The sequence below is a fragment of the Pseudomonas lalucatii genome, assembly GCF_018398425.1.
Lineage (GTDB): Bacteria > Pseudomonadota > Gammaproteobacteria > Pseudomonadales > Pseudomonadaceae > Aquipseudomonas > Aquipseudomonas lalucatii.
In genome coordinates, this window is the sequence record NZ_JADPMV010000001.1 from 1,806,789 (window position 1) to 1,864,459 (window position 57,671).

At 64.8% G+C, this 57,671-nt stretch carries 42 protein-coding genes, 4 tRNA genes, 6 rRNA genes and 1 pseudogene (1 of these 53 only partly in view); 14 read left to right on the forward strand and 39 right to left on the reverse strand.

The window, feature by feature from the left end:
• Window positions 1-134, reverse strand: the start of a protein-coding gene (can, locus tag I0D00_RS08250) for a carbonate dehydratase (protein ID WP_213640253.1). It extends 511 nt beyond the left edge of the window; 134 of the gene's 645 nt are visible here — the first part of the coding sequence; its start codon is at window positions 132-134; its stop codon lies beyond the left edge, outside the window.
• A 468-nt stretch (window positions 135-602) separates the two neighbouring features.
• A pseudogene (locus tag I0D00_RS08255) lies at window positions 603-2,129 on the reverse strand (bifunctional metallophosphatase/5'-nucleotidase); the annotation flags it as partial.
• 198 nt (window positions 2,130-2,327) lie between these two features.
• On the opposite strand from I0D00_RS08255, the gene I0D00_RS08260 reads away from it, so the two are divergent.
• Complete coding sequence (locus I0D00_RS08260; RefSeq protein WP_213639247.1) at window positions 2,328-2,672, forward strand: hypothetical protein; 345 nt, start codon at window positions 2,328-2,330, stop codon at window positions 2,670-2,672.
• 18 nt (window positions 2,673-2,690) lie between these two features.
• On the opposite strand, the gene rimI is transcribed toward I0D00_RS08260, so the two are convergent.
• From rimI to I0D00_RS08280, 4 genes are all read right to left on the reverse strand, one after another.
• Entirely contained in the window at window positions 2,691-3,143 is a 453-nt protein-coding gene (gene rimI, locus I0D00_RS08265) for a ribosomal protein S18-alanine N-acetyltransferase (RefSeq protein ID WP_213639248.1), read from the reverse strand.
• The gene (locus I0D00_RS08270; protein ID WP_213639249.1) at window positions 3,140-3,937 is read right to left on the reverse strand and encodes an energy transducer TonB; all 798 of its coding nucleotides are present in this window, start codon (window positions 3,935-3,937) and stop codon (window positions 3,140-3,142) included. Before I0D00_RS08270 ends, rimI begins: the two co-directional genes overlap by 4 nt.
• Complete coding sequence (locus tag I0D00_RS08275) at window positions 3,934-5,481, reverse strand: 2-isopropylmalate synthase (protein ID WP_213639250.1); 1,548 nt, start codon at window positions 5,479-5,481, stop codon at window positions 3,934-3,936. Before I0D00_RS08275 ends, I0D00_RS08270 begins: the two co-directional genes overlap by 4 nt.
• Window positions 5,482-5,632: 151 nt before the next feature.
• Window positions 5,633-6,238, reverse strand: a complete 606-nt coding sequence (locus I0D00_RS08280) for a hypothetical protein (RefSeq protein WP_213639251.1) — start codon at window positions 6,236-6,238, stop codon at window positions 5,633-5,635.
• Between the two features lie 227 nt (window positions 6,239-6,465).
• Here I0D00_RS08280 and mksB point away from each other — a divergent pair, with 227 nt between their 5' ends.
• The 3 genes from mksB to mksF all read left to right on the forward strand — a co-directional run bounded on the left by mksB (window position 6,466) and on the right by mksF (window position 11,339).
• Window positions 6,466-7,707: an Mks condensin complex protein MksB gene (gene mksB, locus I0D00_RS08285; RefSeq protein ID WP_213639252.1), complete on the forward strand. Its 1,242-nt coding sequence runs from the start codon at window positions 6,466-6,468 to the stop codon at window positions 7,705-7,707.
• Window positions 7,708-7,812: 105 nt separating this feature from the next.
• Window positions 7,813-8,511 (forward strand): Mks condensin complex protein MksE, encoded by a 699-nt coding sequence (gene mksE, locus I0D00_RS08290; RefSeq protein ID WP_213639253.1) that lies wholly within the window; start codon window positions 7,813-7,815, stop codon window positions 8,509-8,511.
• Window positions 8,508-11,339: an Mks condensin complex protein MksF gene (gene mksF, locus I0D00_RS08295; protein WP_213639254.1), complete on the forward strand. Its 2,832-nt coding sequence runs from the start codon at window positions 8,508-8,510 to the stop codon at window positions 11,337-11,339. The genes mksE and mksF overlap by 4 nt, the downstream gene beginning before the upstream one ends.
• A gap of 51 nt (window positions 11,340-11,390) precedes the next feature.
• Here the strand turns inward: mksF and I0D00_RS08300 are convergent, their stop codons facing one another.
• The 15 genes from I0D00_RS08300 to ilvC form a co-directional block, all read right to left on the reverse strand.
• Window positions 11,391-13,694 (reverse strand): PqiB family protein, encoded by a 2,304-nt coding sequence (locus tag I0D00_RS08300; RefSeq protein WP_213639255.1) that lies wholly within the window; start codon window positions 13,692-13,694, stop codon window positions 11,391-11,393.
• Window positions 13,687-14,310, reverse strand: a complete 624-nt coding sequence (locus I0D00_RS08305; RefSeq protein WP_213639256.1) for a paraquat-inducible protein A — start codon at window positions 14,308-14,310, stop codon at window positions 13,687-13,689. Before I0D00_RS08305 ends, I0D00_RS08300 begins: the two co-directional genes overlap by 8 nt.
• Window positions 14,297-14,956 carry a paraquat-inducible protein A gene (locus I0D00_RS08310; RefSeq protein ID WP_213639257.1) on the reverse strand — a complete coding sequence of 220 codons (660 nt, stop codon included), beginning with the start codon at window positions 14,954-14,956 and terminating at the stop codon, window positions 14,297-14,299. Before I0D00_RS08310 ends, I0D00_RS08305 begins: the two co-directional genes overlap by 14 nt.
• A gap of 296 nt (window positions 14,957-15,252) precedes the next feature.
• Window positions 15,253-15,368 (reverse strand): 5S ribosomal RNA (gene rrf, locus I0D00_RS08315).
• A 140-nt stretch (window positions 15,369-15,508) separates the two neighbouring features.
• A 23S ribosomal RNA gene (locus I0D00_RS08320) occupies window positions 15,509-18,399 on the reverse strand.
• 244 nt (window positions 18,400-18,643) lie between these two features.
• Window positions 18,644-18,719, reverse strand: a tRNA-Ala gene (locus I0D00_RS08325).
• A 31-nt stretch (window positions 18,720-18,750) separates the two neighbouring features.
• A tRNA-Ile gene (locus I0D00_RS08330) sits at window positions 18,751-18,827 on the reverse strand.
• A 65-nt stretch (window positions 18,828-18,892) separates the two neighbouring features.
• Window positions 18,893-20,429 (reverse strand): 16S ribosomal RNA (locus I0D00_RS08335).
• Window positions 20,430-20,819: 390 nt separating this feature from the next.
• Window positions 20,820-20,935 (reverse strand): 5S ribosomal RNA (gene rrf, locus I0D00_RS08340).
• A gap of 140 nt (window positions 20,936-21,075) precedes the next feature.
• Window positions 21,076-23,966 (reverse strand): 23S ribosomal RNA (locus I0D00_RS08345).
• Between the two features lie 244 nt (window positions 23,967-24,210).
• Window positions 24,211-24,286, reverse strand: a tRNA-Ala gene (locus tag I0D00_RS08350).
• A 31-nt stretch (window positions 24,287-24,317) separates the two neighbouring features.
• Window positions 24,318-24,394, reverse strand: a tRNA-Ile gene (locus tag I0D00_RS08355).
• Window positions 24,395-24,459: 65 nt separating this feature from the next.
• Window positions 24,460-25,996, reverse strand: a 16S ribosomal RNA gene (locus I0D00_RS08360).
• The 16S, 23S and 5S rRNA genes sit together here with 4 tRNA genes alongside, the layout of an rRNA operon.
• 738 nt (window positions 25,997-26,734) lie before the next feature.
• Complete coding sequence (gene pssA / locus I0D00_RS08365; RefSeq protein ID WP_213639258.1) at window positions 26,735-27,550, reverse strand: CDP-diacylglycerol--serine O-phosphatidyltransferase; 816 nt, start codon at window positions 27,548-27,550, stop codon at window positions 26,735-26,737.
• Window positions 27,551-27,705: 155 nt separating this feature from the next.
• Window positions 27,706-28,722, reverse strand: a complete 1,017-nt coding sequence (gene ilvC / locus I0D00_RS08370) for a ketol-acid reductoisomerase (RefSeq protein WP_213639259.1) — start codon at window positions 28,720-28,722, stop codon at window positions 27,706-27,708.
• 128 nt (window positions 28,723-28,850) lie between these two features.
• Here ilvC and ilvY point away from each other — a divergent pair, with 128 nt between their 5' ends.
• Window positions 28,851-29,732, forward strand: a complete 882-nt coding sequence (gene ilvY, locus I0D00_RS08375; protein ID WP_213639260.1) for an HTH-type transcriptional activator IlvY — start codon at window positions 28,851-28,853, stop codon at window positions 29,730-29,732.
• A 52-nt stretch (window positions 29,733-29,784) separates the two neighbouring features.
• Here ilvY and ilvN read toward each other — a convergent pair whose 3' ends face one another.
• Window positions 29,785-30,276 carry an acetolactate synthase small subunit gene (ilvN, locus tag I0D00_RS08380; RefSeq protein ID WP_213639261.1) on the reverse strand — a complete coding sequence of 164 codons (492 nt, stop codon included), beginning with the start codon at window positions 30,274-30,276 and terminating at the stop codon, window positions 29,785-29,787.
• A 2-nt stretch (window positions 30,277-30,278) separates the two neighbouring features.
• Window positions 30,279-32,003: an acetolactate synthase 3 large subunit gene (locus I0D00_RS08385; RefSeq protein ID WP_213639262.1), complete on the reverse strand. Its 1,725-nt coding sequence runs from the start codon at window positions 32,001-32,003 to the stop codon at window positions 30,279-30,281.
• A 400-nt stretch (window positions 32,004-32,403) separates the two neighbouring features.
• Between I0D00_RS08385 and I0D00_RS08390 the strand changes: the two genes are divergently transcribed.
• Window positions 32,404-32,838 (forward strand): DUF4124 domain-containing protein, encoded by a 435-nt coding sequence (locus I0D00_RS08390; protein WP_213639263.1) that lies wholly within the window; start codon window positions 32,404-32,406, stop codon window positions 32,836-32,838.
• A 16-nt stretch (window positions 32,839-32,854) separates the two neighbouring features.
• On the opposite strand, the gene I0D00_RS08395 is transcribed toward I0D00_RS08390, so the two are convergent.
• From I0D00_RS08395 to mrcB, 3 genes are read right to left on the reverse strand one after another with little or no spacing between them, the layout of a single operon-like run.
• A complete protein-coding gene (locus I0D00_RS08395) occupies window positions 32,855-33,184 on the reverse strand; it encodes a YqcC family protein (RefSeq protein WP_213639264.1) in 330 nt (109 codons plus the stop codon).
• A complete protein-coding gene (locus I0D00_RS08400; protein WP_213639266.1) occupies window positions 33,184-33,891 on the reverse strand; it encodes a tetratricopeptide repeat protein in 708 nt (235 codons plus the stop codon). Before I0D00_RS08400 ends, I0D00_RS08395 begins: the two co-directional genes overlap by 1 nt.
• A 15-nt stretch (window positions 33,892-33,906) precedes the next feature.
• A complete protein-coding gene (gene mrcB / locus I0D00_RS08405) occupies window positions 33,907-36,225 on the reverse strand; it encodes a penicillin-binding protein 1B (protein WP_213639270.1) in 2,319 nt (772 codons plus the stop codon).
• A gap of 119 nt (window positions 36,226-36,344) precedes the next feature.
• Between mrcB and I0D00_RS08410 the strand changes: the two genes are divergently transcribed.
• From I0D00_RS08410 to I0D00_RS08430, 5 genes are all read left to right on the forward strand, one after another.
• The gene (locus tag I0D00_RS08410; RefSeq protein WP_213639271.1) at window positions 36,345-37,907 is read left to right on the forward strand and encodes a bifunctional aminoglycoside phosphotransferase/ATP-binding protein; all 1,563 of its coding nucleotides are present in this window, start codon (window positions 36,345-36,347) and stop codon (window positions 37,905-37,907) included.
• An 80-nt stretch (window positions 37,908-37,987) separates the two neighbouring features.
• Complete coding sequence (locus I0D00_RS08415; RefSeq protein ID WP_213639272.1) at window positions 37,988-38,332, forward strand: pentapeptide repeat-containing protein; 345 nt, start codon at window positions 37,988-37,990, stop codon at window positions 38,330-38,332.
• Window positions 38,333-38,334: 2 nt separating this feature from the next.
• On the forward strand, window positions 38,335-39,084 hold the full coding sequence (locus I0D00_RS08420) for a class I SAM-dependent methyltransferase (protein WP_213639273.1): 750 nt from the start codon (window positions 38,335-38,337) through the stop codon (window positions 39,082-39,084).
• Window positions 39,085-39,122: 38 nt separating this feature from the next.
• Complete coding sequence (locus I0D00_RS08425; RefSeq protein ID WP_213639274.1) at window positions 39,123-39,395, forward strand: TfoX/Sxy family protein; 273 nt, start codon at window positions 39,123-39,125, stop codon at window positions 39,393-39,395.
• 105 nt (window positions 39,396-39,500) lie between these two features.
• Window positions 39,501-40,301, forward strand: coding sequence for a Crp/Fnr family transcriptional regulator (locus I0D00_RS08430; RefSeq protein WP_213639275.1), 801 nt, complete (start codon window positions 39,501-39,503; stop codon window positions 40,299-40,301).
• Window positions 40,302-40,530: 229 nt separating this feature from the next.
• Here I0D00_RS08430 and I0D00_RS08435 read toward each other — a convergent pair whose 3' ends face one another.
• From I0D00_RS08435 to I0D00_RS08465, 7 genes are all read right to left on the reverse strand, one after another.
• Entirely contained in the window at window positions 40,531-42,672 is a 2,142-nt protein-coding gene (locus tag I0D00_RS08435) for a 3'-5' exonuclease (RefSeq protein WP_213639276.1), read from the reverse strand.
• 2 nt (window positions 42,673-42,674) lie between these two features.
• Window positions 42,675-43,046 (reverse strand): response regulator transcription factor, encoded by a 372-nt coding sequence (locus I0D00_RS08440; protein ID WP_213639277.1) that lies wholly within the window; start codon window positions 43,044-43,046, stop codon window positions 42,675-42,677.
• Entirely contained in the window at window positions 43,043-45,811 is a 2,769-nt protein-coding gene (locus I0D00_RS08445; protein WP_213639278.1) for a sensor histidine kinase, read from the reverse strand. The genes I0D00_RS08440 and I0D00_RS08445 overlap by 4 nt, the downstream gene beginning before the upstream one ends.
• Window positions 45,812-45,824: 13 nt before the next feature.
• Entirely contained in the window at window positions 45,825-46,025 is a 201-nt protein-coding gene (locus I0D00_RS08450) for a hypothetical protein (RefSeq protein WP_213639279.1), read from the reverse strand.
• A 109-nt stretch (window positions 46,026-46,134) separates the two neighbouring features.
• Window positions 46,135-47,004 (reverse strand): ChaN family lipoprotein, encoded by an 870-nt coding sequence (locus tag I0D00_RS08455; protein ID WP_213639280.1) that lies wholly within the window; start codon window positions 47,002-47,004, stop codon window positions 46,135-46,137.
• A gap of 10 nt (window positions 47,005-47,014) precedes the next feature.
• Window positions 47,015-47,782, reverse strand: coding sequence for a heme ABC transporter ATP-binding protein (locus I0D00_RS08460; RefSeq protein ID WP_213639281.1), 768 nt, complete (start codon window positions 47,780-47,782; stop codon window positions 47,015-47,017).
• Window positions 47,782-48,765, reverse strand: coding sequence for a FecCD family ABC transporter permease (locus I0D00_RS08465; RefSeq protein ID WP_213640254.1), 984 nt, complete (start codon window positions 48,763-48,765; stop codon window positions 47,782-47,784). Before I0D00_RS08465 ends, I0D00_RS08460 begins: the two co-directional genes overlap by 1 nt.
• 212 nt (window positions 48,766-48,977) lie before the next feature.
• On the opposite strand from I0D00_RS08465, the gene I0D00_RS08470 reads away from it, so the two are divergent.
• A complete protein-coding gene (locus I0D00_RS08470; protein WP_213639282.1) occupies window positions 48,978-49,295 on the forward strand; it encodes a Rieske (2Fe-2S) protein in 318 nt (105 codons plus the stop codon).
• A 4-nt stretch (window positions 49,296-49,299) separates the two neighbouring features.
• On the opposite strand, the gene sfsA is transcribed toward I0D00_RS08470, so the two are convergent.
• Entirely contained in the window at window positions 49,300-50,007 is a 708-nt protein-coding gene (gene sfsA, locus I0D00_RS08475) for a DNA/RNA nuclease SfsA (RefSeq protein WP_213639283.1), read from the reverse strand.
• On the reverse strand, window positions 49,997-51,178 hold the full coding sequence (locus I0D00_RS08480; protein WP_213639284.1) for a pyridoxal phosphate-dependent aminotransferase: 1,182 nt from the start codon (window positions 51,176-51,178) through the stop codon (window positions 49,997-49,999). The genes sfsA and I0D00_RS08480 overlap by 11 nt, the downstream gene beginning before the upstream one ends.
• A 197-nt stretch (window positions 51,179-51,375) precedes the next feature.
• On the opposite strand from I0D00_RS08480, the gene dksA reads away from it, so the two are divergent.
• Window positions 51,376-51,819 (forward strand): RNA polymerase-binding protein DksA, encoded by a 444-nt coding sequence (dksA, locus tag I0D00_RS08485; protein ID WP_213639285.1) that lies wholly within the window; start codon window positions 51,376-51,378, stop codon window positions 51,817-51,819.
• A 125-nt stretch (window positions 51,820-51,944) separates the two neighbouring features.
• Complete coding sequence (gluQRS, locus tag I0D00_RS08490) at window positions 51,945-52,832, forward strand: tRNA glutamyl-Q(34) synthetase GluQRS (protein ID WP_213639286.1); 888 nt, start codon at window positions 51,945-51,947, stop codon at window positions 52,830-52,832.
• Between the two features lie 7 nt (window positions 52,833-52,839).
• Here the strand turns inward: gluQRS and gcvA are convergent, their stop codons facing one another.
• From gcvA to I0D00_RS08510, 4 genes are all read right to left on the reverse strand, one after another.
• Window positions 52,840-53,763, reverse strand: a complete 924-nt coding sequence (gcvA, locus tag I0D00_RS08495) for a transcriptional regulator GcvA (protein WP_213639287.1) — start codon at window positions 53,761-53,763, stop codon at window positions 52,840-52,842.
• A gap of 11 nt (window positions 53,764-53,774) precedes the next feature.
• Window positions 53,775-54,560, reverse strand: coding sequence for an IclR family transcriptional regulator (locus tag I0D00_RS08500; protein WP_213639288.1), 786 nt, complete (start codon window positions 54,558-54,560; stop codon window positions 53,775-53,777).
• 113 nt (window positions 54,561-54,673) lie between these two features.
• Complete coding sequence (locus I0D00_RS08505) at window positions 54,674-56,170, reverse strand: CoA-acylating methylmalonate-semialdehyde dehydrogenase (protein ID WP_213639289.1); 1,497 nt, start codon at window positions 56,168-56,170, stop codon at window positions 54,674-54,676.
• Between the two features lie 68 nt (window positions 56,171-56,238).
• Window positions 56,239-57,396 carry an iron-containing alcohol dehydrogenase gene (locus I0D00_RS08510; RefSeq protein ID WP_213639290.1) on the reverse strand — a complete coding sequence of 386 codons (1,158 nt, stop codon included), beginning with the start codon at window positions 57,394-57,396 and terminating at the stop codon, window positions 56,239-56,241.
• Window positions 57,397-57,671 lie beyond the last annotated feature (275 nt).

Consider the following 57,671-nt stretch of genomic DNA (forward strand, 5'->3'; position numbering starts at 1 on the left):
GCATCCGAGCAGCCGATCCACAGGTATTCGGGGACCTGCTGACGCGCCAGCTTGGCGAAGAATTCCGGGTCCTCCCGGGTGATCGCCTCGGCCCAGCGGGCGTTGTTGTCGAAGAGGTGCTGTAGATCGCTCATGCCGTCTGTTCCGCGAGGTGCCGGTGCGCACCATAGGGCGCGCACGAAGCCTTTGGCAAGCCGGCGGTGCCGGCTCAGGCCGCTGCCGGGCCGGCGCGCGCCCAACCAGCAGAGCGCCAGCACCAGGGCCAGCAACAGCAGGCTGGCGCCCCATTGCAGCGGGCCGGCGTAGCGGTACAGCGCGGCGGGATGCAGGCTCGGCTCGCGCAGCAGGCGCTGCTCGGCCGCCGCGCCGCGCACCGGGATGTCGGCCAGGCCATCGCCATCCAGGTCGGGCAGGCCGCGCACATGGTCGAGCAGGGCCTGCCACTCCTTGTACTCCTGAATCCCCAGTGTCGTCGGGTCGCTGTCGATGATCGCCGCCTCGAGGTCGGCCAGCGGGCGCCCCCGGGCGTCCTTGGGCTGCACCCTGAGCAGGCCCTTGCTCAGGTCGCCTACCAGCCAGGTGAAACTGCCGACGTAGCTGGTGGCACCGATGCTGTAGAGGCGCGCGTCGTTCAGGTCCAGGGGCCGGTAGCCGCGCTGCGGGTCACCCAGCTCGATGCGACTGACCCGGTCGAACGGCACCCGCAGAGGGTTGTAGGCGAAACGCAGGCCGGACAGACGCGGGTAGTAGCTACGGCTGTCGCGCAGCTGGTAGGCCAGCAGCAGCACCTCCAGCAGGTTCTTCAGCTCCCGCCCCGTGACATACACCTTGAGCAGCGGATAGCCCGGGGCATCGTCGAACTGGCCGATGCCCAAGGGGGCGATGCGAAACAGGTCGGAAACGCTCTGCACGCCATGACGGCCACGGCTCAGGTCGTCGCGGATGGTGCCGTTGCCGGTGAAGGCCACGTCGCTGCCGGTGGCCTGGCGCAACGCATCGGTGACCAGGTTGCCCAGCACCGGATCGGCGAAGTCGCGGGTCAGGCGGCGCTCGACCCTGGCCAGCGGCTGGTCGAAGGCGAAGCCCCTGGGCGCCAGCATGCGCTCGCCGACCACCCGCTTGAAGTCCTCGACCCGTGCGGTGATGACCGTATCGCCGGCGATACGGTCGTCGATCGGGTGCAGCCGATAATCGACCAATTGCGCCCGACCGTCATCGTCCAGGCGCATGCGCAGTTCGCCGAGATGCTGGATCTCCGAGCCGGCCTGCATCACCGGGGTGCGTCCGTTCACCAGCAGCGGCCGGGCCAGGGCGGTGTGCGAGTGGCCACCGACCACCAGGTCGATGCCCGGCACCTGCTCGACCAGCTCCACCTCCTCGCCGCGCCAGCTGCCATCGGCCTGCTCGGTCACCCCCATATGCGAGAGCAGGATGACCACCTCGACGCCCTCCTCCTCGCGCAGTTTCCTGACCATGGCGTGGGCGCTGGCCACCGGATCGGCGAAGCGCAGCGGCTTGAGCATGGGGCTGACCGCCACCGCGTTGTTGCCGAGCAGGCCGAACAGGCCGAAACGGATGCCGCCCTTGTCGATCACCTTGTAGGGCAGGATGCGCCCGGCGTCGTAGTGCGCCTGCAGGCTGTCGTCTTCCGGCCGTTCGGGGTCGAAGCCCAGGTTGCTCGCCAGCAGCGGCACCAGCGCGGTCCCCTCGGCCCGGTGCGCCGCGGTGATCATCGCCGCCAGACCGGCTGGACGAAAATCGAACTCATGGTTGCCCAGGGTCGCGGCGTCGTAGCCCAGTTCGCTGAGCAGGCGCAGTTCGCCGCCCAGCTCGCGGCTGAGGGTATGGAACAGCGTGCCCATGCTGAAGTCGCCGCCGTCCAGCAGCAGCACCGGCTGCTCGCCGGCGGCCGCACGGCGCGCCGCGACCAGGCTGGCCAGGCGGGCGACGCCGCCGACCGTGTCGTCGTCATGGGTGGTGGCCGGGCTGTACTCGTTGTTGGGGCCGAAGCCGAGCAGGCGCGACTGCCAGTCGTTGGTGTGCAGTATGGTGAAACTGCGCTCGGCGGCGGGGGCCAGGCCCGCCAGCAGCAGGCAACAGGCGGCGATCCAGGGGCGAAGCAGAGGCATCGGGGCTCCTCGAACATAGGGGTCAGGCGGCGGCGGACCGAGCGCTGGGGCGGCAGTATCCAGCAAGTTCGCCACGGGAACAGCGACGGATCGGGCCGCCGTCACTCGCCGATCGAGTCAGCGCCGCGCAGGGGATAACGGAATCTTTCGCCGCCGCCGGCGTCAACCCTAAGTAACCTCTGCAGAGGAAGCACCCAGATGCCTGCAACGCCCCCCGCCGACGCCTCGCACAAGCCCAGACGCGTAGCGCTCGAGCAGGACGACGCCCTGGACGACGTGGCGGATGACGACGAGCCGGAACACGAGCTGATCGAGGAGTTCGAACGCAGCCAGCGCCGGGAAGCCGGTCTGAGCGAAGACGCCCCGCCCGGGCATGGCCCGGACAAGGACGACGCCGACCTGGAGGACCTGATCCACGAGGATGGCGCCCGCTCGCCCTACGAGGAAGGCGGCGAACTGCCGGCCGACCACGACCTGAGCATCCTCGACGAGGACGACAACGACTTCGGCCTGGAGGAGGACGAGCGCCCGCCGCGCCGCTGATCGCCCGGGGTTCTGGGTTCAGTCGAGCAGGGTGCAGGCCATCACCAGCGCATCCTCGCGCCCGCCCACGGCCGGGTAGTAATCGCGGCGCCGGCCGACCTCGTTGAAGCCATAGCGCTCGTACAGGCGGTAGGCCGCCTGGTTGCTGGCGCGCACCTCGAGGAAACACTCCCCGGCCTTGAGCTGCAAGGCGCGCTGCATGAGGAACTCCAGCAGGCGCAGGCCCAGGCCACGGCCCTGGCTCTCCGGCTTGACGGTGATGTTGAGCAGGTGGGCCTCGTCGATGATCACGTTGATCACCCCGTGGCCGACCTGCTGGCTGCCCTCGAACATCAGCCAGCAGTCGTAGGACTTCAGGCTGTCGGCGAAGATGCCACGGGTCCAGGGGTGGCTGAAGGCGGCATACTCGATTTTCAGCACGGCCTCGAGATCCGCCTCGGTCATCGGGCGGAAGGATATCGCGTCACTCATTGCGCCCGACTCATCCAGCGTTGGCGCACCCGGCGCATCGCCTGCCACAGCGCGCGCTTGCGTTGCGGCTCTTCCAGCAGCAGTTCCAACCCGGGCAGCGCCCAGGCCGGCCCCAGGCCCTCGACCTGCAGCTCGCGGTGGTAGGCGTCGGCGTCGGCCTCGCCGGCGAAGCGTACGGCCGGCAGCCCCACCAGCCACAGGCAGGCGCAGGGCGCCTGCTCTTCCAGGCGCGCGGATACGAAGCTCTGCACGAACTCCAGGGCCGCCTCCGGGCCCTGATCCATGTTGCCGCGCACCAGCAGCGGCCAGCGCACCGGCTCGCCGACCGCTTGCGGGCTGTCCGGCAGGCCGGCGGCGCGCAGCAGGTCCCGGAGCAGCAGATAGGCCGGATCGCGGCCCTGCAGAGGCTCGCCGGTGGGCAGCTCGACCAGCAGCGCGCAGTCGCCGGCACGCAGCAGCTGCAGGGCGAAGCGCGGTGGCGGCACCACCGCCGGCCTGGCCGCCCCGGGCTTGGCGTCCGCGGCCTCGCTCTGCTCGGGCCTGGCGTTGCGGGCCGTGGCGGCGGGCTTGGGCACCTCGACCTTCGGCCGCTCGGCCACCGGGGCGGGGGGCACCGCTGCCACGCTCGCGCGCAGCGCCTGCACGCTCGGCTCGGCATCGACCGGTGCTTCGGGCGCCGGCGGCGCCAGCAGCTCCGGCCGCGACGGCGCGGCGAACGGCAGCTCCACCCGCGGCAGCCAGCTGGCCACCTGCATGGCGCTCAGGTAGGCACGGCGGCGCAGTTCTGCAATCAAACGTCAGCCACCTGCGGATGGGCCTTCTGCCCGGCCTGCATCAGGTTCAGGGCGTTGATATAGGCCTTGGCCGAGGCCACCAGGATGTCGGTGTCGGCGCCGTTGCCGTTGACGATGCGCCCGGCCTTCTCCAGGCGCACCGTGACCTCGCCCTGGGAGTCGGTGCCCTGGGTGATGGCGTTGACCGAGTAGAGTTGCAGGTTGGCATTGGAGCCGGCGATCGACTCGATGGCCTTGAAGGTCGCGTCCACCGGGCCCGAGCCCTGGGACTCGGCACCGCGCTCGGCACCATCGACGCTGAGCACCAGCTTGGCCTGGGGCACCTCGCCGGTCTTGCTGGCCACCTCCAGGGTCACCAGCTTGAAGTGCTCCGGGGCCTCCTCACCGAGGGTGTCGGAGACCAGCGCCTGCAGGTCCTCGTCGAAGATCTCGTGCTTCTTGTCGGCCAGTTCCTTGAAGCGGGCGAAGGCGGCATTCAGCTCGGCCTCGCCGGCCAGGGCGATGCCCAGCTCGTCCAGGCGCGAGCGGAAGGCGTTGCGCCCGCTCAATTTACCCAGCGACAGCTTGTTGGTGTGCCAGCCGACCGACTGCGCCGACATGATCTCGTAGGTCTCGCGGTGCTTGAGCACGCCGTCCTGGTGAATGCCCGACTCGTGGGCGAAGGCGTTGGCGCCGACGATGGCCTTGTTCGGCTGCACCGGGAAGCCGGTGATACCGGAGACCATGCGCGAGGTGCTGAGGATGTGCGGGGTGTCGATGTTGGTGTGTACGCCAAGCAGGTCCGCGCGGGTCTTGATCGCCATGACGATCTCCTCCAGCGCGGCGTTGCCGGCCCGCTCGCCCAGGCCGTTGATGGTGCACTCGACCTGGCGCGCGCCGGCCACCACCGCCGCCAGGGAGTTGGCCACGGCCAGCCCCAGGTCGTTGTGGCAATGCACCGAGAACACCGCCTTGTCGGCATTGGGGATGCGCTGCAACAACTGGCGGATGGTCTCGGCGTACTGGTGCGGAATGGCGTAGCCGACGGTGTCGGGGATGTTGATGGTGCGCGCACCGGCGTCGATGGCCGCCTCGATGATGCGGCAGAGGAAGTCCAGCTCGGAGCGGCCGGCGTCCTCGCAGGAGAACTCCACATCGCTGCACAGGTTGCGCGCCCGCTTGACCGCGTGCACCGCCTGCTCGATCACCTGGTCCGGCTGCATGCGCAGCTTGTACTGCATGTGGATCGGGCTGGTGGCGATGAAGGTGTGGATGCGCCCGGAGTTGGCCCCGGCCAGGGCCTCGGCGGCGCGGTCGATGTCGGCGTCCACCGCCCTTGAGAGGCTGCACACGGTGCTGTCCTTGATGCTGTCGGCGATCGCCTTGACCGCGGCGAAGTCGCCCGGGCTGGCGATGGCGAAGCCGGCCTCGATCACGTCGACGCGCAGGCGCTCCAGGGCCTTGGCGATGCGCAGCTTCTCCTCGCCGGTCATGGACGCGCCGGGGCTCTGCTCGCCGTCGCGCAGGGTGGTATCGAAAATAATGACGCGGTCGCTGCTGCTCATGCTCGACTCCTCGGGGCTCGCTCGATCGACGGCGGGGCTCAGGCAAAGGCGCCCACTGGCGGGGCACTCAAGGGAGGAATTGTGGCGTGAAATGCCCCCGACGGAAAGCCTGCAGCGGCTGTGCGGTCGCCCGGCCTGGCGCCGACGCCGCTCAGCCCTGGCGCAACAGCCCGAGCAGGTGCTCGGCGATCGCCCCCTTGATGGCATTGATGCTCAGCTGCGAGCAGTGCCCCAGGCCGGCCAGGTCAATGCGGTGCAGGTGCAGCGACGGCATGCGCGCCTCGTACTCGCGCAAGTCGCCCTTGACCAGCACCGGCAGGAAATCCTCGCCCCACGCCCGATAGCGCTGGACCAGCAGGCGCAGACCTTGCTGGAAGGGCAGCTCGGCGGAAGCCACCAGGCGGTTGCCGTGGGGGATCTTCAGGTACAGGCCGCTGCGCCCCAGGGTCTCGCCCGGCAGGATATGCACCCCGGTCGGCGCCACGGCGTGGGCCGGGATGTCGTGGAAGGTGTCGTGCCAGGCCTGCTCGTCCGGCAGGACGGTGATGTCGCCGTGATCACTCTGCGGCACCACGAAGCTGTAGTTGCTGTAGAGCTTCTGCACATAACCCGAGTAGACGCACAGGCGATTCTCGAAACGGCGCAGAAAGGCGACCGCCTCGGCGCGATCGGTGATGGCGCCGAGGTCCCGGGTCAGATCGGGCAACCCCTGCAAGGCGTCCCAGCATTCATCGAGAGTGGCGGCGGAGGCGGACAAGGTAAGCTCGCTCGGCAAAGGGGGGCGCCTCTGCCTCGCAGAAAGCATGCCAAGCAAATCAACGACTTGAACGGGCCTTGCGGGCCGCTCCGAGCCGTTCTCCCGGGCCGGGGCCGTCCGAAACTGCCGCGTTGCGTCACCTGTGCCTCCGATCGGTTCGCACTCAAGCGCCGGCCGGCCGATGCAGTACAATCGGCGTTTTTTCCGATTGAGCGACCGGCCCCTCGATGATCGACCCCAAGCGCGTGCTGCGCGCCCTCGCCGAACACTGGACCCTGCTCGAGCCGCTGTGCGAGCGTTTCGACGCCGGTACCCTGAGCCTGGTCGAGCTGCGCAACCAGCTCGCCGCCCAGCTGCCCGACAGCACCCCGGTGGACATCACCGCCCTGCTCGACCAGTGGATCCGCCTGGACATCCTGGTGCCCGTGGCCAAGAGCCCCAACCGCTTCGAGCTCAACGCGCAGATCCACGACTTCCTCGCCTACCTGCGCCGCGAGCACCGCCTCGGCCTGTGCCTGGAAATCGAGGCCTACCTGCGCCATCTGGAGCGCCTGGCCGGCTATATCCAGGATGCCTTCGAGGTGCGCGACGCCGCCGACCTGGCGCGCCAGCTGCGCCTGCTCGACATGCGCGTGCGCGACGTGCTGAAGAAGCTCGGCAACGACGAGCAGGCACTGATCGCCGTGGCCGAACGGGCCAAGACCAGCGACCGGCAGATCCCCCTGCGCCAGCGCTATGCCGAGGTGCTGGCCACCTGGGACGAGTACGTCGAGCCGATGATCCAGCTGGTGGCCGCCGACGGCGCCTTCGAGCAGGGCGTGTACCGCGTCGAGCACGTGCTGCTGCGCCTGCTCGGCGAGCAGCAGCGCCTCGGCCAGCTGGTCGACGACGACCTGCTGCTGCGCACCCACGCGCGCATCCTGGAGATGCAGACCACCGCCCAGCTGACCCTGCGCCGCGCCCGCGAGCTGCTGCTGCCGCTGCGCGAGGAGGCGCGCCGGCATAACGCGGTGACCCGCGGCGCGGCGCTGGCGCTTTCCGCGATTCGTAAACGCGGCCTGGATGCCGTGCCCCAGGCGGCCCTGCCGCTGTTCAGCCGGCCGCAGAGCACCTTCCTCGGCAGCGCCTCCCAGGTCGAGGCCTACGTCTATGCCCTGGCCCGCTTCGAAGCCAAGCCGGCACACTTCCCCAAGGCCGGCGCCAGCCGCAAGAGCGGTGCGCCCCAGGCACCGAAGACCGCCCGCGAGATGCTCGAGCGCTGCGAACAGGCCCTGCCGCTGCCCGACCTGATGCTCTGGCTGCTGGCGCAGGAGCCGGAAGGCGCTACCGACGAGTTGCTCTACTGGTTCTCGCGCCTGTCCCGCGACGCGCGTTTCCAGCGCGAACGTCTGGAGCGCCGCGACTACCTGACCCGCGAGCACCAGCTCAGCCTGAGCTCCTATGCGCTGCTGGGCCGCCCCGATGCTTAAGCCCTGCGTAGGGTGGCCAACGCGCAGCTTGTCCACCTGTCACCCTCTTCATGGTGGAAAGCGCTTCGCGGCTTTCCACCCTACGACTGCCTGCGAGTCTTGCGCATGAACATCGACCTTAAAGAAATGACCCAGCTCTCGGCCATCTTCCGCGAGCTGTTCAAGGGCTACCACCTGTCGCGTAGCGAACCGGAATGCTACGCCCAGCTGTCCAGCCAGCAGGACCAGTACCGCGCGCTGTTCAAGGCCCTCGGCTTCGAGCTGGTGTGCGACCCGCGCGGCTTCTACTACTTCGTGCCCGAGCAGATGGGCGCCCAGGTCAACAAGACCGCCCAGCGCCTGGCGCTGTTCACCTTCATCCTGGTCGAGCACTTGGCCGACCAGGGCCGCGACCCGCTGGCCGTGCTGGACGGCGGCAGCATCGGCCGCGACGAACTGCCGGCGCTGCTGGACAAATACAAGGACCTGTTCCTCCAGGCCGAGGTCACCACCCAGGAGGAGCTGGAGGACAAGGTCATCCGCCGCCTGACCCAGCTCGGCTTCGCCGCCGACAGCAACGGCGTGTACCGCTTCCTCGCGCCCATGCACCGTTTCCTCGACGTCTGCCTGGCGGTGCAGCACGACCGCGACCTGGCCGCCAGCCTGCACAGCAGCGACCTGCCGCTGCCGGCGCCGCTGCTGCTCGACGACGACAGCGGCGAGGCGATCGTCGCCCTCGACGAGTTCGCCGCCGAACAATCCGAAGAAGACGCCCTGGCCCGCGCCATGGCCGAAGAACGCGCCGCCCAGGAGATAGACGCATGAGCCAGGAACGCTACGGCATCCGCCGCTTCGCCCTGCTGAACACCGCCGGCTACAGCCTCGGCCTGTTCCCCCTGGAAAACCCGCTGTCGGTGTACGGCGCCAACAACCTGGGCAAGTCGGCCTCGATCAACACCCTGCAGTTCCCCATCCTGGCGCGCATGTCGGACATGAGCTTCGGCAAGTACAGCCTGGAGCAGTCGCGCCGGTTCTACTTCGCCAGCGACACCAGCTACATCCTGGTGGAGGTCGCCCTGCCCCACGGCCCCCACGTCATCGGCGTGGCCGGCCGCGGCCCCGGTGGCGGTTTCGGCCACCAGTTCTTCGCCTACCAGGGCGAGCTGGACCTGCAGCACTACCAGAAGAACGGCAGCTGCCTGCGCCAGCGCGAGCTGTTCGCCAACCTCGAGCGGGTCGGCATCAAGGCCTACGAGCTCAAGCCGGACGAACTGCGCCGCCTGCTGGTCGGCGGCCATACCTCGGTGCCCCTGGACCTGACCCTGATCCCCCTGCGTTCCACCAGCGAGCAGAGCCTGAAGACCTTCCGCGCGCTGTTCATCAACCTGCTGCACATGCGCGAGATCACCGCCGCCAAGCTCAAGCAGCTGTTCCTCGACGCCTTCGAGCACAGCCTGCGCTCGGGCAGCGTCGACTACATCGCCGCCACCGAGGAGGCCTTCCGCGATGTGCGCCGAATGGAACAGGACTACCAGGCCCTGGTCGGCGCCGGCCCGCTGATCGAGGCCCTGAGTGCCGGCGTGGCCCAGCGCGAACAGCTGCGCGGCAAGCTGCACTGTCTCTCGCCGCTGCTCGACTCGCTGCTCGGCACCTGGCAGGACTACGCCGGCGCCCGCCGCGAGGAGCTGGTGATCCAGGCCGAGCACTACCGGGGCGAGCAGGACGGCCTGCAGCAGGAGCAGCGCGGCGGCACCGCCGAGCTGATGCGCCTGGAGCGGGCGATCAGCGAGATCCAGCGCTGGCTCGGCGAGCTGGCCGTGCTGAAGAACCGCTTCGCCCTGGTCGACAACGCCCAAGTGCTGGAGGCCCAGTTTCTGGCCGCCAAGGATGCCCACGACGAGCTGGCCGGCGCCCTGGCGCAGTCCCGCCAGTTCAGCAGCGAGGATCTGGACGAGCGCCTGCGCGACCTGGAGAAGCGCCTCAAGTCGGTCCGGCAGCGGCTCGACCACGCCGACAACAACAGCTATGCACGGCTGCGCGAGGAGTTCTCCCAGGCCGACGTCGATCGCCTGATGCGCCTGTTCAACGGCCAGCTGTTCAGCCTGCCGCTGGGCGAGAAAGGCATCCAGGCCGAAGGTGATGACTGGGTGAAAGCCGTCGAGGCGGTACTGGAGCGCTTCAAGGGCGACACCTTCAGCGTGCCGGGCCTGTCCATCGACCTGTCCCATATCGAGCCGCCGGCCCTGCAGGCCCTGGCCGACCGCGCCGCCCTGCGCGACCAGAAGGACCGCCTGGAGCGCGAGCTCAAGCAACTCAAGACCCAGCAGGCGGTGGCCGCCGACCGCGCCGCGAGCAAGGCCCAGGCCGAGGCGCTGTACCAGGCCGTGCTGGATGCGCAGAAAGCCCTGGAAGACTACCGCCGCAGCCAGACCCTGGCTGTCGAGGAGGCCGACAAGCTGGAGCAGCTGGCCCAGCTGGAGGCCGCCCAGGACGAGCTCAAACGTACCAGCGACGCCTTCGCCGAGCGCGTGCAGCAGCTGTCGGCCAAGCTGCAGCTGGTCGGCCGCCAGCTGGCCGACCTGGAGGCCAAGCAGCGCACCCTGGACGATGCCCTGCGCCGCCGCCAGCTGCTGCCGGCCGACCTGCCGTTCGGCACGCCCTTCACCGACCCGGTGGACGACAGCCTGGACAACCTGCTGCCGTTGCTCAATGACTATCAGGACGCCTGGCAGGGCCTGCAGCGCGTCGACGGGCAGATCGAGGCACTCTACGCCCAGGTGCGCCTCAAGGGCGTGGCCAAGTTCGACAGCGAGGACGACGTCGAGCGTCGCCTGCAGCTGTTGGTCAACGCCTACGCCCATCGCCAGGACGAGGCCCTGACCCTGGCCAAGGCCCGCCGCGCCGCGGTCACCGACATCGCCCGCACCCTGCGCAACATCCGCAGCGACTACGACAACCTGGAACACCAGCTGGCGCTGTTCAACCGCGAGATCAACCGCCGCCAGGTCTCCAACCTCGCCAGCTTCCGCATCGTCCTGGCGCCGAACAAGGAGGCGCTCAAGCACATCGACCAGATCATCCACAGCGCCGGCCAGTACGAGGAAGGCGAGACCCTGTCGGTGTTCGACCTGCAGCAGAGCAGCGAACAGGACGCCAGGAACGAGCAGGCCAAGGAGTACCTGGCCCGCCTGGTGGCGGCCAACCACAACCAGCTGGGCCTGAAAGACCTCTTCGAGCTGGCGTTCGAGATCACCAAGGTCGGCGGCGCGCCGGTGATCCACACCGACATCGACGGGGCGGCGTCCAACGGCACCACCATGACCATCAAGGCGCTGACCAACATGTACCTGCTGCTGCACCTGATGGACCGCGAGCAGGCCGGACGGGTGCGCCTGCCCTACTACCTGGACGAGGCGGCGGACATCGACGAGCGCAACCAGCAGGCGCTGATCGAGACCAGCCTGCAGCTGGGCTTCGTGCCCATCCTCGCCTCGGTCAAGCCGCAGGTCTCGGCCCACGTGGCCATCGACCTGGAGGGTGGCAGCGGCCCGGCCGGCATCTACATCGACGAGGCCGACTGGAAGTTCATCCGCCCCCGCGAGACGAGCAAGGCCGAGGCCGTGGTGCCGGAGACCAGCGCCGAACCGGCCTGAGCCCGCAAGCACCATGAACAAGGGCCGCTGCTGCGGCCCTTGTTCATGCGCCTACTGCGCCAAGTCGATCTTCGGCGCCCAGCGCAGCCATTGCTCCTGCGCCTCCTCGAACAGGGCGAAGGTCTGCCCCGGCAGGGCCTTGGCGCCCATCTGCTCGCCCTCCGGGGTGGCGAAGGCCACGCCGCCGGCGATGATGGTCTCCAGGGACTCGGTGCGCACCTTGACCCCCTGGAACAGGCCGGCCTCGACGCCGATGCCGGAGCTGACCCAGAAACGGCTGCCGCCGTGCACCAGCGGCGCATAGCGCGGCTCGATCAGCACATGCACCAGCACCCGGTTGGCAGTCGGCCCCAGCTCGACTCCCTTCACCTTGCCCACCGGCACCTCGCGGTAGGTCACCGGTTCGCCGGGTTTCAGCGAGTTGCGCTGGGCCGCGCTGAGCACCAGGCGCAGCCCGGGCTCGCGCACAGCCTGGGTCGGTGGCGCGTCCAGGGCGACGAACGCGGTCTGCTGGCGCCCGGCCTGCTCCGCCGGCAGCACCTCCAGGTACTGGCCGCCGACCAGGGTGTCCAGGTTGGTCACCCGGGTCAGGCTCAACTCCGGCTTGACCACCCAGAATTGCGTACCGGCACGGGCGATGCGCGCGCTCGCCAGGGTGATCCGGCCATGCAGCACGACGCTCTGCAGGTCGTCGGCCAGCTCGATGCGCTCGACCTTGCCGACGTCCAGGCCGCGGTAGCGGATCGCCGTGCCCGGGCCCAGGCCGTCGCCGCGTTCCAGGCGGATGCTGATCGCCACGCCGTTCTGCAGGGCGCTGTCGCGGCTGTCATACAGGGGGAAGCGCTGCACCCGCCTGTCCTGCCTGGGCGCCTGCCGGTCGCGGGTCTCGAAGGCGATGCCGCCGGCCAGCAAGGTCTGCAGCGACTCGCTCCGGACCTCGATCCCGGACAGGCCGCCCTTGAGGGTGATGCCGCTGGCATTCCAGAAGCGCGTGCTGCTGTTGACCAGGTGGGCGTACTCCGGCTCGATGTGCACGCCGAACGCCACCTGCTGGTCGTCGCGGGCCAGTTGCACGCTCTGCACCGAGCCGACCTTGACCTGGCGATAGAGGACCGGGTTGCCGACCTCCAGCGAACCGCGGCTGTCGCTCAGCAGCACCAGGTGCAGGCCCGGGGCATCCAGGTTCAGCGGCGGCGCCTTGGGCCGCGCCTCGAACTCGCGCTTGGCCGCCGCGCCCTTCTCCCCCGGACGCACGGCGATATAGTTGCCCTTGACCAGGGCCTCCAGGCCGGTGATGCCGGCCAGGGAGATCGATGGTTTGACCACCCAGAACTCGGTGCCCTCGACCAGGTAGTCCTCGGTGCGCGGGTCCAGGGTCAGTTCGGCCGTGGCGCTGCTCAGGTCGTCGTTGACCTTGAGCGTCTTCAGCAGGCCGGCCTGGATGCCGTTGTACAGCACCGGGGTCCGCCCCGCCTGCAGGCCTTCGAAATCGGTCATCTTGACCAGCACCCGGATGCCCGCCTGGGCGGCGTCGAAATCCTCGTAGAGGCGGAAGGGGAAGCGCGGATCGGTCGCCGGGCTGTCCTTGCGGTGCTCCGGCGTGGCGAAGGCGATGCCGCCGGCGACGATGCTGGCCAACGACTCGCTGCGCAGCTTGAAGCCCGACAGGCCGGCATCGATGCTGATGCCGCTGGCGTTCCAGAACCGCGTGTGCTTGCGCACCAGGCTGGCGTAGGCCGGCTCGATGAACACCTTCACCTCCACCGTGCTCTGGTCCTCGGCCAGGGCGTAGCTCTTCACCCGGCCGACCTGGATCTGCTTGTGGAACACCGGGCTGTCGCGATTCAGCGAGCCCAGGCGCTCGGCCTTCAGGGTCAGGTGCAGGCCGGGCTGGTCGTCGGACAGCGGCGGCGGTTCGGACAGCGCCTGGAATCTCAGGCTCGGCTCGCCATCGCCCGGGCTGACCGCGATGTAGTTGCCCGACACCAGGGTCTCCAGGCCGGTGATCCCGGCCAGGCTGACGCTGGGCTTGACCAGCCAGAAGCGGGCGTTCTCGCGCAGGTGCGGCTTGACCTCCTGGTTCATCTCGATGGTGGCGACCACCCCGCGCTGCTGGCCGCTGTCGTCCAGGGCCAGGGCCTTGACCTTGCCGATCGGCATGCCCTTGTAGATCACCTCGGTCTTGCCGGCCTGGATGCCCGCGCCGCTGTCGAAGAACACCTCGATCTCGATGCCGGCCTGGGTGTAGGCACGCCAGCCCAGCCAGCCGCCGATCAGCAGGGCGATGATGGGCAGCACCCAGATGGCCGACCAGTTGGAAGCCGGACGGGTTTTGGCCAGTGGCAGGTCATTCATGGTCGTGGTCCGACTCCGTGTTGTCCCAGATCAGGCGGGGATCGAAGGTTAAGGCGGCGAGCATGGTCAGGATCACCACGCTGGCGAAGGCCACCGCGCCCATCCCCGGCTCGATGCTGGCCAGGTTGCCGAACCTGACCAGCGCCACCAGGATGGCGATGACGAAGATATCCAGCATCGACCAGCGGCCGATCCATTCGATGAAACGGAACATGAGCACGCGCTGGCGCGGCGACATCGGCTGATGCCGCTGCACCGAGTAGAGCAGCAGGGCGATGCCCACCAGCTTGAAGGTCGGCACCAGGATGCTGGCGATGAACACCACCGCGGCGATCGGCAGCATGCCCAGGTGCACCAGTTCGATCACCCCGGACATGATGGTGTCCGACTGGCCCTTGCCCAGGGAGTTGACCGTCATGATCGGCAGCAGGTTGGCCGGAACATAGAGGATCGCCGCGGTCAGCAGCAGGGCCCAGGTGCGCGCCAGGCTGTTCGGCCGGCGCGCGTGCAGCAAGCCGCCGCAGCGCTCGCAGTGCTGGTGCGCGACCTCGGCCTGCGCGGGGTTGAGCAGGTGGCATTCGTGGCAGACCAGCAGCCCGGCATCAATCGCCCGCATGGCGATCCTCCCCCGACAGGGCCTGCCAGATCTGGTGCGGCGCCATGCTCACCTCGAGCCAAGCCTGGACCAGCAGCAGCGCGACGAAACAGAACAGGCCGGCGCCGAGGCTGAGGTCCGCCAGGTCGGCCAGCTTGACCATGGCCACCAGGATGCCCATCAGGTAGACCTCGAGCATGCCCCACTCGCGCAGGTGGTGATAGATGCGGTACAGCAGCAGGCCATAGCTGCGGCCCAGGTCCAGACGAATGCTCAGCAGCACCGCCAGCTGGCACAGCAGCTTGAGCAGCGGCACCGCCATGCTGCAGAGGAACACCACCGCGGCGATGCCCTGCATGCCGCTGTCGTACAGCCCGAGCACGCCGCTCCACACCGTGTCCTCGCTGCGCTGTCCGAGCAGGTTGAGCTGCATGATCGGCAGGAAGTTGGCCGGCACATAGAGCAACAGGGCGGCGATCACCAAGGCCAGGCTGCGCCGCACCACCTGATGTCGGTGGGTATAGAGTTCGAAACCACAGCGCGGACACTCGACCCGTTCGTCATAGCCGGCCTGCGGTTTGCGCATCAGCAGGTCGCACTCGTGACAGGCGATCAATCGCTCGACTGCAAGCTCAGGCAAGGGCTGAAGGTCGGCCGAATCGGACATAAGCGGATTCTCGAGAAAGTGCACTCATTCTAGCCGAGCGCGGCCGGCAACTGGTTAAGTGCCAAGCGCACGGGCCGGGTCATCGCAGCCGGCGGCGGCATCAGGGCATCGGCCCATTACCCGCCCCCTCCCACGCACTCGACACGCCATCTGATCGCCGGACGCCTGCAGGATCTAACGCCACTGTTGGCCGGCCTGGCGGTACGCTGACACGACTTCCAGTAGTCGCCTCAGTTTTCCAGCGCACAAAGGCAAACCCCCGGCCCGCTTGCGCGGGTCGGGGGTTTGGGATAGGTGCTTGACGATGACCTACTCTCACATGGGGAAACCCCACACTACCATCGGCGATGCATCGTTTCACTACTGAGTTCGGGATGGGATCAGGTGGTTCCAACGCTCTATGGTCGTCAAGCAATTCAGCTGGGGAGTCGCGGTTGAGGCGCTTCCCCGAATTGGGTATGTGATATGCGGTATTGCGTGTTCTGGCAAATTTTCGGTTTGTTGTCGACTTCAGCCATCGAGCACACAAACAACAAATTGTTTGGGTGTTATATGGTCAAGCCTCACGGGCAATTAGTATGGGTTAGCTCAACGCCTCACAGCGCTTACACACCCCACCTATCAACGTCGTAGTCTTCGACGGCCCTTTAGGGAACTCAAGGTTCCAGTGAGATCTCATCTTGAGGCAAGTTTCCCGCTTAGATGCTTTCAGCGGTTATCTCTCCCGAACATAGCTACCCGGCAATGCCACTGGCGTGACAACCGGAACACCAGAGGTTCGTCCACTCCGGTCCTCTCGTACTAGGAGCAGCCCCTCTCAAATCTCAAACGTCCACGGCAGATAGGGACCGAACTGTCTCACGACGTTCTAAACCCAGCTCGCGTACCACTTTCAATGGCGAACAGCCATACCCTTGGGACCGGCTTCAGCCCCAGGATGTGATGAGCCGACATCGAGGTGCCAAACACCGCCGTCGATATGAACTCTTGGGCGGTATCAGCCTGTTATCCCCGGAGTACCTTTTATCCGTTGAGCGATGGCCCTTCCATACAGAACCACCGGATCACTAAGACCTACTTTCGTACCTGCTCGACGTGTCTGTCTCGCAGTCAAGCGCGCTTTTGCCTTTATACTCTACGACCGATTTCCGACCGGTCTGAGCGCACCTTCGTACTCCTCCGTTACTCTTTAGGAGGAGACCGCCCCAGTCAAACTACCCACCATACACTGTCCTCGATCCGGATAACGGACCAGAGTTAGAACCTCAAGGTTGCCAGGGTGGTATTTCAAGGATGGCTCCACGCGAACTGGCGTCCACGCTTCAAAGCCTCCCACCTATCCTACACAAGCAAGCTCAAAGTCCAGTGCAAAGCTATAGTAAAGGTTCACGGGGTCTTTCCGTCTAGCCGCGGATACACTGCATCTTCACAGCGATTTCAATTTCACTGAGTCTCGGGTGGAGACAGCGCCGCCATCGTTACGCCATTCGTGCAGGTCGGAACTTACCCGACAAGGAATTTCGCTACCTTAGGACCGTTATAGTTACGGCCGCCGTTTACCGGGGCTTCGATCAAGAGCTTCGCGTTAGCTAACCCCATCAATTAACCTTCCGGCACCGGGCAGGCGTCACACCCTATACGTCCACTTTCGTGTTTGCAGAGTGCTGTGTTTTTAATAAACAGTCGCAGCGGCCTGGTATCTTCGACCGGCATGAGCTTACGGGGTAAACCCTTCACCCTCACCGGCGCACCTTCTCCCGAAGTTACGGTGCCATTTTGCCTAGTTCCTTCACCCGAGTTCTCTCAAGCGCCTTGGTATTCTCTACCTAACCACCTGTGTCGGTTTGGGGTACGGTTCCTAGTTACCTGAAGCTTAGAAGCTTTTCCTGGAAGCATGGCATCAACCACTTCGTCGTCTAAAAGACAACTCGTCATCAGCTCTCGGCATTAAGCGCCCGGATTTACCTAAGCACTCTGCCTACCACCTTAAACACGGACAACCAACGCCGTGCTGGCCTAGCCTTCTCCGTCCCTCCATCGCAGTAACTAGAAGTACGGGAATATTAACCCGTTTCCCATCGACTACGCATTTCTGCCTCGCCTTAGGGGCCGACTCACCCTGCGTCGATTAACGTTGCGCAGGAAACCTTGGTCTTTCGGCGTGCGAGTTTTTCACTCGCATTGTCGTTACTCATGTCAGCATTCGCACTTCTGATACCTCCAGCAAGCTTCTCAACTCACCTTCACAGGCTTACAGAACGCTCCTCTACCGCTCAACTTACGTTGAACCCGTAGCTTCGGTGTATGGTTTGAGCCCCGTTACATCTTCCGCGCAGGCCGACTCGACTAGTGAGCTATTACGCTTTCTTTAAAGGGTGGCTGCTTCTAAGCCAACCTCCTAGCTGTCTAAGCCTTCCCACATCGTTTCCCACTTAACCATAACTTTGGGACCTTAGCTGACGGTCTGGGTTGTTTCCCTTTTCACGACGGACGTTAGCACCCGCCGTGTGTCTCCCGTGCTGACACTTGCTGGTATTCGGAGTTTGCATCGGTTTGGTAAGTCGGGATGACCCCCTAGCCGAAACAGTGCTCTACCCCCAGCAGTGATACACGAGGCGCTACCTAAATAGCTTTCGAGGAGAACCAGCTATCTCCGAGCTTGATTAGCCTTTCACTCCGATCCACAGGTCATCCGCTAACTTTTCAACGGTAGTCGGTTCGGTCCTCCAGTCAGTGTTACCTAACCTTCAACCTGCCCATGGATAGATCGCCCGGTTTCGGGTCTATACCCAGCGACTAAACGCCCTATTAAGACTCGCTTTCGCTACGCCTCCCCTATTCGGTTAAGCTCGCCACTGAATATAAGTCGCTGACCCATTATACAAAAGGTACGCAGTCACCCAACAAAGTAGGCTCCCACTGCTTGTACGCATACGGTTTCAGGTTCTATTTCACTCCCCTCTCCGGGGTTCTTTTCGCCTTTCCCTCACGGTACTGGTTCACTATCGGTCAGTCAGTAGTATTTAGCCTTGGAGGATGGTCCCCCCATATTCAGACAAAGTTTCTCGTGCTCCGTCCTACTCGATTTCACTTCTAAGATCCTTTCGCGTACAGGGCTATCACCCACTATGGCCGCACTTTCCAGAGCGTTCCGCTAAAATCAAAGAAGCTTAAGGGCTAGTCCCCGTTCGCTCGCCACTACTAAGGGAATCTCGGTTGATTTCTATTCCTCAGGGTACTTAGATGTTTCAGTTCCCCTGGTTCGCCTCCTACACCTATGTATTCAGTGCAGGATACCCAGCTTATGCTGGGTGGGTTCCCCCATTCAGAGATCTCCGGATCAAAGTCTGTTTGCCGACTCCCCGAAGCTTATCGCAGGCTACCACGTCTTTCATCGCCTCTGACTGCCAAGGCATCCACCGTATGCGCTTCTTCACTTGACCATATAACCCCAAGCAATCTGGTTATTGTCTCTAACGTGAAGACGACATTCGCCGAAAATTTGCACTTGAGAACAACGCAAATTTTACCTTGATTGACCAACTGCCAGTGAAAGCAGTCAATCAGTCACTTCTATCACATACCCAAATTTTTAAAGAACGATTCGCTACTGGTCAAAGACCAGAAATCAACATTCAACAGGTTAAACCTGGAACGCTCATTTCTGAACTCTACACGGGCTGTAAGTGGTGGAGCCAAGCGGGATCGAACCGCTGACCTCCTGCGTGCAAGGCAGGCGCTCTCCCAGCTGAGCTATGGCCCCATATTCGTACAAGGCCAAACCCCACAACAATTGGTGGGTCTGGGCAGATTCGAACTGCCGACCTCACCCTTATCAGGGGTGCGCTCTAACCAACTGAGCTACAGACCCAATCGTCTTTCGCAATGAATCAAGCAATTCGTGTGGGAGCTTATGAAGAAGCTGATGTCGTCGATTAAGGAGGTGATCCAGCCGCAGGTTCCCCTACGGCTACCTTGTTACGACTTCACCCCAGTCATGAATCACACCGTGGTAACCGTCCCCCTTGCGGTTAGACTAGCTACTTCTGGTGCAACCCACTCCCATGGTGTGACGGGCGGTGTGTACAAGGCCCGGGAACGTATTCACCGTGACATTCTGATTCACGATTACTAGCGATTCCGACTTCACGCAGTCGAGTTGCAGACTGCGATCCGGACTACGATCGGTTTTATGGGATTAGCTCCACCTCGCGGCTTGGCAACCCTTTGTACCGACCATTGTAGCACGTGTGTAGCCCTGGCCGTAAGGGCCATGATGACTTGACGTCATCCCCACCTTCCTCCGGTTTGTCACCGGCAGTCTCCTTAGAGTTCCCGGCATAACCCGCTGGTAACTAAGGACAAGGGTTGCGCTCGTTACGGGACTTAACCCAACATCTCACGACACGAGCTGACGACAGCCATGCAGCACCTGTCTTACAGTTCCCGAAGGCACCAATCCATCTCTGGAAAGTTCTGTAGATGTCAAGGCCAGGTAAGGTTCTTCGCGTTGCTTCGAATTAAACCACATGCTCCACCGCTTGTGCGGGCCCCCGTCAATTCATTTGAGTTTTAACCTTGCGGCCGTACTCCCCAGGCGGTCAACTTAATGCGTTAGCTGCGCCACTAAAATCTCAAGGATTCCAACGGCTAGTTGACATCGTTTACGGCGTGGACTACCAGGGTATCTAATCCTGTTTGCTCCCCACGCTTTCGCACCTCAGTGTCAGTATCAGTCCAGGTGGTCGCCTTCGCCACTGGTGTTCCTTCCTATATCTACGCATTTCACCGCTACACAGGAAATTCCACCACCCTCTACCGTACTCTAGCTTGCCAGTTTTGGATGCAGTTCCCAGGTTGAGCCCGGGGCTTTCACATCCAACTTAACAAACCACCTACGCGCGCTTTACGCCCAGTAATTCCGATTAACGCTTGCACCCTCTGTATTACCGCGGCTGCTGGCACAGAGTTAGCCGGTGCTTATTCTGTCGGTAACGTCAAAATTGCAACGTATTAGGTTACAACCCTTCCTCCCAACTTAAAGTGCTTTACAATCCGAAGACCTTCTTCACACACGCGGCATGGCTGGATCAGGCTTTCGCCCATTGTCCAATATTCCCCACTGCTGCCTCCCGTAGGAGTCTGGACCGTGTCTCAGTTCCAGTGTGACTGATCATCCTCTCAGACCAGTTACGGATCGTCGCCTTGGTGAGCCATTACCTCACCAACTAGCTAATCCGACCTAGGCTCATCTGATAGCGTGAGGTCCGAAGATCCCCCACTTTCTCCCGTAGGACGTATGCGGTATTAGCGTTCCTTTCGAAACGTTGTCCCCCACTACCAGGCAGATTCCTAGGCATTACTCACCCGTCCGCCGCTGAATCAGGTAGCAAGCTACCCTCATCCGCTCGACTTGCATGTGTTAGGCCTGCCGCCAGCGTTCAATCTGAGCCATGATCAAACTCTTCAGTTCAATACTGCTTGGGTTTTGAGAAAACCCTAAACTTGGCTCAGCAATCGCAAATCTCTTACTTAAAAGAGGTAACTCTCGAATTAACGAGTGTTGCTTTGTGATGCTGATAATCAGTTGACTACCAGTCTTACCTCACAAGCACCCACACGAATTGCTTGATTCAGTTGTTAAAGAACAGTTGGTTAAGTCTTTCGTCTCAACCGAGGCGCGCATTCTACAGCAGCCTCATCTTCCGTCAAGCAGTTTCGAAAAATTCTTTTCAAACTCAACCGCTTGCGGCGGCTTCAGGACTTTCATCACTTGAAGCCTCAGCCCGAGATGAAAATCTTAGGCTTTCACTAAAAGGCAAACCCCCGACCCGCTTGCGCGGGTCGGGGGTTTGGGATAGGTGCTTGACGATGACCTACTCTCACATGGGGAAACCCCACACTACCATCGGCGATGCATCGTTTCACTACTGAGTTCGGGATGGGATCAGGTGGTTCCAACGCTCTATGGTCGTCAAGCAATTCAGCTGGGGAGTCGCGGTTGAGGCGCTTCCCCGAATTGGGTATGTGATATGCGGTATTGCGTGTTCTGGCAAATTTTCGGTTTGTTGTCGACTTCAGCCATCGAGCACACAAACAACAAATTGTTTGGGTGTTATATGGTCAAGCCTCACGGGCAATTAGTATGGGTTAGCTCAACGCCTCACAGCGCTTACACACCCCACCTATCAACGTCGTAGTCTTCGACGGCCCTTTAGGGAACTCAAGGTTCCAGTGAGATCTCATCTTGAGGCAAGTTTCCCGCTTAGATGCTTTCAGCGGTTATCTCTCCCGAACATAGCTACCCGGCAATGCCACTGGCGTGACAACCGGAACACCAGAGGTTCGTCCACTCCGGTCCTCTCGTACTAGGAGCAGCCCCTCTCAAATCTCAAACGTCCACGGCAGATAGGGACCGAACTGTCTCACGACGTTCTAAACCCAGCTCGCGTACCACTTTAAATGGCGAACAGCCATACCCTTGGGACCGGCTTCAGCCCCAGGATGTGATGAGCCGACATCGAGGTGCCAAACACCGCCGTCGATATGAACTCTTGGGCGGTATCAGCCTGTTATCCCCGGAGTACCTTTTATCCGTTGAGCGATGGCCCTTCCATACAGAACCACCGGATCACTAAGACCTACTTTCGTACCTGCTCGACGTGTCTGTCTCGCAGTCAAGCGCGCTTTTGCCTTTATACTCTACGACCGATTTCCGACCGGTCTGAGCGCACCTTCGTACTCCTCCGTTACTCTTTAGGAGGAGACCGCCCCAGTCAAACTACCCACCATACACTGTCCTCGATCCGGATAACGGACCAGAGTTAGAACCTCAAGGTTGCCAGGGTGGTATTTCAAGGATGGCTCCACGCGAACTGGCGTCCACGCTTCAAAGCCTCCCACCTATCCTACACAAGCAAGCTCAAAGTCCAGTGCAAAGCTATAGTAAAGGTTCACGGGGTCTTTCCGTCTAGCCGCGGATACACTGCATCTTCACAGCGATTTCAATTTCACTGAGTCTCGGGTGGAGACAGCGCCGCCATCGTTACGCCATTCGTGCAGGTCGGAACTTACCCGACAAGGAATTTCGCTACCTTAGGACCGTTATAGTTACGGCCGCCGTTTACCGGGGCTTCGATCAAGAGCTTCGCGTTAGCTAACCCCATCAATTAACCTTCCGGCACCGGGCAGGCGTCACACCCTATACGTCCACTTTCGTGTTTGCAGAGTGCTGTGTTTTTAATAAACAGTCGCAGCGGCCTGGTATCTTCGACCGGCATGAGCTTACGGGGTAAACCCTTCACCCTCACCGGCGCACCTTCTCCCGAAGTTACGGTGCCATTTTGCCTAGTTCCTTCACCCGAGTTCTCTCAAGCGCCTTGGTATTCTCTACCTAACCACCTGTGTCGGTTTGGGGTACGGTTCCTAGTTACCTGAAGCTTAGAAGCTTTTCCTGGAAGCATGGCATCAACCACTTCGTCGTCTAAAAGACAACTCGTCATCAGCTCTCGGCATTAAGCGCCCGGATTTACCTAAGCACTCTGCCTACCACCTTAAACACGGACAACCAACGCCGTGCTGGCCTAGCCTTCTCCGTCCCTCCATCGCAGTAACTAGAAGTACGGGAATATTAACCCGTTTCCCATCGACTACGCATTTCTGCCTCGCCTTAGGGGCCGACTCACCCTGCGTCGATTAACGTTGCGCAGGAAACCTTGGTCTTTCGGCGTGCGAGTTTTTCACTCGCATTGTCGTTACTCATGTCAGCATTCGCACTTCTGATACCTCCAGCAAGCTTCTCAACTCACCTTCACAGGCTTACAGAACGCTCCTCTACCGCTCAACTTACGTTGAACCCGTAGCTTCGGTGTATGGTTTGAGCCCCGTTACATCTTCCGCGCAGGCCGACTCGACTAGTGAGCTATTACGCTTTCTTTAAAGGGTGGCTGCTTCTAAGCCAACCTCCTAGCTGTCTAAGCCTTCCCACATCGTTTCCCACTTAACCATAACTTTGGGACCTTAGCTGACGGTCTGGGTTGTTTCCCTTTTCACGACGGACGTTAGCACCCGCCGTGTGTCTCCCGTGCTGACACTTGCTGGTATTCGGAGTTTGCATCGGTTTGGTAAGTCGGGATGACCCCCTAGCCGAAACAGTGCTCTACCCCCAGCAGTGATACACGAGGCGCTACCTAAATAGCTTTCGAGGAGAACCAGCTATCTCCGAGCTTGATTAGCCTTTCACTCCGATCCACAGGTCATCCGCTAACTTTTCAACGGTAGTCGGTTCGGTCCTCCAGTCAGTGTTACCTAACCTTCAACCTGCCCATGGATAGATCGCCCGGTTTCGGGTCTATACCCAGCGACTAAACGCCCTATTAAGACTCGCTTTCGCTACGCCTCCCCTATTCGGTTAAGCTCGCCACTGAATATAAGTCGCTGACCCATTATACAAAAGGTACGCAGTCACCCAACAAAGTAGGCTCCCACTGCTTGTACGCATACGGTTTCAGGTTCTATTTCACTCCCCTCTCCGGGGTTCTTTTCGCCTTTCCCTCACGGTACTGGTTCACTATCGGTCAGTCAGTAGTATTTAGCCTTGGAGGATGGTCCCCCCATATTCAGACAAAGTTTCTCGTGCTCCGTCCTACTCGATTTCACTTCTAAGATCCTTTCGCGTACAGGGCTATCACCCACTATGGCCGCACTTTCCAGAGCGTTCCGCTAAAATCAAAGAAGCTTAAGGGCTAGTCCCCGTTCGCTCGCCACTACTAAGGGAATCTCGGTTGATTTCTATTCCTCAGGGTACTTAGATGTTTCAGTTCCCCTGGTTCGCCTCCTACACCTATGTATTCAGTGCAGGATACCCAGCTTATGCTGGGTGGGTTCCCCCATTCAGAGATCTCCGGATCAAAGTCTGTTTGCCGACTCCCCGAAGCTTATCGCAGGCTACCACGTCTTTCATCGCCTCTGACTGCCAAGGCATCCACCGTATGCGCTTCTTCACTTGACCATATAACCCCAAGCAATCTGGTTATTGTCTCTAACGTGAAGACGACATTCGCCGAAAATTTGCACTTGAGAACAACGCAAATTTTACCTTGATTGACCAACTGCCAGTGAAAGCAGTCAATCAGTCACTTCTATCACATACCCAAATTTTTAAAGAACGATTCGCTACTGGTCAAAGACCAGAAATCAACATTCAACAGGTTAAACCTGGAACGCTCATTTCTGAACTCTACACGGGCTGTAAGTGGTGGAGCCAAGCGGGATCGAACCGCTGACCTCCTGCGTGCAAGGCAGGCGCTCTCCCAGCTGAGCTATGGCCCCATATTCGTACAAGGCCAAACCCCACAACAATTGGTGGGTCTGGGCAGATTCGAACTGCCGACCTCACCCTTATCAGGGGTGCGCTCTAACCAACTGAGCTACAGACCCAATCGTCTTTCGCAATGAATCAAGCAATTCGTGTGGGAGCTTATGAAGAAGCTGATGTCGTCGATTAAGGAGGTGATCCAGCCGCAGGTTCCCCTACGGCTACCTTGTTACGACTTCACCCCAGTCATGAATCACACCGTGGTAACCGTCCCCCTTGCGGTTAGACTAGCTACTTCTGGTGCAACCCACTCCCATGGTGTGACGGGCGGTGTGTACAAGGCCCGGGAACGTATTCACCGTGACATTCTGATTCACGATTACTAGCGATTCCGACTTCACGCAGTCGAGTTGCAGACTGCGATCCGGACTACGATCGGTTTTATGGGATTAGCTCCACCTCGCGGCTTGGCAACCCTTTGTACCGACCATTGTAGCACGTGTGTAGCCCTGGCCGTAAGGGCCATGATGACTTGACGTCATCCCCACCTTCCTCCGGTTTGTCACCGGCAGTCTCCTTAGAGTTCCCGGCATAACCCGCTGGTAACTAAGGACAAGGGTTGCGCTCGTTACGGGACTTAACCCAACATCTCACGACACGAGCTGACGACAGCCATGCAGCACCTGTCTTACAGTTCCCGAAGGCACCAATCCATCTCTGGAAAGTTCTGTAGATGTCAAGGCCAGGTAAGGTTCTTCGCGTTGCTTCGAATTAAACCACATGCTCCACCGCTTGTGCGGGCCCCCGTCAATTCATTTGAGTTTTAACCTTGCGGCCGTACTCCCCAGGCGGTCAACTTAATGCGTTAGCTGCGCCACTAAAATCTCAAGGATTCCAACGGCTAGTTGACATCGTTTACGGCGTGGACTACCAGGGTATCTAATCCTGTTTGCTCCCCACGCTTTCGCACCTCAGTGTCAGTATCAGTCCAGGTGGTCGCCTTCGCCACTGGTGTTCCTTCCTATATCTACGCATTTCACCGCTACACAGGAAATTCCACCACCCTCTACCGTACTCTAGCTTGCCAGTTTTGGATGCAGTTCCCAGGTTGAGCCCGGGGCTTTCACATCCAACTTAACAAACCACCTACGCGCGCTTTACGCCCAGTAATTCCGATTAACGCTTGCACCCTCTGTATTACCGCGGCTGCTGGCACAGAGTTAGCCGGTGCTTATTCTGTCGGTAACGTCAAAATTGCAACGTATTAGGTTACAACCCTTCCTCCCAACTTAAAGTGCTTTACAATCCGAAGACCTTCTTCACACACGCGGCATGGCTGGATCAGGCTTTCGCCCATTGTCCAATATTCCCCACTGCTGCCTCCCGTAGGAGTCTGGACCGTGTCTCAGTTCCAGTGTGACTGATCATCCTCTCAGACCAGTTACGGATCGTCGCCTTGGTGAGCCATTACCTCACCAACTAGCTAATCCGACCTAGGCTCATCTGATAGCGTGAGGTCCGAAGATCCCCCACTTTCTCCCGTAGGACGTATGCGGTATTAGCGTTCCTTTCGAAACGTTGTCCCCCACTACCAGGCAGATTCCTAGGCATTACTCACCCGTCCGCCGCTGAATCAGGTAGCAAGCTACCCTCATCCGCTCGACTTGCATGTGTTAGGCCTGCCGCCAGCGTTCAATCTGAGCCATGATCAAACTCTTCAGTTCAATACTGCTTGGGTTTTGAGAAAACCCTAAACTTGGCTCAGCAATCGCAAATCTCTTACTTAAAAGAGGTAACTCTCGAATTAACGAGTGTTGCTTTGTGATGCTGATAATCAGTTGACTACCAGTCTTACCTCACAAGCACCCACACGAATTGCTTGATTCAGTTGTTAAAGAACAGTTGGTTAAGTCTTTCGTCTCAACCGAGGCGCGCATTCTACAGCAGCCTCATCTTCCGTCAAGCAGTTTCGAAAAATTCTTTTCAAACTCAACCGCTTGCGCCTTCGATCGGCTTTCAGCCCCTCGTCAGCGGGAGGCGAATTCTACAGCGCTCAAACCCGCTGTCAACCACCTCTTTCAACCGCCTCCGATCGACTCGACCGAAGCGCCGACAGGATCAACCACTCACCCTGCCAGGCCGGCGCATTCTACGCAGCTTTCGCTGCATTGCAACCCCTATTTTTAAGTCAACCAATTGATTTACAAGAGGTTTTCCGAGAGGTCCGCGCCGGAAGTGGTGCGCATTATAGGCCCCGCTCGCGACAGGTCAACGCTTTATTTTACATTTGTTCGCATTCAGCTCCCGATGGCGGTCCACACGCTGCTGAGAGCACCATGCGCGGCACATAAGCCCGGGAAAAGCGGGAAAAGAAGAAGCACGGAAAAGAACGCGAAGGGAAACAACAAGGCAACTCTGCAGCCACGAAAGACAACGCACTGCAGAGCCTAGCAAAGACCGAATCACTTCACCGACTTGCGCCGACGCAACTGCAACAAGTACTGCAAGGGGCCGGAAGCGGCGTAGGCCAGGAAGATGATCAGGAGTATCCGCGGTGGATCGCTGAAGACCACGGCGAACAGCAGCACGACCACTAGAATCGCGACAAAGGGCACCCGCCCCTTCAGGTCCAGGTCCTTGAAGCTGTAGTACTTGATGTTGCTGACCATGAGCATGCCCGCAGCCGCTACCAGAACCGCCACGCCAAAGGCCATATTCGAGCCCTTGATGCCGAAATCACTGAAGGCCCAGACAGTGCCGGCGACGACACCGGCCGCTGCCGGGCTGGCCAGACCAATGAAGTAGCGCTTGTCGGTGGTGCCGATCTGCGTATTGAAGCGCGCGAGGCGCAGCGCCGCTCCGGCGACGTATATGAACGCCACCATCCAGCCTACCTTGCCCATGCTGCCCAGTGCCCACTCGAACGCCAACAACGCCGGAGCCACCCCGAAGGCGACCATATCGGACAAGGAGTCGTATTCGGCGCCGAAGGCGCTCTGAGTATTGGTCAGGCGCGCCACCCGGCCATCGAGGCTATCCAGCACCATGGCCACGAACACGGCGGCGGCGGCCACGTAGAAGTTGCCGTTCATGGCATTGATGATGGCGTAGAAGCCCGCAAACAGGTTCGCCGTGGTGAAGAGGTTGGGCAGCAGGTAGACGCCGCGGTGACGAACCTTGCGCCCCTCATCGTCATGCCCTTCCTCGACATGCTCGTCGATTGGCAGGAGGCTCTCTTCGTCGGCGGCCGACTTGGGCTCTTCTGGACGTTCGTTCATGAACAACACCTTGCAACGGATAGGAGAATTTCGGCGAACAGCAACCAGGGCAACAGGCTGCCCGCCCGCCTCGATGACCAGGCTTTATACCAGAAGCCTCGCTACAGAACGAAAAAACGCGGCCAAGGCCGCGTTCTTTCTAACACCGACAGGGCTTAGTTCTTGCTCTTGTCGACGATCTTGTTGGCGGAGATCCACGGCATCATCGAGCGCAGCTGCTCGCCGATGATCTCGATGCCATGGGCCGCGTTGTTGCGGCGCTTGGCGGTCATCGACGGATAGTTGGTAGCACCTTCGCTGATGAACATCTTGGCGTACTCGCCGTCCTGGATGCGCTTCAGGGCGTTGCGCATGGCCTTGCGCGACTCCTCGTTGATCACTTCCGGGCCGGTCACATACTCGCCGTACTCGGCGTTGTTGGAGATCGAGTAGTTCATGTTGGCGATGCCGCCTTCGTACATCAGGTCGACGATCAGCTTCAGTTCGTGCAGGCACTCGAAGTAGGCCATTTCCGGGGCATAACCGGCTTCGACCAGGGTTTCGAAACCGGCCTTGACCAGTTCGACGCAGCCACCACAGAGAACGGCCTGCTCGCCGAACAGGTCGGTTTCGGTCTCGTCCTTGAAGGTGGTTTCGATGATGCCGGTACGGCCGCCACCGACGCCGGAGGCGTAGGACAGGGCGACGTTCTTGGCGTTGCCGGAGGCGTCCTGGTAGATCGCGATCAGGTCAGGGATGCCGCCGCCCTTGACGAACTCGGAGCGCACCGTGTGGCCCGGGGCCTTCGGCGCGATCATGATCACGTCGAGGTCGGCACGCGGCACCACCTGGTTGTAGTGGATGGCGAAGCCGTGGGAGAAGGCCAGAGTGGCACCCTGCTTGATGTTCGGCTCGATCTCGTTCTTGTACAGCTGGCCCTGAAACTCGTCCGGAGTGAGGATCATCACCAGGTCGGCGGCGGCGACGGCGGAGGCGACGTCGGTGACCTTGAGGCCGTGGGCCTCGGCCTTGGCAACGGTGCTCGAGCCCTTGCGCAGACCGATGGTGACGTCGACACCGGAGTCCTTCAGGTTGCACGCCTGGGCATGGCCCTGGGAGCCGTAACCGATGATGGCGACTTTCTTGCCCTGGATGATGGAGAGGTCGCAGTCTTTGTCGTAATAAACTTTCATGTTCTTGGCTCTTTTGAATCGAAAGGAGTGGGGCGCAAAGGCACCGTGACAAGAGGCACCTTAAGTGATCCGCACCGTTGCGTAAAATGATATATTTGCAACACAACATGCCGAAATACGAAACAACAATGGACAGCCACGCCCTCAAGCTTTTTCTTGCCCTGGCAGACAACCTGCACTTCGGCAAAACCAGCCGCGAGCAGCACGTCAGCCCCTCCGCACTCAGTCGCTGCATCAAGCAGCTGGAAGATGAACTCGGCGCACAGCTGTTCCTGCGCGACAATCGCTCGGTCCGCCTGACCCGCGAGGGGCAGCAGTTCCGCGAGTACGCCAGCGAGGTCATGAATGGCTGGCAGGCCATTCGCCAGGCGTTCCGGCAGGACCAGCTGGTTCTGCACGGCGAACTCTCCCTGTACTGCTCCGTCACGGCCAGCTACAGCTTCCTCTACGACATCCTCAGCAGCTTTCGACAGGACTACCCGCGCATCGAAATGAAGCTGCACACCGGCGACCCGGCAAGAGCCGTCGAACGCGTGCAGCAAGGACTGGAAGATCTTGCCATCGGCGCCCGCCCCGACCACTTACCCGCCGGCATCGATTTTCAGTCGATCACTCGCTCCGAGCTGCGCTTCATCGGCCCGCAGTCGCCACAGCTCCTGACCGAAGACCAGCTGATCCACCCCGACGCGGAAAGCTGGAAAGATGTGCCGATGATCCTATCGGAAGAAGGCCTGGCCAGAACCCGGACCGACCGGTGGCTGAAAAGCCACAACATCAAACCGCGCATCTACGCCCAGGTGAGTGGCAACGAAGCTATCGTGAGCATGGTGAGCCTGGGGTTCGGCATAGGCGTGGCGCCGCAGATCGTGCTCGACAACAGTCCGCTGACCGCACGCATTCGCATCTACGACATTCAGCCGCCGTTGACCGCCTACGATATCGGCCTGTTCGCGCTGCAGAAGCGCCTCAAGGACCCGCTGATCGCGGCCTTCTGGAATCGCCAGCAATAATCTGCGGCGAAAAAAAGCCCCGCACTGGTCGGGGCTTTCTTCAGCATGGCAGTCAGATACTCAGCACCTTGTCGCCCCGGGCGATGCCGGTGACGCCGCTGCGTACGGTTTCCAGGATCGACGCGGTGCCGACGGCCTGAATGAAGCTGTCCAGCTTGTCGCTCGTGCCAGCCAGTTGAATGGTGTAGACGCTGGTATTCACGTCGACGATCTGCCCACGGAAGATGTCGGTGGTGCGCTTGACCTCGGCGCGCTGGGCGCCGGTGGCCTTGACCTTGACCAGCATCAGCTCGCGCTCGATATGGGCGCTTTCCGACAGGTCCACCAGCTTGACCACCTCGATCAGCTTGTTGAGGTTCTTGGTGATCTGCTCGATCACCTCATCGTGGCCGACGGTCGTCAGGGTCAGACGCGACAGGGTCGGATCTTCGGTCGGCGCCACGGTCAGGCTTTCGATGTTGTAGTTGCGTTGCGAGAACAGACCGACCACACGGGACAAAGCGCCTGGCTCGTTTTCCAGCAGCAGGGAGATAATGTGTCGCATGGTTAGGTCCGCTCCGTCTTGCTCAGCCACATATCGCGCATCGCCCCGTCCTTGATCTGCATCGGATAGACGTGCTCGCTGGTGTCGACCTGGATATCGAGGAACACCAGGCGATCCTTCATCGCGAAGGCCTGCTCCATCATCGGCTTGAGGTCCTTCAGCTCGGTGATACGCATGCCGACGTGACCGTAGGCCTCGGCCAGCTTGACGAAGTCCGGCAACGACTCCATGTAGGAGTGCGAGTGGCGGCTGCTGTACATCATGTCCTGCCACTGGCGCACCATGCCCAGGGCGCCGTTGTTCAGGTTGACGATCTTCACCGGCAGGTCGTACTGCAGGCAGGTCGACAGCTCCTGGATGTTCATCTGGATGCTGCCTTCGCCGGTCACGCAGGCCACATGGTCATCCGGGAAGCTCAGCTTGACGCCCATCGCCGCCGGCAAGCCGAAGCCCATGGTGCCGAGGCCGCCGGAGTTGATCCAGCGGTTAGGCTTGTTGAAGCGGTAGTACTGGGCGGCGAACATCTGGTGCTGGCCGACGTCGGAGGTGACGAAGGCGTCGCCCTGGGTCACCTCGCAGAGGGTCTCGATCACGGTCTGCGGCTTGATGATGCTGCCATCGCCCTTGTCGTAGGGGAACATGCCGCGGCTGCCGCGCCACTCGTCGATCTGCTTCCACCAGCTGGACAGCGCCGCCTTGCTCGGGCTCTCGCCGATCTCCTTGAGGATCGCGACCATCTCGGTCAGCACGCTGTCCACCGGCCCGACGATCGGGATGTCGGCCTTGATGGTCTTGGAGATCGAGGCCGGGTCGATGTCGATATGGATGATCTTGGCGCTCGGGCAGAACTTGCCGGCACCGTTGATCACCCGGTCGTCGAAACGCGCACCGACGGCGAGGATCACATCTGCGTGGTGCATAGCCAAGTTGGCCGTGTAGCTGCCATGCATGCCGAGCATGCCGAGGAACTGGCGGTCGCCGCCTGGGTAGCCCCCCAACCCCATCAGGGTGTTGGTCACCGGCAGGTTGAGCATCTGCGCCAATTCGGTCAGCGGCGCCGCGGCGCCGCCCATGATCACCCCACCACCGGAGTAGACCACCGGCCGCTTGGCGCTGAGCAGCAGTTCCGCGGCCTTGCGAATCTGCCCAGAATGGCCGCGAACGGCCGGACTGTAGGAGCGCAGCTTGGCCTTCTTCGGATAGACGTACTCGAACTTCTCGGCCGGATTGGTCATGTCCTTGGGAATGTCCACGACCACCGGACCGGGACGGCCGGACTGGGCCAGGTAGAAGGCCTTCTTCATGACTTCCGGGATTTCGGCGGCATGCTTGATCATGAAGCTGTGCTTCACGATCGGCCGGGAGATACCGATCATGTCGGTTTCCTGGAAGGCATCGGTACCGACCATGTTGCTCGGCACCTGACCGGACAGCACCACCATCGGAATGGAGTCCATATAGGCGGTGGCGATACCGGTGATGGCGTTGGTCGCGCCCGGACCGGACGTCACCAGCACCACGCCGGCCTTGCCGGTAGCGCGGGCGTAGCCGTCAGCCATATGGGTTGCCGCTTGTTCGTGGCGAACCAGGATGTGATTGACTTCCGGTTCCTTGAACAGGGCATCGTAGATATGCAGCAGGGCACCGCCTGGGTACCCGTAGATGTTCTTCACGCCTTCGTCACGCAAAAAGCGGACGACCATTTCAGCGCCGGATAAAAGCTCCACGTTGTTCACCTCTTGAACGCCAGAATGTCACCCGACAACGAGTGACTCTTAGTAGGTATTACTGGTCAGCGGACTTGCACGACTGTGGTCGTGAACTCTGAACATCGGCATGACGAGTAACGGAACAGCCCATGGTCTTGCGGGACTGACCCTCCCAGCGCGAGGTAACGCGTTGCGGGTAACACGGTTCGGCACGGGTAGCGCCTCTTGTTGCTGAGCTGGAGGACACTTGCGGCGGACTCCACTACAGCGAACGTTGGATTGTTCGGATTAGGCGGGGGCAAGTCAAGCGGTCCGTAACGGATTTCGCAATCTTCTGCTGTGACGCAGCGCAGGATGAAGAATCGGTCGATTTGGTTATAGTAAGCCCCAGCTTCCGCCGCCCTTAAAAGGAAACAGCATGCGCCGCACTATCCTCACCAGCAGCTTGCTGCTCGCCCTGAGCGCAACCGCCATGGCCAGCCAGGTGTACAGGTGGGTCGACGCCCAGGGCGTCACCCATTTCGGTGCGCAGCCTCCGCAAGGCGCACAGGCCACCACCATCAACACCGCCGCACCGCCGCCCAAGCCGGCCGAGGCGCAAGCCGCACCGACCTTCCAGAGCATCGCCGACCCTGAACAGGCCGCCATCGACGAGAAGGTGAAGCGCGAGGTCGCGGCCAAGGAGGCCGAGCGCAAGCAGTATTGCGAGAGCATACGCACCAACCTGGCCCAGCTGCAGAACAACCCGCGCGTGCGCATCGAAGTCGATGGCGAGGTACGGCGTCTCAGCGAGGAGGAACGTCAGGAGCGTATCGGCGCGGCACAGAAGTCGATTGCCGACAATTGCAAGTGAAACACCGGGCGCGGCCTCAGTCCGCGCCGCCGATCAGCCGGTCGAATTCGCCGAGCAGGCAAATCAGCTCGCCGGCCTGGGCCGCCCGATCACTGTAGACCTGCTCGGCCATCGGCCGAATACCGGAAACGCTGGGCAACTGTGCCCCGGCCTCGAGCATCTGCTTCATGCGCGGCAGGAATATCCACTGCAACCACTGCTCGAACGCCATGCTGTCGACGCAAAACGGCTGCTGGCTGGCCAGCGCCTGCGCGCTGGGCGGCTGCTCGCTCCACCAGCCCTGGACGCGCAACTCACGCTCGATCAGCAACAACTGCTCGGCGATGGCGGATACCCGCGCCTCCATCAGAGATTGACCCGCGCGCGTTCGCGCGCCTGGGCGGCACCGGCGGGGTCGCCCTGCCGCTCGCGCGCCTGGGCGATCAGGTTCCACAGGCTGGCCTGCAAGGCCGGACGCCCACTGGCGTAGCTCAAGCCGCGACGGGCGAACTGTTCGGCCTGCGCCGCATCGCCCTGGGCCAGCCGCACCTCGGCCAGGCGGTAGAGCACCTGCGGCTCGCGCGGGGCGATACGCTGGGCCCGCTCCAGACTGGAGGCCGCGCCGTTCAGGTCGCCACTGCCCTGCTGCTGCTGGGCAGCCGTCAGCAGCGCCAGCACCGGACCGTCCAGCTGTTCGTCGGCGGCCAGGCCGCCGTTGCTGGGAATCCCGCTCGGCATCGAGGGCGCCGGCGGGCTGTAACCGCCCAACGGCTCGCCGATGCTCAGCGGGGCGCTGTCGGTGACGCCGCCAATCGGTGCGCTGGGCGCCGGGAAGGTCTGGATGGGCGCCGAACTACCGGCGCCCTGGGGCACCATCACCACCACCCCGGAATCCTGCGGAACGGCCTGGGGCTGAGGCTGGATGGCCGGCTGGCCATAGCTGCCACCACCCGCCTCCTGCTGCTCGTAGACCGAACCGCTGGAGTCGACCACAGGAATCGAGCCGCGCGGCACGCTGGCGCAGCCGCCCAGCATCACCGAGGCGGTTAGCGCAGGAATCCACCACTTAGTCACGTCACATCCTCTCACTTAATCCAACCAACCGCGTACCCAGTCCATCACCGAATCGACCGGGGCCTGAATGCCACAGGCCGGGCCGGGTAGCGGCTCACTCCCTCGAATATACGGCATCTGCACGGCGTTCGGGCAGCTCGGATCGGAGCCTTGCCCGGTACCGGCATCGACCCAAGCCTGCTGCACGTTGTCCGGCAACGGCATGTCCAGCGGCAGCGGATCGGCCTTGCGCATGAAGTCGGTCCAGACCTGCAAGGCGCCGCTGGCCCCGGTCAGCGGGGTCGGGCCGTTGTCATCGCGGCCGAGCCAGACCACGGCGAGCAGGTCCTGGCTGAAACCGGCGAACCAGCTGTCGCGCGAGTCGTTGCTGGTGCCGGTCTTGCCGGCCAGGTTCAGGGAGCCGGGCAATTGGTTGTACACCGAACGGCCGGTGCCTTCGCGCATGGTGCGCTGCATGGCGTTCTGCAGCAGGTAGATGGCGCCGGCGTCGAAGCGCTGCTGGATCTGGTAGGGATAGCGCTTGAGCGGCTCGCCTTCGGCGGTCAGCACACTGCGAATGCCGCGCAACGGCGTATTGAAGCCGCCGTTGGCCAGGGTCTGGTACATGTCCGCCACCTCCATCGGCGTCAACGCCCCGGCGCCCAGCAGCATCGACGGATAGGCCGGCCACTTGCGCTCCACGCCGAGGCGCTCGAGGGTCTTGAGCACATTGGGCACGCCCAACTCCAGGCCCAGCTTGGCGGTGGACAGGTTGTAGGAGTTGGCCAGCCCCTGATACAGGTAGATGGTGCCATGGGCCTTGCGATCGTAGTTCTGCGGGCGCCAGACCTGACCGTCCTGCCCCTTGATGGAGAACGGCTGATCCTCCAGCAGGCTGGTCAGGGTGAACTGGCTGGGACGCTCCAGGGCGGTCAGGTAGATCGCCGGCTTGATCAGCGAGCCGATCGGCCGCAGCGCATCCAGGGCCCGGTTGAAACCGGCGAAGCGCGGCTGGCGGCTGCCGATCAGCGCCTGCACCTCGCCGGTCTCCGGGTTGGTCACCACCATCCCGGCCTCCACCTGATCCACGCCCTTGCGCCCGGACAGGCGCTTCAACGACTCCGCCAGAGCGGCCTCGGCCTTGAGCTGGAGGATGGGGTCGAAACTGGTGAAGATGCGCAGCCCCTCTTCGGTCAGGTCGGCCTCGCGATAGTCCTCGCGCAACTGGCGCTTGACCAGGTCGAGGAACGCCGGGAAGGAGCTGTCGGCCAGGCTGCCGCGCTGGGTCACGCCGAGCGGCTTCTGCTTGGCCGCGGCCGCCACCTCGGCGGTGACCACGCCCTGCTCGAGCAGGATGTCCAGCACCAGGTTGCGCCGCTCCAGGGCACGCTCGGGGTTGCGCCGCGGGTTGTAGTAGGTCGGCCCCTTGACCATGCCCACCAGCAGCGCCACCTGGTCGAGCTTCAGCTCGTTGAGCGGCTGGCTGAAGAAATACTGGCTGGCCAGGCCGAAGCCATGCACCGCGCGCTGGCCGTCCTGGCCGAGGAACACCTCGTTGAGGTAGGCCTCGAGAATGTCCTTCTTGTCGTAGTGCAGTTCCAGCAGCACCGCCATCATGGCCTCGGTGGCCTTGCGCGTGAGGCTGCGCTCGTTGGTCAGGTAGAAGTTCTTCACCAGCTGCTGGGTCAGGGTGCTGCCGCCCTGGCGCAACTTGCCGGCCGTGGCGTTGATCCAGACCGCGCGGGCGATGCCCTTGGGCGACACGCCGAAGTGATTGAAGAACTCGCGGTCCTCGACCGCCACCAGGGTCTCCACCAGATACGGCGGCACCTGCTCCAGCTTGATCAGCACGCGGTCTTCCTGATGGGCCGGGTACAGCCCGCCGATCAGCATCGGCTCCAGGCGGGCCACCGCCAGGTTGCCGCCATTGCCCTGGTTGAGGCCGGCGACGTAGTCGCCGGAGAAGCGCACGCGCACGCGCTGCGCCGGCTCGCTGCTCTCGTAGAACTGGAAGCCGCGGGTGTGCAGCTCGATGCTGTTGCCGGCCACCGCCACTGCGCCCGGGCCGCTGGCCGCGCTCTCGCGGCGATAGCCGAGGGCGTCCAGCTCCTTGAGGAAATCGTTCTTCGCCAGCTTCTGCCCGACGAACAGTTCCAGGGGGCGGGCGTAGACCTTGGCCGGCACCGTCCAGCGCTTGCCGGAGAATTTCTCCTGCACCACGGCATCGAGATAGACGGCGAAGCCCGCCAGCACCACCAGAGCGACCAGGCCAAGCTTGAAAGCCCAGCCGAGCCAGGGGCGCATGCCGCGGGAACGACGTTTGGAACGGGAACGGGGGGATCGGGTACGAGTCATGGCGCGGCATTATACGCACTTTGCGCGGGCGCCGGCAGGCGCTGCCCGGCGGTTTGCAGAGCGCCTCACAACGGCCATAATGCCGGCCTCTATTATCGCCAGAACGCCAAGGATCGCCCGTGAGCCAAGCCCTGATCGCCGCCCTGCAGAACCCGGCCCTCTACCCCCATGCGGTAGACGGCTTCCAGGTCATCGAGACGCATATCTCCTGGGTTCTGCTGACTGGCCCCTATGCCTACAAGATCAAGAAGCCGGTGAACTTCGGCTTCCTCGACTTCACCGAGCTGGCGGCCCGCGAGCACTTCTGCCAGGAGGAGCTGCGCCTCAATCAGCGCCTGACCCAGGGCCTCTACCTGGAAGTCCTGCCGATCAGCGGCAGCGTCGAGGCGCCACGCCTGTCCGGCGACGGCCCGATCATCGAGTACGCCCTGAAGATGCGTCAATTCCCCCAGGACCAGCTGCTCGGCGAGGTCCAGGCCCGCGGTGAGCTGAGCGAGGAGCATATCGAGGCGCTGGCCCGGCAGATCGCCGCCTTCCACCTCAAGGCCCCGCAGGTCCCTCAGGAACACGAACTCGGTACACCGCAAGCGATCATGGCACCGGTGCTGCAGAACTTCGAGCAGGTCCGCCCCCTGCTCTCGGACCGGGCCGACCTGCAGCAGCTCGACGCCCTGCAGGCCTGGGCCGAGACCAGCTACGCCCGCCTCGAGCCCGTGCTGGCCCAGCGCAAGGCCGAGGGCTTCATTCGCGAATGCCACGGCGACATCCACCTGGGCAACGTGACCCTGCTCGACGGCCAGGTGACGCTGTTCGACTGCATCGAGTTCAACGAACCCTTCCGCCTGATCGACATCGCCTCCGATGCCGCCTTCCTCGCCATGGACCTGGAAGATCGCGGCCTCAAGTGCCTGGCCCGGCGCTTCGTCAGCGCCTGGCTGGAGCACACCGGCGACTACGCCGCGCTGGAGTTGCTCAACTTCTACAAGGCCTATCGCGCCATGGTCCGCGGCAAGGTCGCGCTGTTCCGCCTCGGCCAGGAGCAGGATGCCGTGCAGCGCGCGGTGATCCTGCGCCAGTACCGCCGCTATGCCGCCCTGGCGGAAAGCTACAGCGCCATCCCCTCGCGCTTCCTGGCCATCACCCACGGGGTTTCCGCGGTCGGCAAGAGCCACGTGGCCATGCGCCTGGTCGAGGCCCTGGGCGCCGTGCGCCTGCGCTCGGACGTCGAGCGCAAGCGCCTGTTCGGCGAGCAGCCGGTCGCCGATCAGGGCCAGCTGAGCGCCGGCATCTACAGCCAGGATGCCAGCAGCGCCACCTACCAGCGCCTGCACCGCCTGGCCGATGCCGCCCTGCATGCGGGCTTCCCGGTGGTGATCGACGCCACCTACCTGAAACGGGAGCAACGCCGGGCAGCCTGGCAGATCGCCGAGGCCACCGGGGCGCCCTTCCTGATCCTCGACTGCCAGGCCCCGCAGGAGGTGATCGCCGGCTGGCTCGCCCAGCGCCAGGCCGCCGGCGTCGATCCGTCCGACGCGACCCTGGAGGTGATCCAGGCGCAACAGGCCAGTCGCGAACCGCTCGACGACGACGAACAGGCCAACAGCAAGCGGGTCGACACCCACGACGGCGCCAGCCTGGACGGCCTGGTGAAGCAGATCCGCCAACGCCTGCCCGGACTGTGACAGCGGCGCGGCCGGTCGCGACGAGCAGATCGCGCCGCGACTTCTATACTGGCGGGAAACCACCCTAGGGAAAGCCCGCCATGAGCCAGCCGCGCCAACTCGATAGCCCGCTCTACCGCCTGCTGCGCGAGGAAAACATCAGCGGCTTCAACGCCCAGCGGCCCATGGACGTCGAAGTCGACCTGAGCGGCGGCGATTTTCGTGGTCTCGACCTGCGCGCCCTGGACGCCCAGGGCATCAATTTCACCGACGCCTACTTCCGCGGCACCGACCTGCGCGGCCTCGACCTGCGCCATTCCCGCCTGGAGGGTGCCAGCCTGGCCCATGCGCAGATCTCCGGGACCTACTTCCCGGCGGACCTCTCGGCCGACGAACTGCTGATGTCGGTCAACTTCGGCACCCGCCTGCGCTACCGGACCCGCTGAACATGAATGAAGCAAGCGCCCTGTTCGCGGCCGGCGCCCAGGCCTACGCCAGCTATCGTCCGCAGTACCCGGCAGCCCTGTTCGACTGGCTGGCGCGCCACAGTCCGCAACGCCAGAGGGCCCTGGATATTGCCTGCGGCAACGGCCAGGCCAGCCAGCCATTGCGCCGCCATTTCGCCCAGGTGCTGGCCTGCGACGCCAGCATCGAACAGCTGCGCGCCGGCAGCGACTGGGGCGGCGTCCAGGTCTTCGTCGCCGACGCACCGGCGCTGCCCCTGCCGACGGCCAGTCTCGACCTGATAGTGGTCGCCCAGGCGCTGCACTGGTTCGCCAACCCGGCGTTCTTCGCCGAAATCGAGCGCCTGCTCAAGCCTCGCGGCCTGTTCTGCGCCTGGTGCTATGGCCTGATGCAGATCGACGGCGGACTGGACGCCCTGATCGAAGACCTCTACCGCAATACCCTGGCCGGCTACTGGCTGGATGGGCGTGCCAGCGTCGATGCCGGCTACCGGGATATCCAGCTGCCCCTAGCCCGGATCGCGGTGCCCGAGATGGCCCTCGAGGCCTCCTGGCACTTCGCCCAGCTGACCGGCTACCTGCGCACCTGGTCGGCGGTCCAGCTCTGGGAGCGACAGCACGGCCGCGACCCGGTCGCCGAGCTGACGCCGGCCTTGCAGCGGGCCTGGGGCGATGTCGAGCGGCCACGTCCGGTGCGCTGGCCACTACACTTTCTGGCAGGCATCGCAGGCTGAGCGCACTTCGTTTCGCCCGCGCAACGCAAGGAGACTCGATGAACGACGAACTGCAACACCTGAAGAACCTGGGCAAGACCTCGGTGCAATGGCTGCACGCCGCCGGCATCCACAGCGCCAACGACCTGCGCCGCCTGGGGGCGGTGAGCGCCTACCGGGCCGTTCGGGCGAGGGGCTTTCGCGCCTCCAAGGTGCTGCTCTACGCCATAGAGGGCGCCCTGCTGGACGTGTACTGGAACGAGCTGCCCCCCGCCCACAAGGCCGAGCTGAACGGCCAGGTCGAGGCGTACGCCGCGCACAACAAGAGCTAGCTCACAAGCTGCGCCGACGAGGATTTACCAAATGCCTGCCGCCCCCTATTGTTTCAGGGCCATTCGTGCCTCTAGCCAGCCAAGCCAGTTCAAGGAATCACGCTCATGTACTTACTCGGGGAGCAACCGGCGTACGCCGACCAGCTGATCAGCCGACTGCAAAGCATCCCCGCTCAGCTGCTGGACGGGCTGCAGCCTGCGGGCCCCGCCCTGCTGCTGGAGCAGGTGGAGGATCTGGCGCCGGAGCTGCCGAGCAATCGGCTGTTCATCATCGAGGACGGCCTGCTGCACGCGCTGGTCGACGAGCGCCCGCTGTTCTATCTGCAGGAGGGCGATCTGGTGGGCCTGCGTCAGGGCATCGACCTGCCCAGTTGCCGCTACCGCAGCGAAGAGCCCCTGAGCCTGATGCCCTACTCGCGCAGCGCGGTGTTCCAGCACATCTATGCCAGCGAGCAGCGCCAGGAACTGTTCATCCAGTACCTGATCGGCCACACGGCGCTGCTCTCCGATGCCCTGGCGCGCCTCAAGCAACCGGAGATTCGTCCCTCCACCGGCTTCCAGCACTTCGCCGCCGGCGAGGAGCTGATCCACCAGGGCGACGCCGCCGACCATGTGTTCATCATCATCGAAGGCCACGCCGAGGCCTTCGTCGACGGCCACAAGGTCGGCGACGTGCAGAAGGACGAGATCTTCGGCGCCATGGCGGTGTTCACCCGCGAGCGGCGCAGCGCCACCGTGCTGGCCACCGAGCCCTGCACCGTGATGGTGATCCCCAAGGAACAGTTCCTCAGCCTGATGCAGAGCAATCCACGGATCGCCCACAGCCTGATCGAGAGCATGGCGCGGCGCATCGACTTGCTGAACAAGGAAGTGACCCAACTGCGCCTGCCGGCCGAGGCGGTCTAAGCGGCGCGCCAGCCCGAAGCGCGGGGGCGAGAAATTATTTGCCCCGAGGCGTTGACATCGAAATGAGAATTGTTATTATTCAATCAACTGATCGCGAGATCAGCCGATAAGCTAAAGGGACCTGCAGTCGGACTCTTCAGATTATCTCCTCATCAGGCTAATCACGGTTATTGACCCGGCGCATGCCGGGTCTTTTTTTTGCCTGTCATTTCCCCCGCCCCTGGCGGCACTAATACGCCAGCTTGGCGTAGAAGGTCTGCTGCGAGGCCTCGCGGGCCTGCCTGAGGGTGTGGATGCCGCGCTCGGCGAGCAGCGGAATCAGACGCAGGAACACCTCGCCTGTGACCATGGCATCTCCCAGGGCCGTATGCCGGCCGACCACCTGCACCCCCAGGCGCGCGGCGATCTGCTCGAGGCGGTGTTCGTCGGCCGTGTGGCCGGGGTGGGCCAGGGCCGACAGCAGCAGGGTGTCGAGGACCGGCTGGATGAAGCGGATGCCGGTCTGCGCCTCCTTGAGCTGCAGGAAGCGCATATCGAACGCCGCGTTGTGCGCCACCAGCACGGTGTCCTCGGCGAAACGCTGGAACAGCGGCAGCACCTGGGCGATGCCTGGCTGGCCGGCCAGCAGCTCCGGGGTCAGACCGTGCACCTGCTGGGACTCCCGGGGAATCGAGCGGTGCGGGTCGATCAGCTGCTCGAAACACTCCTGCTTGAGCAGGTGGCCGTTGACGATGCGCACCGCACCGATCGAAATGATCTCGTCGCCCTCCGAAGGCGCCAGGCCGGTGGTTTCGGTGTCGAACACGGTGTAGGCCAGTTCGGCCAAGGGCCGCTCGTCCAGTTCCGGGGTCTGCCCCGGCTGGCTGAACAGGTCGAAGTCGTAGTACACCGGGCGGCCATGGGCGGGGGCAGCCGGAGCGTCCAGCGGCTCGGGTTCGATGACCGGCAGCTGCAGGTACAGGCAAGCGACGCCGGCGCCGCGGCCGCCCTGGCACCAGAGTTCGCCGCCGTGGCGCTCCAGCACCTCGCGCAGGGTCGTGGCACCGGGATCATCGCCGCCCAGGCTGAACGGCCGCGCCTCCCACTCATGCAGCAGCTCGGGCTCCACCGGCGGTCCCTGCCAGCGCAGGCCCAGTCGGGCGAAGCCATCCTCGCCGGCCAGCTCGAGTTCGACCTCGCTGATCCCGCAGGCGCCGGCCAGCGCCCCTGTCAACTGGGTCATGGCCTGCACCAGGGAGTAGCTGTCCAGGCTCAGCCAGAGCGGCGGACCATCGCCCGCATAGTGCGCGGTGACATTCAGGGCGGCGGCGAAATTGCGCTGCAGCGCCAGCAGCAGGTCGCTGGCCAGCATGTCCTCCAGCGGCCACTGCGGCCGCAACACGTCGGCGTGCCGGGCCAGCGCCTGCTCCAGCTGCTGGGACAGCCGTTGCGCCTCGTCGAGGATCACCGCGCCGAAACGCTGGCGCTGCTCGGCCTCCATCTGCGGATACTGCTGCACGGTTTCGGCGGCGGCGCGGATATTGGCCAGGGCACCGCGGCTGCCCTCGGTGAGCTGCAGCAGCAGGGCGTCGCGGCGGCTGTTGAGCTCCATCGCCCGGGTGGTGTCCTCGAGAATCAGCACGAAGCCGATCAGCTCGCCCTCGCCATCCTGCAACGGCACCATCTGGGCGCGCAGCAGGTGCGCACCGCGGGCCGTGACGAAGGTGGCCACCGGCCGCGGGCTGCGTTGCTCCAGGCGCCGGCGCACGCGTTCCAGGGCATGCACGATCAGGCGCTGGTCGAGAATGGCGAAGATCGATCGGCCCAGGCCGACCGGGGCGCCGTTCGCCTGCCCCCCGGCGGGCTCCAGGAGCAGGCTGGCACGGCTGTTGTAGAGCAGGATACGGCCCTCACGGTTGCACACCAGCACGCTCTGGGCCAGCTCCGACATCAACGCCACCAGGCGATTCTTCTCCTGCTCCAGGTCGGCATTGGCCTCCTCGATGCGCCGCCTGACCTCCTGCCGCTGGGCGTCATGACTCTCGGCAAAGGCGTTCAGCGCCCGCGCCAGCCGGCGCATCGGCCGGGCGCCCTGGGGACTGGCGCGGTGCCCGGGATTGACCCGGTGGATGATGTCGACCTCCTCGGCCAGGCGCACCGCCGCCTCCGGATAGGCCGCCAGGGCGAGCCGCAGGAGGACGGCGAAGGGCACCAGCAACAGGGCGCCGAGCACCACCAGCAACGCGCCCCGGCCCTCGAGCAAAGCCCGCAGCGCGGCGCGCTCGCTCGCGTCCAGGTCGACCCACAGCGCTGCCCCGGCCAGGCCGAGCAAGGCCGCCAGCAGTACCGCGAGGGCCGCCAGCCAGGCGACGAACCTGCGCCGCGGGCCCATGCCTAGTCGTCCCCGAGCAGCGCACGCACCTGGCCCAGCAGGTCCTGGGTCGAGAACGGCTTGGTGATATAGGCATCGGCGCCCAGCGCCAGGCCCTTGCTGATCTCCACCTCGCGGCCCTTGGCGGTCAGCATGACGATGCGCAGCCGCGCCCACGCCGGGTTCTCGCGGATCTTCTGGCACAGGTCGAAACCGCTCAGGTGCGGCAGCATCACGTCGAGCAGCACCAGGTCGGGGGGCTGCTGCTGGATCGACTCCCAGGCCTGCTGGCCGTCGTGGGCCAGCCGCACCTCATAGCCCGCCTGCTGCAGGAGGAACTCCAGGGAGATGACGATGTTCGGCTCGTCGTCGGCGATCAACACGGTATGACTCATGCCCGGTCCTCCGTCTTGCGGCCAGGGGCCGGCGCCTCGGCGCCGCCTAAGGGAAGCGTAAAGGAAAAGCACGCACCCTGCCCGCGCGCACTGTCCACCCACAGGCGTCCGCCGAAGTGCTCGATGATCTGTCGGCTGATCGGCAGGCCCAGGCCGGTGCCCTGGGGCTTCTCCGTGAGGCTGTCGCCGGCCTGGCGAAACTTCTCGAAGATCGCCTCCTGGTCGGCCGGGTCGATGCCGGCGCCGTTGTCGCGCACCGCCACCCGCAACGCCTCGTCCTGCTCGCACAGGGCGATGTCGATGCGGCCATGATCGCGGTCGCAGAACTTCACCGCGTTGGAGATCAGGTTGAGCAGCACCTGCAGCAGACGGTCGCGGTCGGCCAGCACCGGCGTCACCCGTGGCGGCAACTCCAGGCCCAGCTCGATCCGCCGGTCGCCGAGCAGCTGGCTGGTGGTGGCCACGGCATCCTCGATCACCGCCCCGAGGTCGACCGCGGTCGCCTGCCATTCGGCCCGCCCGGACTCCAGCTTGGCCAGGTCCAGCACCTGGTTGATCATCCGCGTCAGGCGCTCGCTCTCCTTGACGATGATGGCGATGAAGCGCGCGCGCTGCTCGGTTTCCAGCTGCGGATTGTCGTTGAGGATCTCGGAGAAGGCGCGGATCGAGGTCAGCGGCGTGCGCAGCTCGTGGGTGACGGTGGAGATGAAGTCGTCCTTCAGCCGGTCGAGCTCGCGCAGCCGTGCATTGGCCGCGCGCAGCTCGGCGGTGGCGGCCTCCAGCTCGCGCGACTGCTGCTCCAGGCGGCGACTGTAGGCCAGCACCTGGGAGGCCTCGTCGAGGATGCCCAGCACCTCGTCCATGCCCAGGGGCTCCTCCTGCACCACCGAGGCCAGCATCACCCGCGCCGAGGCGGTGCCGATGGCGCCGGCCAGCTGCTGCTCGGCGAAGTGCACCAGCTCGGCATCCGCCTCCAGCGCATCGCTCGAGGCCAGCCCGCGGCGCCGCGCATGGGCGGCGAAGGCCTCGGCGGCCCGCTGCGGACCGAGAAAGCGGCCGACCAGGGCGACCACCTCGCTTACCGAGGCGCTGCCGCGCCACAGGCTCGCCCCCTGCCCGGCGACCTTGAAGACATCGACGAACAGCAGCGCCTGGGCGTGTTCGCCGCTGCTCTGGCGGCGCAGCAGCGATACCCCGACATAGGCGCCGAGGTTGGCCGTCAGGCTCCAGAACAGCGAGTGGCCGATCTCGTCCAGCCCCTCCAGGCCGAACAGCGCCAGCGGCTTGAGCCAGGCGATGGCCAGCGGCCCCTGCTCGATGAAGCTCAGCGGCAGCCAGCCGGACTTGGCGAACGCCGGCAACAGCAGGGTGTAGGCCCAGAGCACGAAGCCCAGCGCCAGGCCGCTCAGGGCGCCGGCTCGGCTGCCCTGCTTCCAGTACATGCCGCCGAGCAGCGCCGGGGCGAACTGCGCCACCGCGGCGAAGGACACCAGGCCGATCGACACCAGGGCATAGGCCTCGCCGGCCGCCCGGTAGTACAGGTAGCCGAGCAGCATCAGCAGCAGGATGGCACCGCGGCGTATGCCCAGCAGCAGCCCCGACAGGTCGCGCCGGCGCGCCAGGCCCAGGCCCTGCCAGCGCAGCAGCAGCGGCATCGCCAGGTCGTTGCAGATCATGGTCGACAGGGCGATGGTCTCGACTATGACCATGCCGGTGGCCGCCGACAGGCCGCCGATGAACACCAGCAGGGCCAGCGCCGCCTGCCCCCGGGCCATGGGCAGGGTGAGGACGAAGGTGTCGGCGTCCACCGCACCGGCGGGGAACTGCATCAGCCCGGCGAAGGCGATCGGCAGGACGAACAGGTTGATCGCCAGCAGGTACAGCGGAAACAGCCAGGCCGCCTTGGCCAGGTGGTCCTCGTTGACGTTCTCCACCACGCCGACCTGGAACTGCCGTGGCAGCAACAGGATCGACAGCATCGACAGGAAGATCAGCGCCGCCCAGGAGCCGTAGGTGCCGGCGGGCCCGCCCAGGGTCAGCAGGCGGTCGATGTCCGGCAGCCGCGCCGCCTGGGCGAACAGGTCGGCGAAGCCCTGGTAGAGGCCGAAGGTGACGAACAGGCCGACGGCCAGGAAGGCCAGCAGCTTGACCAGCGACTCGAAGGCGATGGCGGCGACCATGCCCTCGTGGCGCTCGGTGGCATCCAGGTGGCGGGTGCCGAAGAGGATGGTGAAGGCCGCCAGCAACAGCGCCACATAGAGCGCGGTGTCCTGCAACGGGCCGAGCGTCAGGGTGGCGTCCGGCATGCGCACGGCCGGGTACTGCCAGAAGATCAGGAAGCTGGTGGACACCGCCTTGAGTTGCAGGGCGATATAGGGGATCACGCCGATCACCGCGATCAGCGTCACCAGGCCGCCGAGCAGCGCGCTCTTGCCATAGCGGGCGGCAATGAAGTCGGCGATCGAGGTGATGCGGTTGGCCTTGCTGATGCGGATCATCTTGCGCAGCACCAGCCAGAACAGCGCCGCCATCAGGGTCGGTCCGAGGTAGATCGGCAGGAAGCCGACGCCACTGGCCGCGGCCCGGCCGACGCTGCCGTAGAAGGTCCAGGAGGTGGCGTAGACCGCCATGGACAGGGCGTAGATGTAGGGATTGGCGATGATCGAGCGGCCGGTTTCGGCGCGCTTGTCGCCCCAGTAGGCGATGGCGAAGAGCAGCGCCAGATAGGCGCCGGCGGCCAGCAGGATCAGGGCGCCGTGCGGCATGCTCGGCTAGTCCTCATCGACTCGGGCCTTCGACGACCAGCGCCAGCAGCCCGATCAGCGCGGCCCAGGCCAGGAACAGGTAGGCATACAGCAGCGGGATGCCCAGCCACCGGGCATCGCTGTCGAACAGGGCCAGCAGGGGATAGCTGAACAGCAGCCAGCCCAGCAGAAACACCGCCACCAGGCGCTGCCCGCGCAGCGAGCGATCGGCCATAAGCGCGCACCTCCTGCGCCTAAGTGTGGCCTATTCGGCAGGCGATGCCGGGCGAACCCGCGCGCAACTCGGATAGGCCCGCGCGGCCAGCCCCTGCGGCGCCCCTGGCTCAGCCGTCGATGGCCGCGCAGTGGTCCTGTTCCGGCACGGCCGGGGTGTACCAGACGAAGTCCGCCTGGTCGGCCGCCACCGCGCTGCCCACCTCCGCCAGCAGCAGCACTCGCGTAGCGGCGCCGGCGCCCAGGTCGGCCAGGTGCAGCGGCACGCCCAGGTCGCGGCGCACGTGGTAGGCCCCGGCCAGCAGCAGGCTCGGCGCCGGCGCAGCCAGCAGCGCCTCGGCCATGCGCCGGTCGCGCTGCTGCTGCACGGCGAGCATGGCCGGCAGCTGGCTGTCCGGCAGCTTGCCGCAGTGGGCCTCGCGGAGCTGCGCCAGCAACCGCTCGCGCACCGCCGGCGCGCTCGCCGCGCCGGCCGGCAAGGCCGGTGGCCGGCGATAGATGGCCAGCAACTCGTCTCGAGCGAGGTTGGCCGCCCGCAGCGGATAGGGCTGGGCCAGGGCATGACGCAGGATCGGGCCGTACAGCGTCCAGTCCCAGCCGGGCTGCCAGGCCAGGGCCGCCGGCAGGTCGGCGGGCAGGCGAGCGGCGGTCCGGGCGGCATCCACCCGGGCCTGCTGCGTGGGCTCGAGCATTTCCAGCAGCAACGCGCCCTGTTCCCGGCGAGTCGCCAGGGCCCGCAGCAGCCACAGCTGCAGGGCATGGTGATCGGGATTGTCGTGACGCTCGCCGACCAGCAGCCGCTCGGCATCGGCCAGGCGCTCCACCAGCGCCTCGGGCGCGAGGCGCTCGCCGCTGCGCAGGTCGCGGATGACGCCGAGGTCGGCATGGCTGCGCCCCTCCAGGCCCTGCCACGCCGGCAAGGGCGGCAGGGCCTGGCAGGCGCTCAGCAACATCAGCAGAAACGGCAGAAGCAGGCGCATGGCGGTTTCCTCAACGGGCGACTATCAACGGATGGCCGCGCTCGGGATGGCGCTGCACCAGTACCTCCAGGCCGAACACGGCCTGCAGCGGCTCGGCGCGCAGCACCTGCTCCACCGTGCCCAGGGCATGGGGGCGGCCACCCGCGAGCAGCAGCAGGCGGTCGCAGAAGCGCGCCGCCAGGTTGAGGTCGTGCAGGATCACCAGCACCGCGGCGCCCCGCTCGGCGCAGGCGCGCACGGCCTGCAGGCTGGTGTGCTGATGCAACGGATCGAGCATCGAGGTCGGCTCGTCCAGCAGCAGCACCTGGCCCTCGCCTCCCGGCCAGAGCTGGGCCAGCACCCGCGCCAGGTGCACGCGCTGGCGCTCGCCGCCGGACAAGGCCAGGTAGCTGCGCCCGCTCAGGTGCGCGGCGTCCGCGGCCTGCAGCGCCGCCGCGACGATTTCCGCATCGCGCGCCCGGCCGCTGGCATGGGGCAGACGACCCATGGCGACCACCGCCTCGACGCTGAAGGCGAAGTTCAACGTCGAGCTCTGCGGCAGCACCGCCAGGCGCCGCGCCCGCTCCGGCCCGGACCAGGCGCCGAGCGGGCGTGCGTCCAGCAGCACCTGGCCCTGGGCCGGCGCCAGCTCGCCGCACAACGCGCCGAGCAGGGTGCTCTTGCCGGCGCCGTTGGGGCCCAGCACGCCGAGCACTTCGCCCGGGCGCAGCTGCAGCTCGATATCCGCCAGCACCGTGGCATGGCCACGGCGAACGCTCAGGTTAAGCGCCTGCAGCATCAGGCCCGCCCCCGCACCAGCAGAAACAGGAAGAACGGCGCGCCGAGCAGCGCCGTGACTATGCCGATGGGCAGCTCGGCGGGGGCCAGCACCAGCCGCGCGGCCAGGTCGGCCAGCAGCAGCAGCGCGGCGCCGGCCAGCATCGCGGCCGGCAACAGCAGGCGGTGGTCCGGCCCGGTGAGCAGGCGCACCAGATGCGGCACCACCAGGCCGACGAAGCCGATCATCCCGGCCGCCGCCACCGCCGCGCCGACCCCCAGGGCGGTGCACAGCACCAGCTCGCGCTTCAGCCGCTCCACCTCGAAGCCCAGGTGGCGCGCCTCCGACTCGCCGAGCAGCAGGGCGTTCAGCGCCCGCGCCCGGCGCGGCAGCCACAGCGCCACGCCGAGGGTCACCAGCAGCAGCGGCCACAGCCGCGCATAGCTGGCGCCATTGAGGCTGCCCAGGTTCCAGAAGGTCAGGCTGCGCAGGGTGGCGTCGTCGGCCAGGTAGGTGAACAGGCCGATGGCCGCACCGGCCAGGGCGGTCAGGGCGATGCCGGCCAGGAGCATGGTCGCCACGTGGGTCTGGCCGTCGCGCCGGCCCAGGCGATAGACCAGGCTGGTCACCGTCAGGCCGCCGGCGAAGGCGCAGGCCGAGAGCAGGTAGGGCTCGAGCGCGGCGGGCAGGCCGCCGAATGCCGTCCCGCCGACGATGGCGATCGCCGCCCCGAGGGCGGCGCCAGCGGACACCCCGATCAGTCCGGGATCGGCCAGCGGATTGCGGAACAGCCCCTGCATGGCCACCCCGGTCAGCGCCAGCACCGCGCCCACCGCCAGCCCCAGCAGGGCCCGCGGCAGACGGATCTGGCCGAGGATCAGCTCGGCCCGCTCCAGCTCGGCCCCGCCCAGTGGCAGGCCGGCCAGGCGCAAGGCGGCTTGCAGAGTCTCCTGCAGCGGCAGGCTGACCGGACCCAGGGCCAGGGATAGCCACAGGGCGAGCAGCAGCAGCAGGCCCAGGGCGGTGAACAGTGAACGCGGCTGGATAAGGGGAGGCATGAGGTGGAGGGCTTCGCGCGCGGGAATTGCCAGGCAGGATAAAAGGCCCAGGCCCCAGCCGCCAGCCCGACCGGGGCTCGCCGCCGCCGGCGACTGACCGGCGCCCCTTGGCAGCCCCCCGCAGAGCGGGATAATGGCCGCCTGCCCGGGAGTGACCGATGAAGCGTTTATGTGCCCCCGACGAGCTGGCCGAAGGCCAGAGCCGGGGCTTTGTGATCGAAGACGACAAGCTGCTGGCCGTGCGCAAGGACGGCCGCGTGTACCTCTACCGCAACCGCTGCCCGCACCGCGGCATCGCCCTGGAGTGGCTGCCGGACCAGTTCCTCGATGCCAGCGCCAGCCTGATCCAGTGCGCCACCCACGGCGCGCTGTTCCTGATCGACTCGGGCGAATGCGTGGCCGGCCCCTGCGCCGGGCAATCGCTCGAAGCACTGCACTGCGAGGAAAACGCCGAGGGCATCTGGCTCCAGCGATAGGCCGCTACGAATGCACCTCGAGCCGGCGCACCAGGCGCACCTCCTCGGGGCCGATATCCGCGCCGTAGGCCAGCACCTCGACGCCCGCCGCCCGCGCCTCGCGTAGCGCCGCGGCATAGGCCGGGTCGATCTCCTCGGCCGGACGCACCGCCTCGATCCCGCTCAGGTTGACGCAATACAGCTGCACCGCCCGCACGCCGTCCCGGGCCAGCGCCGCCAGCTCGCGCAGGTGCTTGGCGCCACGCTCGGTACGGGCATCGGGAAAGGCCGCCACGGGGTCGTCGGCGAAGCCCAGGGTCACGCTCTTCACCTCGACGAAGGCCGGGCCGCCTGGATAGTCCAGGCGAAAGTCGATGCGACTGCGCTCCTGGCCATAGGGCACCTCGCGCTTCAGCCCGGTGAAACCGGCCAGCTCGGCGATCAACCCGGTCCGCAGCGCCTCCTCCACCAGGCCGTTGGCCCGCCCGGTATTGATCAGCGCCAGGCGGCCGTGGGGCGTCTCGCCGATCTCCCAGGTACCGGGCAGCTTGCGCCTGGGGTCGTCGGAGCGGCTGAACCAGACCCGCGCGCCCTCGCCCATGCAGTTGAGCATCGAGCCGGTGTTGGGACAGTGGAGGGTCAGGCCTTCACCGTCCGTCGTCTCGATATCGGCGAGGAAGCGCTTGTAGCGGCGCAGCAGGCGCCCCTGCTGCAGCGGCGGTTCAAAGCGCATCGGGACGCCAGCTCTTCAGGCCGCGGGCAATGCGCTCGACCGCCTGCTGCAGGCGCGGCAGGTCCTGGGTGTAGGCGAAGCGCACATGCTGGCCGGCCAGGTGGCGGCCGAAGTCCAGCCCCGGGGTGAAGGCCACATGCTCGGTTTCCAGGAAGTGCTGGCAGAAGGCGAAGGCGTCGCCGCCGAAGGCGCCGATGTCGGCATATAGATAGAAGGCGCCCTCCGGCTCCACGGCGATCCTGAAGCCCAGCTCGCGCAGTGCCGGCAGGAGGAAGTCGCGGCGGCGCTGGAACTCGTGCCGGCGCTGCTCGCAGATCGCCAGGGTCTGCTCCTCGAAGCAGGCCAGGGCGGCGTGCTGGGCCATGCTCGGGGCGCTGATATAGAGGTTCTGCGCCAGCTTCTCCAGCTCGGGCACCGCCGCCGGCGGCGCCACCAGCCAGCCCAGGCGCCAGCCGGTCATGCCGAAGTACTTGGAGAAGCTGTTGAGCACGAAGGCATCAAAGTCCACCTCCAGCACGCTGGCGGCATCCGTCCCATAGGTCAGGCCGTGGTAGATCTCGTCGACCACCAGGTGGCCACCGCGCGCCTTGAGCGCCTGGGACAGCGCCGCCAGTTCGGCGCGCGCGAGCAGGGTGCCGGTGGGGTTGGCCGGCGAGGCGACCAGGGCGCCGACGCTGTCGCCGTCCCAGTGCCGCTCGACCAGCTGCGGGGTCAGTTGGTAGCGCACCTCCGGCCCCACCGGCACCAGCTGCGCGGCGCCCTCGATCAGCCGCAGGAAATGGCGGTTGCAGGGGTAGCCCGGGTCGGCCAGCAGCCAGTGCTTGCCCGGATCGACCAGCAGGCTGCTGGCCAGCAGCAGGGCGCCGGAACCGCCGGGGGTTATCAGGATCCGCTCAGGGTCTATGCTCAACCGGTAGCGTTGCGCGTAGAAGCCGGCGATGGCCTCGCGCAGGGCGGGAATGCCCCGCGCCGCGGTGTAGCGGGTATGGCCGGCGGCCAAGGCGGCCTGGCCGGCGGCGACTATGGGCGCGGCGGTGGTGAAGTCCGGTTCGCCGATCTCCAGGTGGATCACATCGAGGCCCGCGGCCTGCAACTGGTTGGCGCGGGCCAGCAGGGCCATGACATGGAAGGGTTCGATGGCGCGGCTGCGCGCACTGTATGACTGGGCCATGGACCTGCCTGTAGAAGGGTTGGATCGCGGATTCTAACCAAGCCTACGGCGAAACGGCAGCAACCTCGACAACCGGGAGTGGCGCGGCTTCAATCGATCTGGTAAGTTCGCCCGCTTGCAGCCGCAGGGCCGATGGACAATCGGCAAGGGACAACAATCCTGCGCAGTGGATTAGAGAGAGTGAGAGGCGGTCATCCATGCCCACCAAAGCAAAAGCAAAGAGCAGCCAACTGATTCGCGGCTTCGAACCCTACCAAGAGAGTAAGGGCGAGGAGTACATGAGTGAGCAGATGCGCGCCCACTTCACCGGCATCCTCAACAAGTGGAAGCTGGAACTGATGCAGGAAGTCGACCGTACCGTGCATCACATGCAGGACGAGGCGGCCAACTTCCCCGACCCGGCCGACCGCGCCAGCCAGGAGGAAGAATTCAGCCTGGAACTGCGTGCCCGCGACCGCGAGCGCAAGCTGATCAAGAAGATCGACGAGACCCTCGAGCTGATCGAGGAGAACGAGTACGGCTGGTGCGACTCCTGCGGCGTCGAGATCGGCATCCGCCGCCTGGAAGCCCGCCCCACCGCCACCCTGTGCATCGACTGCAAGACCCTGGCGGAAATCAAGGAAAAACAGATCGGTTCCTGATCCGATCACGGGGCGCTGCGGCGCCCCGTGTTGTTTCCGGCCTCCTTCGACCACGCCCCTGGCGGCGCGGCCGCCGCTGCTACCGCCCTCCTCCCTCGCCGCCTGAAGCCCTTATATTCGTCCGTATGAACGCTCCCGCTTATATCGGTCGTTTCGCCCCCACGCCCAGCGGTTACCTGCACTTCGGCTCCCTGGTCGCGGCCCTGGCCTCCTACCTGGATGCCCGCGCCGTCGGCGGCCTCTGGCTGCTGCGCATGGAGGACCTCGACCCGCCGCGGGAGGTGCCCGGCGCCCAGGATGCGATCCTGCGCACCCTGGAAAGCTACGGCCTGCACTGGGACGGCGAACTGGTGCGGCAGAGCGGGCGCCACGCCGAATACCAGGCGCTGATCGAACGCCTGCTGGACGGCGGCCTGGCCTATGCCTGCACCTGCTCGCGCAAGCAGCTGGAGGGCTACCAGGGGGTCTATCCCGGGTTCTGCCGCGACGCCGGCCATGCCCCGCGTGACGCCGCCATCCGCCTGCGGGTGCCGCAGCAGCGCTATGGCTTCGACGACCGCGTACAGGGTGAGTACCGCCAGCAGCTGGATCGCGAGGTGGGCGACTTCGTCATCCGCCGCCGCGACGGCCTCTATGCCTACCAGCTGGCGGTGGTCCTCGACGACGCCTGGCAGGGCGTCAGCGACGTGGTGCGCGGCGCCGACCTGCTCGACTCCACCCCGCGCCAGCTGTACCTGCAGGAACTGCTCGGCGCCGCCCGGCCGCGCTACCTGCACGTGCCGCTGATCATCCAGCCCGACGGCCACAAGCTGGGCAAGTCCTACCGCTCGCCGCCGCTGCCGGCCGACCGGGCCGCGCCACTGCTGGTGCGTGCCCTGCATGCCCTGGGGCAGCAGGTGCCCGGCGACCTCGTCGAAGCGCGGCCGGAGCAGCTGCTGGAATGGGCGGCGCGCCACTGGGACGCCGGGCGCATCCCGCGCTGCCGCACCCTGGCCGAGGCCCAGCTGCGCTGAACGCCCCCTAGCCTTCCGCGGCCGGCGTGGCCCCGGGACCGTCGCGCTCGAGCACGGCCTCCTCCTCCAGCCAGGACCAGAAGGCCTCGGCCTGGGGCGACAGGTATTGATGGGCCGGACAGGCCAGATAGAACGCCTCGGAGGTGGCGATGCGCTGCTCGAACGGCGCCACCAGGCGCCCGCTGGCGATCATTCCGGCCACCAGGGAAGTGCGCCCCAGGGCCAGACCGTGGCCGAGGGTGGCCATCTCCAGGGCGGTGATCAGGGTGTCGAACTGCAGGCCCTGGGACGGGTCGACGTGGTGGAAGCCGGTCTGGTTGAGCCAGTGGCCCCAGCCCTCCTCGTAGCCGATCACATGCAGCAGGGTATAGGCGTCCAGCGCCTCGGGCGAGGCCGGCGGCTGCCCGCCATCGAGCAACTGCGGACTGCACACCGGAAACAGGTCGTCCCAGGTCAGCCGGCTGGACTTGTAGCCCGGCCACACGCCCTGGCCGTAGCGGATCTCCATGTCCGCCTCCTTCTCCCGCTCGTCCAGCCAGATGTTGCTGGTGAAGCGCAGGCCGACATCCGGGTGGCACTCGCGGAAACGCGCCAGGCGCGGCGCCAGCCAGGTGGTGAAGAACACCAGGTTGACCCGCACCGTCAGCAGGCGCTTGCGGCCCTGGCCGAACAGCTCGTCGGTGGCCGCGGCCAGGCGCTCGACGGCCTCGTGCACCACCGGCATGTAGGCCTGGCCCGCCTCGGTCAGTTCCAGGCCGCGCGGCAGGCGCTTGAACAGGCTGACGCCGAGCTGCGACTCGAGGCCCTTGACCTGCTGGCTGATCGCCGCCTGGGTCAGGTTCAGCTCGCCGGCCGCCTGGGTGAAGTTCAGGTGGCGGGCGGATGCCTCGAACGAGCGCAGCCAGTTCAGTGGGGGAAGACGTTTCTTCATCGCTAAGCTCGCTACCGGTCCCTGACGACCTCCGTGTCGGTGATCAGCTGACCCAACTCCCCGGCCGCCTCACGTAGCAGCGGAGTATATGCCAGCAGCTCTTCCAGGCTCTTGCCTATCAGCGGCGCATGGCTGAACAGACAGGCGAACAAGCGACCATCGCGACCGCGGATGGGCACCGCGCAGGCCACCAGGCCGTCGACGAACTCCTCGTTGTCGATACCCAGTTCCTCCTCCCGGATTCTCTGCAGCGCCGCCTCCAATTCGGCCGCGCTGGTCAGGGTATTGCGCGCCAGGCGCTGCAACGGCAGGTTGTTGAGGATGCGCCGGCGGCGTTCCCTGGGCAGCGAGCTGAGGTAGAGCTTGCCGCTGGCGGTGCACCAGATCGGCGTGTGACTGCCGACCGACAGCTGTAGCTGCAGAGGCCGCTCGGCCTGCGCCCGGTCGTAGTAGATCATCTCGGTGCCGTTGGGGATGGCGATGCCGCAGGTCTCGCCGATCTGCGCGACCAGGCGCTTGAGGATGGCCTGGCGCGGCGCCTTGAAGCGCCCGCTGTAGAGCACGCCGAGGGCGATGTCGTGCATACGGTCGCCCGGCACCAGCAGGCCGCGCATGTTGATCTGCAGGTAGCCGTCGCCTTCGAGCTGGCCCAGCAGGCGGTGGATGCTCGGCTTGGGGATGTCCAGCTGATAGGCCAGGTCGGCCGGCGACATGGGCCGCTCGGCCTTGGACACCGCCTCGATGATCTCCAGCACCCGGCCGATCGAGGAGCCTTTTTCTCGGGTTGTCGTGGTCACGGGGTCACTCCTGTCCGGCAGGGGCCGGCCTGAAACGGCAGAGGCCACGCTCCCTTGCGGGGGCGTGGCCCATTTTGCCCGGCAATAGCCGGCGGCGTGGCGCCTGGCGCCGGTTACTTCATGGTCGGCATGGAGAAGGACACGCCCTCGCGCACCCCGGCCGACGGCCAGCGCTGGGTGATGGTCTTGCGCTTGGTGTAGAAGCGCACGGCATCCGGACCGTAGGCATGCAGGTCGCCGAACAGCGAGCGCTTCCAGCCGCCGAAGCTGTGGTAGGCCACCGGCACCGGCAGCGGCACGTTGATGCCGACCATGCCGACCTTGATGTTGTCGGAGAAGTAGCGCGCCGCCTCGCCGTCGCGGGTGAAGATGCAGGTGCCGTTGCCGTATTCGTGGGCGTCGATCAGGTCCATCGCCTCCTGCATGCTGTTGACGCGCACCACCTGCAGCACCGGGCCGAAGATTTCTTCCTGGTAGCTGAGCATCTCCGGGTTGACCTTGTCGATCAGCGTGCCGCCGACGAAGAAGCCGTTCTCGTGCCCGACCACCTGCGGGTTGCGGCCGTCGACCACGATCCTGGCGCCCTGCTCCTCGGCGCTGTCGATGTAGCCGACCACCTTCTGCTGGTGGGCCCTGGTGATCACCGGACCGAAATCGTTGCTCTTGTCCGAGTAGGCGCCGACCTTCAGCGACTGCATGGCGGCCTGCATCTTCTCGATCAGTGCATCGGCGGCCGCGTCACCCACGGCGACGGCCACGGACAGCGCCATGCAGCGCTCGCCGGAGGAGCCGAAGGCGGCGCCCAGCAGCTGGTTGACCGCGTTGTCCATGTCGGCATCGGGCATGACGATGGCGTGGTTCTTCGCCCCGCCCAAGGCCTGGCAGCGCTTGCCGTTGGCGTTGGCGGTCTTGTAGATGTACTCGGCGATCGGCGTCGAGCCGACGAAGCTGACGGCCTGGATGCGCTCGTCGCTGAGCAGCACGTCGACCGCTTCCTTGTCGCCGTTGACCACGTTCATCACGCCGTCCGGCAGACCGGCTTCCTGCAGCAGCTGGGCGATGAACAGGGTGGAGCTGGGATCGCGCTCGGACGGCTTGAGGATGAAGCAGTTGCCGCAGACGATGGCCATGGGGAACATCCACAGCGGCACCATCGCCGGGAAGTTGAACGGGGTGATGCCGGCGACCACGCCCAGGGGCTGGAACTCGCTCCAGGAGTCGATGTTCGGGCCGACGTTCTTGCTGTGCTCGCCCTTGAGCAGCTCGGGGGCGCCGCAGGCGTATTCGACGTTCTCGATGCCGCGCTGCAGCTCGCCGAGGGCGTCGTGGGAAATCTTGCCGTGCTCCTCGCCGATCATCTGGGCGATGCGCTCGGCATTCTGCTCGAGCAGCTCCTTGAAGCGGAACATCACCCGCGCGCGCTTGATCGGCGGGGTGTTGCGCCACTCGGGGAAGGCGGCTTCGGCGGCGGCGATGGCCTGCTCGACCGTGGCCTTGGACGCCAGGGCCACCTGCTTGCTGACCTCGCCGGTGGAGGGGTTGTACACGTCCTGCAGGCGCGCGGCGGCGTCGATGATCTTGCCGTTGATCAGGTGTCCTACTGTGTTCATCGCAGCTGTTCCTCGATAGGTGTCTCAGGCGGCGCGGGCGCCACCGCTAATGACGGATGAAAAGGGGCTTACCAGAGCTGCTTGTACAGCTCGATGATCTCTTCGGCGCTCGGCACCCGCGGGTTGTTGTTCGGCGAGCCGGAGGCCAGGGCCTGCTCGGCCATGACCTGCAGCTGGTCGAAGAACTGCTGGCGGTCGATGCCGAACTGCGCGGGCGTCGGCACCTGCAGCTCGTCGTTGAGGGCGCGCAGCTCGGCGAGCAGCTTGGCGTTGGCCTGCTCGGTGCTGTCCTGGGCGCCGGCCACGCCCATGGCGCGGGCGCAGTCGGCATAACGCTCGGCCGCGGCCGGGATGGAGAACTCGGTGACCGCCGGCAGCAGCATGGCGTTGGACAGGCCATGGGGCACATGAAAATGCGCGCCGATCGGCCGGCTCATGCCGTGCACCAGGGCCACCGAGGCATTGGAGAAGGCCACCCCGGCCAGGGTCGAGCCGAGCATCATCGCCTCGCGGGCGGCCTTGTCGGCGCCGTCGTGATAGGCGCGGCGCAGGTTCGGCGCGATCAGGCGCATGGCCTCCAGGGCCTGGCTGTCGCTGTACAGGCTGGCCTTCTTGCTGACGTAGGCCTCCATGGCGTGGGTCAGGGCGTCGATGCCGGTGTCGGCGGTGATGCGCGCCGGCAGGCTGAGGGTCAGGCTGAAGTCGATCAGCGCCGCCACCGGCATGAAGCCGATGCCCACGCAGAGCATTTTCTCGTCGGTCTTCTCGTCGGAAATGATGGTCACCCGGGTGACCTCCGAACCGGTGCCGGCGGTGGTGGGCACGGCGATGATCGGCAGGCCGGCCTCGGTGACGATGCGCGGGAACTTGTAGTCGCGCATCTCGCCGCCATGCTTGGCGAGGATGGCGATGGCCTTGGCGCTGTCGATCGGGCTGCCGCCGCCCAGGGCGATGATGCAGTCGTAGTCGCCGCCGCGCGCCTTCTCCACACCGGCCTGGATCGAGGCCACTGTCGGCTCGGGCACCGTCTCGTCGAACACCTCGGCCTGGATGTCGTGAGCCGCCAGGCGCGCCTGGATGGCGGCGGCGTAGCCGAGCTTGACCATCATCTTGTCGGTGATGATCAGCGGCCGCCTGCAGCCCAGGTTGGCCATCACGAGCGGGATGTCCTGACTGGCGTTCTCGCCGATCTGCATGATGCGAGGAAGTATCACTTGGGTAGACATGGCGACTCCGCTATTTCCGAGTGGCAGGCGCGGCAATGCGGAGAGGGCATGGCCGCGCGCTGCTATGGGCTGAAAGAGATGCCGCGAAGCTCAGTTCGCAGCGTTATTCGCATCCGGTGTTGCTCGCCACAAGTACCGATGGCGCCTTGACCCTTATCCGCATCGGTTGCCTTGTTTGGACGGCAACTTCGCCGTTTCCCGGCAACTTGCATGTGCTTCCGTTGCGCCCATCGCGTGCCGCCTGAGCGGCTGGGCAACCGTCGATGGGCGCCGCT

Coding starts and splice junctions, on each gene's coding strand:
- I0D00_RS08260 (WP_213639247.1), top strand. CDS start 2,328: ATGCCTGCAACGCCCCCCGCCGACGCCTCGCACAAGCCCAGACGCGTA.
- rimI (WP_213639248.1), bottom strand. CDS start 3,143: ATGAGTGACGCGATATCCTTCCGCCCGATGACCGAGGCGGATCTCGAG.
- I0D00_RS08275 (WP_213639250.1), bottom strand. CDS start 5,481: ATGAGCAGCAGCGACCGCGTCATTATTTTCGATACCACCCTGCGCGAC.
- mksB (WP_213639252.1), top strand. CDS start 6,466: ATGATCGACCCCAAGCGCGTGCTGCGCGCCCTCGCCGAACACTGGACC.
- mksE (WP_213639253.1), top strand. CDS start 7,813: ATGAACATCGACCTTAAAGAAATGACCCAGCTCTCGGCCATCTTCCGC.
- mksF (WP_213639254.1), top strand. CDS start 8,508: ATGAGCCAGGAACGCTACGGCATCCGCCGCTTCGCCCTGCTGAACACC.
- I0D00_RS08300 (WP_213639255.1), bottom strand. CDS start 13,694: ATGAATGACCTGCCACTGGCCAAAACCCGTCCGGCTTCCAACTGGTCG.
- I0D00_RS08305 (WP_213639256.1), bottom strand. CDS start 14,310: ATGCGGGCGATTGATGCCGGGCTGCTGGTCTGCCACGAATGCCACCTG.
- I0D00_RS08310 (WP_213639257.1), bottom strand. CDS start 14,956: ATGTCCGATTCGGCCGACCTTCAGCCCTTGCCTGAGCTTGCAGTCGAG.
- pssA (WP_213639258.1), bottom strand. CDS start 27,550: ATGAACGAACGTCCAGAAGAGCCCAAGTCGGCCGCCGACGAAGAGAGC.
- ilvC (WP_213639259.1), bottom strand. CDS start 28,722: ATGAAAGTTTATTACGACAAAGACTGCGACCTCTCCATCATCCAGGGC.
- ilvY (WP_213639260.1), top strand. CDS start 28,851: ATGGACAGCCACGCCCTCAAGCTTTTTCTTGCCCTGGCAGACAACCTG.
- ilvN (WP_213639261.1), bottom strand. CDS start 30,276: ATGCGACACATTATCTCCCTGCTGCTGGAAAACGAGCCAGGCGCTTTG.
- I0D00_RS08390 (WP_213639263.1), top strand. CDS start 32,404: ATGCGCCGCACTATCCTCACCAGCAGCTTGCTGCTCGCCCTGAGCGCA.
- I0D00_RS08395 (WP_213639264.1), bottom strand. CDS start 33,184: ATGGAGGCGCGGGTATCCGCCATCGCCGAGCAGTTGTTGCTGATCGAG.
- mrcB (WP_213639270.1), bottom strand. CDS start 36,225: ATGACTCGTACCCGATCCCCCCGTTCCCGTTCCAAACGTCGTTCCCGC.
- I0D00_RS08415 (WP_213639272.1), top strand. CDS start 37,988: ATGAGCCAGCCGCGCCAACTCGATAGCCCGCTCTACCGCCTGCTGCGC.
- I0D00_RS08420 (WP_213639273.1), top strand. CDS start 38,335: ATGAATGAAGCAAGCGCCCTGTTCGCGGCCGGCGCCCAGGCCTACGCC.
- I0D00_RS08425 (WP_213639274.1), top strand. CDS start 39,123: ATGAACGACGAACTGCAACACCTGAAGAACCTGGGCAAGACCTCGGTG.
- I0D00_RS08430 (WP_213639275.1), top strand. CDS start 39,501: ATGTACTTACTCGGGGAGCAACCGGCGTACGCCGACCAGCTGATCAGC.
- I0D00_RS08435 (WP_213639276.1), bottom strand. CDS start 42,672: ATGGGCCCGCGGCGCAGGTTCGTCGCCTGGCTGGCGGCCCTCGCGGTA.
- I0D00_RS08440 (WP_213639277.1), bottom strand. CDS start 43,046: ATGAGTCATACCGTGTTGATCGCCGACGACGAGCCGAACATCGTCATC.
- I0D00_RS08445 (WP_213639278.1), bottom strand. CDS start 45,811: ATGCCGCACGGCGCCCTGATCCTGCTGGCCGCCGGCGCCTATCTGGCG.
- I0D00_RS08450 (WP_213639279.1), bottom strand. CDS start 46,025: ATGGCCGATCGCTCGCTGCGCGGGCAGCGCCTGGTGGCGGTGTTTCTG.
- I0D00_RS08455 (WP_213639280.1), bottom strand. CDS start 47,004: ATGCGCCTGCTTCTGCCGTTTCTGCTGATGTTGCTGAGCGCCTGCCAG.
- I0D00_RS08460 (WP_213639281.1), bottom strand. CDS start 47,782: ATGCTGCAGGCGCTTAACCTGAGCGTTCGCCGTGGCCATGCCACGGTG.
- I0D00_RS08470 (WP_213639282.1), top strand. CDS start 48,978: ATGAAGCGTTTATGTGCCCCCGACGAGCTGGCCGAAGGCCAGAGCCGG.
- sfsA (WP_213639283.1), bottom strand. CDS start 50,007: ATGCGCTTTGAACCGCCGCTGCAGCAGGGGCGCCTGCTGCGCCGCTAC.
- I0D00_RS08480 (WP_213639284.1), bottom strand. CDS start 51,178: ATGGCCCAGTCATACAGTGCGCGCAGCCGCGCCATCGAACCCTTCCAT.
- dksA (WP_213639285.1), top strand. CDS start 51,376: ATGCCCACCAAAGCAAAAGCAAAGAGCAGCCAACTGATTCGCGGCTTC.
- gluQRS (WP_213639286.1), top strand. CDS start 51,945: ATGAACGCTCCCGCTTATATCGGTCGTTTCGCCCCCACGCCCAGCGGT.
- gcvA (WP_213639287.1), bottom strand. CDS start 53,763: ATGAAGAAACGTCTTCCCCCACTGAACTGGCTGCGCTCGTTCGAGGCA.
- I0D00_RS08505 (WP_213639289.1), bottom strand. CDS start 56,170: ATGAACACAGTAGGACACCTGATCAACGGCAAGATCATCGACGCCGCC.
- I0D00_RS08510 (WP_213639290.1), bottom strand. CDS start 57,396: ATGTCTACCCAAGTGATACTTCCTCGCATCATGCAGATCGGCGAGAAC.